Genomic DNA, 56,128 nt, shown 5'->3' with positions numbered 1-56,128 from the left:
CGGCTGATCCAGGTGGGCGAGGGAACGCCGTTGTTCGCGTACCAGTCGGCCGGGTCGCTCTTCAAGGTCGAGACGAGTTGCGGCAACTCATCCTTCAATCGATGCCGCGGCTCCCAGCCGAGCAGATCGCGCGCGCGCCGGACGTCGAGTGCATAGTGATCGTCGGCCATTGCCACCATGAACGGCTTGATGAAGGGCGCTTCGCCGCCGTCGATCGCATCGGGAATGACCGGCTCCAGCTTGCCTTGTGCCCAGGCACCCGCGGCGGCGATCGGTTTCGGCACCCTCAGCGTCTGCCAGTCGTCGGCACCGTGAATGAGACGGCCGAGCTCGTCCTGGAGTGCGTCGTAGCCCATTGCGTCGGGCTCGCCGATCAGGATCTCGGTCCCCGAGGGCAGTGCCTCACGCCGATCGACGGTGCAGCGGAACGCCTCGAGCATGTCCTCGCGGTGGAGCATCGCCTGCCCGACCAGGGGGTTGCCCGAGTAGAAGTAGCTCTGGAAGTCGCGTTCGTAGATCCGCGCCATCTGCTGGGCCATCGTCGGCACCATCGAGCGTTCGTCGTAAACCCCCGCGAGCCGCAAGACAACGTAGGGGATCTGTCCGTGCTCCGCGCGGATCACCGCTTCTGCGGCAGCCTTCGATTCCGGATAGGCCCAGCGCGGATCGATGGGCTGGCGCTCGTCGATGCGCTCGCCGGGGTGGCAAGGCGCATGCACGAGCATCGTGCTCGCATAGACGAACTGCCCGACGTCGAAGCCCTGCAACGCGCGCAGAAGCCGCTGCGTGCCCTCGACGTTGACGCTCCGGTAAAGCGGGCTGTCCTCGCCGCTGAAGTCGAAGTACGCGACGAGGTGGATCACGCTGGCGATGCGCGAGCCGAACGTGTCGCGGAACTTGCGCAAGGCGAGCTCGAGTGCGGCATCGGAGGTGAAATCGGCCTCGAACACCGCCCAGTCGGCGCCTTTCGCCGTGCGATCGAGCCCGACGGTCCGGTAGTCGCGGCTGAGCGCCTTGCCGAGCGAGCGGCCGAGATTGCCGGTCGCGCCGGTGATGAGGACGATCGGCTTCAAGTCTGAGTTTGTCATCGGTCAATGGCTCCCGATGTCGCAGGGCAAGCGCCGCTCCTACTCGATCGCTCGAAGCCCTCCCCTGGCACTTCGAAGGCCGAACGGGGGCGCCACCGCGGCGATCGCCGACGCTCACGATGCCGGCTTCTCCAGCGTCGCGACCCGTTCCCGCAACGCTTTCTCGGCGAGGTAACGGTCGCTGACATCCCGGCCCACTGCCACCGAGCCCTCGACGCGGCCTGCCGCATCGGCAACCACGCCGAAGCTGAGGTCCACGTACAGCTTGCGCCCGTCCTTGTGCAGCGATCGCGTCGTGCGGACCTGGTTGGAGTGGCCGGCATGGCCGCTCTCGATCGCCCGCCGGAAACCGGCCCAGTGAGCCGCCCGCAGGAGCTCCGGAACGATCACGTCCAGGCTCTCGCCGAGAACATCTTGCGCGGCAAACCCGAAAACAGCCTCGGCGCCGCGGTTCCAGAACCGGATCACACCGTCGCAGTCGGCAAACACCACGGCATCCGGAATGTGTTCGGCGATGGCCTCGAACAAGGCCGGCTCGAAGGGGTGGCTCGAGTGCATGGACGTTCTCCTGTTTTAGTCACGCGTCACCGTCGATGCCGGGGACGACAAAACCGGCCTTCACCGACCGCAGTTCCTCCCGATGCAAGTGCGCGAGGTGTTCCAGGCGCTGCTCGCCCGCGGGAGTGAGGCGGACCTCCACGCGGCGCTGGTCGCTCCGGCTCGCGCTGCGCCTCACGAGGCCGGTCGCCTCGCAGCGGGAAATGAGGGCCACGACGCCGTGGTGCTTGGCCTGAAGGCGCTCGGCGAGCTCCGCGACGCTGGCCCAATCGCGGCCGGGAAAGCCCTTGATCTGGAGCATGAGCTGGTACTGCAGCGGGGTGACGCCGCTCTTGCGCGTCACCTCCTCGCTGAACCTAAGAAACCGGCGCAATTGGTAGCGAAAACCGGCCAAGGACTCGAAATCGGATTTCGACATCGTGCGGGTGGGCATGTGGATGCGAGCCTGGACGTCTGCGTTCGACGTATCTATATATCACGGCGTGATGCTTTCCGGCAAATGCCACCCGGCTCGCGGCACAGGAAAGCGAAGACGCAGTACGATGGTTTGCGCCTTTACCCTGCCGCAGCAGGGTCGTCACCGCTTCCTCACTGCGGCGCTTCAACGCCATCGGCTCGATCAGCCACGATCATCCGGACCCGTCGATCTTCACGGTGCTGCACTCGGCCTCGAGCACGCCCGGGCGTGCAGCATCGATTTCGGGATCTTTCCGCCGCGCATATTGGCGATGGAAAACACCTTCCGGCCGCCCTGGTCCGGTCAGGTGTGGCGACCGACGGAGCATGCGTTGCAGTCGGCCGAACTGCAGCCCGACTATCACCGTTGCTGGCAGGGGTTGCGCAAGCACTTCGATGCCGCCGATCATGAAGCGCCCGACCTTCGCCGGCCGCACCGAGCGGTTGGTGCGCCGCGCAAACTATCGCAACGGATCACCGATCCAACGAGCTGCCTGGAGAACGAGATGAGCAAGACCCCCATCGCGTGGATCGTCGATGGCGTGCGCACGCCCTTCGGCCGCTACGGCGGAGCGCTGGCGAGTGTGCGCACCGACGACCTCGGCGCCGTGCCGATCCGCGCACTCGTCGAGCGCAACCCGCAGCTCGACTGGGCCGCGCTGGACGACGTGCTCTACGGCTGCGCCAACCAGGCGGGCGAAGACAACCGCAACGTCGCGCGCATGGCCGCGCTGCTGGGCGGATTGCCGGTCGACGTGCCCGGTTGCACGCTCAACCGGCTGTGCGGCTCGGGGCTTGATGCCCTCGCCATGGCGGCGCGGACCATCGCAGCCGGCGAGGCCGACTTGATGATCGCCGGCGGCGTCGAAAGCATGACGCGCGCGCCCTTCGTCATGCCCAAGGCCGAGACCGCCTTCGCGCGCAGCAGCAAGATCGAAGACACGACGATCGGCTGGCGCTTCGTCAATCCGAAGATGAAGGCCGCATTCGGCATCGACTCGATGCCCGAGACAGCCGAGAACGTGGCCGCCGAATTCCAGGTGTCGCGCGCCGATCAGGACGCGATGGCGCTGCGCTCGCAGCAGCGCTGGCAGGCGGCGCACGCGGCCGGCTTCTTCGAAGGCGAAACCGTGCCGGTGCTGGTGCCCCAGAAGAAGGGCGATCCCGTGCTGTTCACAGTGGACGAACATCCGCGCGCCACCACGATCGAGGCGCTGGCCCGACTCAAGGGCGTCGTGCGCCCCGACGGCAGCGTGACGGCCGGCAACGCCTCCGGCGTGAACGACGGGGCTTGCGCCTTGCTGCTGGCCTCCGATGCTGCGGTCGAACGCTACGGTCTGAAGCCACGCGCGCGGGTGGTCGGCTCGGCGGTCGCCGGCGTGGCGCCGCGCGTCATGGGCATCGGCCCGGCGCCGGCCACATGCAAGCTGCTGGGGCGGCTGGGCTGGAGCGTGAGCGAGCTCGACGTGATCGAGCTGAACGAGGCCTTTGCCGCGCAGGGCTTGGCCGTGCTGCGTCAGCTCGGCATTGCCGACGACGATGCGCGCGTCAACCCGAACGGCGGGGCGATCGCGATCGGGCATCCGCTGGGCGCGTCCGGTGCCCGGCTGGCCTTGACTGCGCTGCGCCAGTTGGAGCGCACGGGCGGGCGGCGTGCGCTTGCCACCATGTGCATCGGCGTGGGGCAGGGCATTGCGCTCGCACTCGAACGAGCCTGACGCCGCAGCGCTGCGGCCTGTGCGCGATCAGGCCGGCGACAAAGGACGAGCGGCCTGGAGACATTGCCTCCAGGCCGCTCGTGTTCGCCGGGGCACGCCCCGCAGGTTCAGGCGCGGTACAGCGATGCGCCGCAGGTCGTGCACGATGCCGTGCCGCCATCGGTGCGGACCAGGTTGGAGCCGCACTGGTTGCAGGTGAGCTTGCCGTTGATCATGTTGGACGGGCTGACGCGACGGTATTCGTCGTAGGAGGCGAGCGGGCCACCGGTGCGCAGTGTCGCCCCGGGCGCCGTAGCAGGGGCCGCCGCCGGCGGCTTGTAGGCTGGCGCGCCGGCGCTCATGTCGTCGCTCTTGCCTCGCTTCATCCACATGAAGAAGGCGACGGCTGCCGCGACGATGATGATGAGGATCACGATGTTCGAACTCATTGCTCTTGTCTCCTTTTGAGGTCTGAACCCAGTGCATCGCGCACCTCGCCCGATTGCACTGCGGGGGCACTCGCGATCAAAGAATACCCCACGCAGGAGTCGGATACCAGCGGCTGAGGCAAGCGCCAGGACGCTGGCGCGCCAAGCTGCATCAGCTACCCCAGGGCGCGACGAGACTGGATCGAAGCTCGGTCCCCCACCAGCGCGGCAGCAGCGCCATCACCTCGCGCTGCGTGAAGCGGTCGTCCATCAGGTGCACCACGCCGCGGTCGAGCGGCGTGCGGATCACGCGCCCAGCGGCCTGCACCACCTTCTGCAGCCCGGGGTAGAGATAGGTGTAGTCGAAGCCGGTGCCGCACAGGCGGTCGATGCGGCGCTTGATCTGCTCGTTGACCGCGTTCGTCTGCGGCAGCCCCAGCGTAGCGATAAAGGCGCCGATCAAGCGCGTGCCCGGCAGATCGATGCCTTCGGCGAACGAGCCGCCGAGCACGGCGAAACCGATGCCGCGACCGTCGGCTTCGAAGCGCGCGAGGAACTGCGCCTGCTCGCCCTCGCTCATGCCGCGCGACTGTTTCCACAGTGCCACTGCGGGATGCCGTGCCGCGAACAACTCGGCCACGCTGTGCAAGTAGTCGAAGCTGCTGAAGAAGGCCAGGTAGTTGCCCGGCTGCTCGGTGAACTGCCGTGCGATGCGCTCGACGATCGGTGCCAGCGACGCGTCGCGATGCCGAAAGCGCGTCGAGATGTCGCGGGCGATGTGGACAGTGAGCTGTTGCCGCTCGAACGGCGACTCCACATCGATCCACGCCGTGTCGGCCGGCAAACCGAGCATGTCGGCGTAGAAGCGCCGCGGCTGCAGGGTGGCCGAAAACAGCGTGGTCGAGTGCGCGGCTTCGAAGCGCGGCCGAAGGAACGACGCCGGCACCACATTGCGCAGACACAGCACCACGGAGCCTTGCGCCGGGCGCGTCAGATCGACGAGCGAGTGCTCGCCGAAGGATTCGGCCAGGCGGGTGAAATGGAGCGCATCGAAGTAAAACGCCTGCAGCGACGCATCGACCTGCGCGGGTTGCTCGGCCAGGTGATCCATCACCGCTGCGGCGGCCTGCTGCAGTGCGAAGACGAAGTTCGCCGGCAGCGCATCGAGAACGCTGTACTCGGCGTCAGCCTGCGCCTTCAGTTCGTTCCAGCGACGGTGCAGGCGGTCGAGCGGCTTCTTCAGCGCGGCGGGTGCCGCCTTGCGCATGCGCTTGAAATCCTCGTGATCCAGCTCGGCGCTGTACATCGCCCGCCCGCGCTCGACCAGGTTGTGCGCCTCGTCGACCAGCACGGCGACACGCCACTGATCGGCCACCGTCATCCCGTGAAGCATGGCGCTGCTGTCGAAGTAATGGTTGTAGTCGCCGACCACCACGTCGCTCCAGCGCGCCAGTTCCTGCCCGAGGTAGTAGGGACACACCGCGTGCTCCAGCGCCAGCGTACGCACGGCCGGCTTGTCCCACACCGTCAGCGCCGTTGCTGCCTGGCGAGCCACCGGCAGGCGATCGTAGAAGCCCTTTGCGAGCGGGCACGACTCGCCGTGACAGACCTTGTCGGGATGCTCACAGGCCTTGTCGCGCGCCACCAGTTCGAGCGTGCGTAACGGCAGCGACGGCTCGCTCGCGCGGATGAGCGCCAGTGCCTCGAGCGCCATGGCGCGGGCCGAGGTCTTGGCGGTCAGGAAGAAGATCTTGTCGAGCGCCTGCGTGGGCCCGGCCTTGAGCAGCGGGAACAGGCTGCCGACGGTCTTGCCAATGCCCGTGGGCGCCTGCGCCATGAGGCAGCGGCCGGCGCGCGCGACCTTGTAGACCGCCTCGGCCAGCGGCCGCTGGCCCCGCCGGAATGCATCGTGCGGAAAGCGCAGCCCGGCCAGCGCACGGTCGCGCGCGCCCCGGTGCGACCACTCCTGCTTTGCCCAGGCCATGAAAGTGCCGCATCGCTGCTCGAACTCGAGTTGCAACTCGGCGGCGGTGCAGCGTTCGGTGAACACTGTCTCGCGCTGCGTGCCGATGTCCAGGTAGACAAGGACCAACTCGATCTCCGCCAACCCATCCCGCTGGCACAGCAGCCAGCCGTAGACCCGGGCCTGTGCCCAATGCAGACGCCGATGGCTTTCGGGCTGACGGTCGAGCCGGCCGCGGTGGGTCTTCACCTCTTCCAGTCGATTGCGCGCGGCGTCGAAGCCATCGGCACGACCGCGAACGCGCAGCGGTCCGAACTCGCCGACGAGCGGCACTTCGGTCTGCCAAGCCGCGCCACGGCGCGAAGCCACGAGCGCGTGCCCGTCGATGCCTTCCCGGGCCGAAGGCGAGGGCGTGAAGCGCAGGTCGAGGTCACCCTGCTTGGCGGTGAATTCGCAGAGCGTGCGAACGGCGACGGTGTATTGCAAGGAGGGCCTCGGAGCAGGGAAAATGCCGCGCGGGGAACGGCCCGAGCGAGACTGTATGCCCTGCCGATTCGGGCGCGCCGCTTGCTGTGGCGATATCCGCGTCTTGCAAGAAGGCCAACTACAGCTCGACTCAAGTCCAGTCGTCATGCGCCGAAAAGATTCACATCGTCCCGAGCCTTGACCTCCATGCAGACCGTCGAAAGGCATGTCTTCGAAGACTATCTCCTGAGCTGCACCGCTTTGCCTATTGCAGGCGGCGGCTATCAATCGCGTGTTGCCATCACGGCCCTGGGCGGTCAACGGACGCGGGCGCAACGCTTTTTGGACCTGGAGTGCTTCGACACCGAGGTCGAGGCGCTCGAGCATGCAAGGCAGGCCGGCATGGACTGGGTTCGCCTGCATGGTTGACGCCTGCATGTGCGCGCTATGCCTGTGCGCTGCCTGCTTGAATTAGCTGTCCGACGAACGACCCGCCTTCTTGCGCCGATCGACGACAACCGACACGACGAAGTAAGACTGCGACGCTGATCACCGACACCGCGATCAGCCCCGTTTGGAGCCGATCGATGTCCGCGCCCAGGTAAGACACCAAAAGGGTCAGAGGCAAGGTCCCGGTCGCCGTGGCCGCCATGAAGCGCCACAACGCCATCTTGGCAAGCCCCGCAATGATGCTCACTGCGTCGGTGGAAACCACCGGTGAAATGCGAGCGACGATGATGGCCCAGAAGCCGTAGTCGGTCACAAAGCCTTCGAGTTTGGCTTCGGTCTTGTTCCCCAACATCTTGCCCACCGTCACGGGGCCTAGCGAACGGCCAATGCCATAGGCGATCGAGGCGGCCAGCAGCAGGCCGGCGTAACTCAGGAGTCCGCCCCACCACGGCCCGAAAGCCAGCACGGCGACCACCATGACCAGGATGGAGGGAATCACCGGAACCACGGTCTGCGCGACCATGAATCCAAGAATGGCGACGGGCCCCCCGGCGCCGAAACCCTCGACCCACTGTTCGGTTCGCTTGCGGTCGCCGCTGCTGAGTACAGCGTACGCTTCGTTGACAAGATTCCCGAACGCCGGCCACAGGAAGTACAGCGCTGCCACCGCGCCGACAATGAGTACCGGGACGAGCCAAGCCGGCGGGCCGGAGTCTGTAGAGGTGGTGTCGGGGTGATCCGGTGATGGTTGGCGCTTCACGGGTTAAGGCCCTGTGCAGGGTTTGGACCACCCAAATAGATCGCCTCGATGCCCTGAAGATCCGGCAAAGAAAAAGGCCTTGCGGGGCAAGGCCTTGGAAGAACTTTGGTAGGAGGAGAAGGCTCTCCCCCAGTGGGTTCCGTAAGTCTTTGATCTACCGCGACGTTGTCAGCCCACTCGAATGCATTGAACTGGGATTGGGTCACCGAAGTGGATCACTGTCACCAGTCGGCGTCAAGGCCAGAGCATCACGTCGTCAGCGTCAGCGTGACAAGGCTGTTGCCGAAGGATTGCACCGTCAAGGCCTCGCCGTAGGTGACGTTGCCGTCGCCCTCGCTGGCGGCGGGGGATGGGAGGTGAAGCCCGGGCTGCGCACGCCGCCCGGGTTCATGACGGCCATCACGGCGCCGCCGAAGCTGGCCGGGGCCAGGGCTGCGAGATAAGAGCCGGCGATCAGTTCGCCGGCCGACATGTTGCCGGCGACGTCGGCCATGTTCGGCAGTGCCGCCCTGATCGAGCCGATCACCTCGTTGGCGATCGGCGAGACCAGCGCGTTGTAGGCCGTGACCAGGCTGCGCATCGAGGGGTCGGCCTCGATCTTGGCGCTGATCTCCCAATCGATTCTCCCAATCGATTCGGTCGACAAGGCGGTTGCTCGCGCTGACTGCGAAGATGTCGCGCTGCTTCGGGTCGATCGTCACGTCGATATCGGTCAGCACGCGGCCAAAGGCGCTGGCTCTGGTCGCCTTCCGGCGCCCTTCGTTATCGGGTGCTCGCGTGCTTCAGCGAGGAGAAGACGGCCCGTTTCGTCGATGCCGTGTCAAGGGCACTCGTACCCAGGCCCAGGCGCCAGGGCATCAAGGCGATTGTCGTGCGCTCGCCAAGCGGCAGCCGTCGTCAGGTCGCTGCTTGTGGCCTCGCCGGGCTTCTCCATCCCTTGCTATGCCTATGCCTTCGAGAAGGCCGATCAATAGTGCGCGCCCGGTTGGCATTCGGTAGGAACGAGGCCCATCGACAGCGAGCGGTCTGCATCGAACGCATCACGAGGCGCGGCCCCCAGCAGTTCCAGCCGTTCGGGTAAGTACGGGCGAGCCGGGAGCTGGCTGCAATCTATATTTAATGAATTAGCGTGCTAATCGTTTCCTGCAGGTCGAGGCAGACGCGTGGTGCATGCATCTGATTCGCAGGGCAAATTCATGAAGAAAATTTGCGGTGCATGGTCCATTCGCGGCGTGACAGCGCTGCTCGCCTGCGCGGCGGTGCTCGGCTTCGACGGCATAGCTGCGCCGCTGGTCGGCGCCGCTCGGGCGGCGTCCGCCGAAGTCGACCCACGACCCTTGTTCGCCGCGAGCTTCAAGGACTTCGACCGCAAGCAGCAGTCGCTCGCCCAGTTCAAAGGCAAGCCGATGGTCGTGTATTTCTGGGCGACGTGGTGCAAGTCCTGCAAGCAGGAAGTGCCTGAGCTGATCGCGCTGCACAAGAAGTTCGGCGACAAGATGAGCGTGATCGGCATCGCGATCGACAACACCGACAAGGTGATTGCATTCGCGCAGCAGTACCAGATCAACTACCCGCTGCTGCTCGGCAGCAACGACGCGATCGCGTTGTCGAAACAACTTGGCAACAGCGTCGGCGGCCTCCCGTTCGCGGTGGTGGTGGACGCCCACGGCAAGATCGTGAAGACCCTGCTCGGCGAGACGCCGCCAGGCAAATTCGAGGAACTGATACGACCGCTGGTCAGCTGACCAGCGGTGGTGCAGTGAGGCAGTGTCACTACATCAACCACGAGGAGACGACGCAATGAAACTTGCCAACCGCCCAGTCACCGCGGGGCGCTTCAGGCAGCGCCTGCGAACACTGGCGATGGCGGTCACGATGGGGGCCTCGGCGGCTGCGGCAAACGCGCAGACGCCGGTGATCCACATCGTCGACCCATCGCCGGTCAACTGGCTGTCCATCACCTGGAACACCATGGAAGAACTGGTGCGGGTCGACAAGGACGGTCGCACCGTGCCCACGCTGGCTGAAAGTTACCGCTGGGTCAACCCGACCACGATGGAATTCAAGCTGCGCAAGGGCGTGAGCTTTCAGGATGGCGAGGCGTTCAACGCCAAGGTGTTTCGCCGCAGCTTCGACGAAGTTCAGAAGTCCGCCAACCCGCACCCGCCGGGTGCGTTTCTCAACTTTGCAAAGGACACCGAGCTGGAGGTGGTCGACGATTACACCGTGCGCTTCGTGTTTCCCAGCACCGACAGTGCCGCGATCATGAAGTTCCGCGGCATGCACGTGGCCAGTACCAAGTTCTGGAACACCAACGGCTTCAAGAACAAGCAGACTGGCAACGCTGAAGGCAACTGGTGAGTGATCGACGAACCGGGTCCGTGGGGGACTGGTCCGTTTGTCTTGAAGGATGGCGCTTCGGTGTTGGACAAGCGCTCGCCGACGCTGACGCTCGAGCCGAATCCGAACTACTGGAACAAGGCGCGCATGCCGAAGGCCACGTTCGTGTTCGACAACGTCATCTCCAAGGCTGAGGCCCTGGAAGAGGTGGCCAAGGGGGGCAAGGTCGATATCGTGACCGAGCTATCGCCGGCCGAAGCCATGGCGATGAAGAAAAGCACCCACGCGAGTGTGGTGGAGAGCAAATCGAAGACCGTGCTCGCCGGCGTGCTGAACCGCAATGCGCCGAACTCGAAGTGGAACGACCTCGAGTTGCGCCAGGCTTTGAACATGGCGGTCGATAGGGACGCGGTGGTCAGGGAAGGTGCGATGGGTTACGGCACGGTCATCGCGTCGATGATCATGCCCGGCCATTTCGGCCACGACGCCTCGCTCGAGCCCTATGCCTACAAGCCGACTGCGGCTGGCAAGGCACTGGCGGCTGGTGGCGTGACGCGCATCAACGTTGTCGCGGGGGCGGGCTACAAGGGCGTGGTGCAGGCGTTGACCAAGAGCATGGCGAAAGCCGGCGTCGAGGTCGTGGCCGACTACTCGGGAACACCGAAGGGCGACAACTGGGACATGTGGCTGGTCGAGCATTTCGACTGGTCGCCGGAGTACCCGTACGGCGTGGTCTTTCGCGAGTTCTTCGGCAAGGACGGCGGTTTTCGCAAGATGCCTGAAGACGCAGGGTTCGACGCCTTGAGCAGGAAGTTGCTGGCCGAGACCGACAAGGCCGCTCTGGAGAAGCTCACAGCGCAGATGAACCGGTATGTCCATGAGCAGGCCAATGTCGTGTTCCTGTACGCGCCTTCGAAGCTGTATGCGGTGAGCAACCGTGTCGACTTCGTGCCGTACAAGACGTGGATGCTCGAGCTGGCAGAGACGACGGTGAAGACGCAGACGACGGTGAAGAAGTAGGAGCGGTGCAATCGGGAGCGCGGCTCGGCCGCGCTCCCCTGCAAGTCAGTCAGCGAGGGCGCCCACTACGGCGACGTGGGCCCCCTCGCCATCGGAGAACGGCTCACGGCCTGAACATGATCGTCGGTACCGCAGGTCACATCGACCATGGCAAGACTTCGCTGGTCAAGGCATTGACCGGCGTCGATGCCGATCGCCTGAAGGAAGAAAAGGCACGCGGAATCACGATCGATCTGGGCTATGCCTATCAGCCGCTCCCCGATGGCGAGGTGCTCGGTTTCATCGACGTGCCCGGCCACGAGAAGTTCATCCACAACATGCTGGCTGGCGCTACCGGCATCGACCATGTGCTGCTGGTGATTGCGGCCGACGACGGCCCGATGCCGCAGACCGTGGAGCACCTGGCAATCCTCGACCAACTCGGGCTGGCCCACGGCGCGGTCGTGCTGACCAAGATCGACCGCGTCGACGCAGCGCGGCGCGCGGCCGCGATCGCCGAGGTGGAGCAACTGCTGCTCGGGCGCACGCAGGCCGGCTTCCCGGTTTTCCCAGTGTCGTCGGTCAGCGGAGAAGGCATGCGCGAACTGCGCGCGCATCTGCATGCTGCGGCCGGTGCGCGGGTTCGGGCGGGAAGCGCTGGTGACGGCAGTCCGTTCCGGCTGGCGATCGATCGCTCGTTCACGCTCGATGGCATCGGCACGATCGTTACCGGCACGGTGTTCGACGGGCGCGTAACCATCGGCGACCGGCTGATCATTTCGCCGCTCGGTCTGGAAGTGCGGGTGCGCTCCCTGCATGCACAGAACCGCCCGACTTCCAGCGGCTCGACCGGCCAGCGCTGCGCGCTCAACATCGTGGCGCAGCACCTCGATCGCCGCCACATCGAGCGCGGCCAGTGGCTGCTGGCCGCTGCGCTCCACGCGCCCACCCAGCGGATCGATGCGCGGCTGAGCCTCCTGCCCTCGGAGGCACGTGCGCTGCGCCACTGGACGCCGGTGCATGTCCACCTGGGCGCTGCACATGTGACCGCGCGCGTCGCCCTGCTGCAGGAAGTGCCCCTGAAGCCGGGCGAAGACGCGCTGATTCAACTGGTGCTCGACCACCCGATCGGCGCGCTGCACGGCGACCGCTTCATCGTGCGCGATCAGTCGGCTCAGCGCACGCTGGGCGGTGGGCGCGTGCTCGACCCGTGGCCGTCAGAGCGCGGCCGGCGCAAGCCGCAGCGCGCCGCCTGGCTGGACGCGCTCGAGGCGGGCTCGCCTGGAGATGCGCTCGTGCAGTTGCTGGAATGCTCGCCCGTCGGCATCGATCTGGTCTGGTTCGCGCGCCTTTTCAAGCTCGCCGATGCAGCGCTCCTGCCCTGGCTGGCTGCCGCCGGCGCGCGGGTGCTGCAAACAAGCGGCGGCATGCGCGCCTTCGGCGCTGGCCACTGGCGGCAACTCGAGGAGCAGGCGCTGGCCGCTCTGGCGCGCCATCACGAGCGCCGACCCGACAGCGCCGGCGCCAACCTGCAGGAGCTGCGGAGCCTCATGGCCCAGCGCCCGGACACTGCGATCGTTGCGGGCCTGATGGATTCCGCCACCGCGCAGCTGCGCGTGCTGCGCCTCGGCGCACGCTTTCAGCTCAGCGGCCACTGCGTGATCCTGAGCACCGTCGAGCAGCAGTTGTGGCAGCGCGCGCGGCCGCGGCTCGACGCCGCGGGCCTCGCGCCGCCGCAGGTGCCGGAGCTGGCGGGCGACCTCGGTGTGACCGAGGAGGACCTTCGCACGCTGTTCTGCCGCCTGGCGCGCATGGGTCAGTTGCACCGCGTGCGCCGCGAGGTGTTTTTTCTGCCGCACACCGTGGCGCTGCTGGCGGCCCAGACGCAAGCGCTTGCGCGTGACAGGCCGCGCGGCGTGGTCACGGTGGGGCCGTTTCGCGACAGCACCGGGCTGCACCGCAATCTCGGCATCCCGATGCTCGAGTTCTTCGACCGCAGCGGCTTCACGATGCGCCTGAAAGACGGGCGACGCGTGCGGCAGGACAGTGCCGCCGTCTTCGGGGACGCTGCCTGCGCCTGAACTCGCACAAGACATACATGGAAGAGAAGCGCTCCCCGGTGGGACGTCCGGTCTTCAAAACCGGAAGGGGCCGTTCTACGGTCCCTGGTGGGTTCGACTCCTACTCTTTTCCGCCAAGTTTGCCCGCGCCGCAGCGCCGGTCCTGAGCAATGGCTGCTGTCGCGCCGACCGTGAAAGCCGCCGCACTCGCGCCGCGCGACGGCCGCCAGGCGCTGCCGTCGCTCGACCGCCTCCTCGGCCGAGCGCAGACGGTCGCCTTGCTGCACGAGCATGGTCACCACGCGGTGGTGGCGACGCTGCGCACCGTGCTGGCCGAAGCGCGCGCTGGTGCCACAGCGCCGGAGCGCGCTGGCCTGCCTGACGACGACGCGATGCTGGCCCGCTGCGCCGAGCGGCTAACCGCGGCGGCGAGCCCGCGGCTGCGACCGGTATTCAACCTCACCGGCACCGTGCTGCACACCAACCTCGGCCGCGCACTGCTGCCGCAGGAAGCGATCGACGCGGTGGCCACCGCCATGCGCATGCCGAGCAACCTGGAGTTCGATCTCGAGACCGGCGGTCGGGGCGACCGCGACGAGCTGGTCGAAGGACTGATCCGCGAGCTGACCGGCGCCGAGGCCTGCACGGTGGTCAACAACAACGCTGCCGCAGTCTTCCTCACCCTCAACACGCTGGCGCTGCGCAAGGAAGTGATCGTGTCGCGCGGCGAACTGATCGAGATCGGTGGCGCCTTTCGAGTACCCGACATCATGAGCCGCGCCGGTGCCAGGCTGCACGAGGTCGGCACCACCAACCGCACCCACCTGAAGGATTTCGAGGAGGCCATCGGCCCGCGCACTGCGCTGTTGATGAAGGTGCACTGGAGCAACTTCGCGATTACCGGCTTCACCAAGACGGTGCCCGATCGCGAGCTGGCCATGCTGGCGCACGCGAGTGGCTTGCCGCTCGTCAACGACCTCGGCAGCGGCACGCTGATCGACCTGTCGGCCTACGGCCTGCCCAAGGAGCCCACCGTGCAAGCCGCGCTGGCCGACGGTGCCGACCTGGTGCTCTTCAGTGGCGACAAATTGCTCGGTGGCCCCCAGGCCGGCCTGATCGCCGGGCGCGCCGACCTCGTGCGCCGCATCAAGAGGAACCCGCTGAAGCGCGCACTGCGTGTCGGCAAGCTGACGCTGGCCGCGCTCGAGGCGGTGCTGCGCCTGTACCGCCATCCGGAACGCTTGCAAGAGCGGCTGACCACGCTGCGCTTGCTGACCCGGCCCGAGGGCGACATCGCCGCGCTGGCAGCGCGCCTGCTTATGCCGATGGCTGCAGCCGTGGGCCCGGGCTACGTCGTGCGTGCACTCGCGCTGCACAGCCAGATCGGCAGCGGCGCGCGGCCGGTCGACCTGTTGCCGAGCGCCGGCCTCGCCATCGCCCCGGCCAACGTCGGCCGCGGCCGCGGCACCGCGCTCAAGCGCCTGGAGGCGGCGCTGCGCGGCCTCCCGGTCCCTGTCATCGGGCATGTGCGTGACGGCGCGCTGTGCCTGGACTTGCGTTGCCTCGAAGACGAGGGCGCTTTCACTCGACAACTGCCGCGGCTTGCGCTCACGCCGCCCACGCCTGCCCCGTCCGCCTGATTGTCATGAGGACGTTTCGCTGCAACCGACTGCCTTTTCTCTCGTGATGCTGCCATGACCACCTTGCTGCGACTGACTGTCTTTCTCCTCGGGTTGCTGCAAGGTCTGGCCGCCGTGCCGGCTGCGGCGGCGCAAGATTTCCTGCCCCCCGAGCAGGCGTTCCGCTTCGAGGCGCGCGTGCTCGACGAGCGCAGCGTCGAGATCGCGTTCGACGTCGCCGACGGCTACTACATGTACCGCGAGCAGTTCGCATTCGCCGCCGAAGACGTGGACGTGCGGCTCGGCACATCACGCATTCCGGCCGGCACGGTCAAGTTCGACGAAACCTTCGACAAGGACGTCGAGACGCACCGGGGGCGGGTGGTGATCCGCGTGCCGGTCGAGGCCGCGCCCGCCGCATTCACGCTTACGGTGACGAGCCAGGGCTGCGCCGACGCAGGGCTGTGCTATCCGCCGCAACAGAGCCAGGCGCTCGTCCAGCTGGCCGGCTTCGGCGGCGACGGCAGCGTCAGGGTGCAGGAGGCCGAAGGCAGCACTGCCACGGCGGCCCCGGCCACCGCCGCAGCACCTGAGAACGTACCGGATGCCGCACCGACGGCAGCACAGGCCGAAGCGCCTGGTCAAGGCGGTGGCATCGAAGCTGCCCTGCGCGGCGGACGACCTTGGGTGGTGGCGGGCGTCTTCTTCATTGCCGGGCTGCTGCTGTCCTTGACCCCCTGCGTGCTGCCGATGCTGCCGATCCTCTCGTCCATCATCGTCGGCCAGTCCGCGGGGGCCCCGAGCTCACGCTCGCGCGGCTTCGGCCTGGCCGTGAGTTACTCACTCGGCATGGCGCTGGTCTATACCGCGTTCGGCGTGGCCGCCGGCTTGGCAGGAGAGGGCCTCGCCGCCGCGCTGCAGAACCCCTGGACATTGGGCGGCTTCGCACTGCTGCTGACGGTGCTTGCGATGTCGATGTTCGGCTTCTACGAGTTGCAACTGCCGGCTGCGCTGCGCGACCGGCTCGACGCCAGCGCCAGCCGCTTCCGGGGCGGACGATGGGCGGGAGTGTTCGCGATGGGCGGCGTGTCGGCACTGATCGTCAGCCCTTGCGTGGCCGCGCCGCTGGCCGGCGCGCTGGTCTACATCAGCCAGACCCGCGATGTCGTGCTCGGCGGCAGCGCGCTGTTCTCGCTGGCCATCGGCATGAGCGTGCCGCTGCTGCTGCTCGGCGCGTCGGCCGGCGCGCTGCTGCCGCGTGCCGGGGCATGGATGGAGTCGGTCAAGCGCTTCTTCGGCGTGCTGCTCCTGGGCGTGGCCTGGTGGATCCTGAGCCCCGTGTTGCCGGCACCTCTCACGGTCGCGGGCTGGGGGCTGCTGCTGTTGCTGGTGGCCAGCCAGTGCGGCGCCTTCGAACGCCTGAACGATGCCGCTGGCCCCGGGGTGCGACTATGCAAGGCGTTTGGCGTGGCGTTGGTCGTGCTCGGTTCGGCTCAGCTCGTGGGGGCCGCTGCCGGCGCCACCGATGCCTTGCAACCCCTCTTGCGTTTCGTGCAACGGGCCCCCGACGCGAACGGCCTGTCTGCACTTTCAAGCACGGAAGGCGCGCCGCGTTTCCAGCGCGTGCTGGACATTGCCGAACTCGACGCCGTGGTGCGCGGCGCCGGGCGGCCGGTGATGCTTGACTTCTACGCCGACTGGTGCGTGAGCTGTAAGGAGATGGAACACCTCACGTTCAGCGACCCGCGCGTGAAGGCGAGGCTCGACCAGCTGCTGCTGTTGCAGGCCGACGTGACACGCAATTCGCCGGCCGATCGTGCGCTGCTGAAACGCTTTGGCCTGTTCGGCCCTCCGGGCATCCTGTTCTTCGACGTCCAGGGCCGCGAATTGGCGTCGCAGCGCGTCATCGGCTACCAGAACGCAGAGCGCTTTCTGCGCAGTTTGGACGGCGCCGGCTTGTGAGCTTGGGGCGGGTCGTCGCGGGCGACCTGCGCCACTGTCGGTCCGCCATCGCAGCGTCTGTTCGACGCCTGCCGCGGCTCACGCGCAAAGCGGCAGTTCCGCCCTTTCCTCGGTCATCTCGTGCACCAGGCGGTGCAACTGGGCCCGCAGCGCCACGAATTCGTCGGGGCCGAGGTGCGTCTGGCAGGCCACCCGTTCCTGAATCAGGGCGGCCCGTGCACGCATCGCGTGTCCGACGCCGGTGAGCTCGATGCGCAGATTGCGCTGATCGGCGGGATGCCGGCTGCGATGGACGAGCCCGGCCGCCGCGAGCCGCTTGACCAGAGGCGTGATGGTGCTGGAGTCGAGGTCGAGCCGCTCGGCAAGGCTCTTGACCGTCTGGTCACCATGCTCCCAGAGCACCAGCATCGCGAGGTATTGGGGATAGGTCAAGCCGAGCTTGGCCAAAGGCGCCCGGTAGGCGCGTGTGATGACGTTCGTGGCAGCGTAAAGCGCGAAACAGAGCTGATCGTCCAATCGAAGCGAGGCGCTCGATGCGAGCTGAACAGCGTCCGTCGAGCGGCGGGCGGTTTTCATGCGGGAATTGTCGCAGTTGATCTTGGAGAAGGGCAACGGTGGGCGCAGCGGCCGCGGCTCATCTGAGTGCAGCGGCGGCCAGGGCTTGCGCTGTGGCGGGCTCGAACTCGCCGAGCCTGGACGCCGCGGCGAGGCCCTCGCGATCGATGGCTACGGCGAACGGCATCTCCTCGCGCAGGTTTCCCATCCGCTTGGACAGCGCGATCGCGGCCGGCCCTCCCGCGAACACCGGGTAATCGATGCCGGCTTCGCGGGCAAAACGCTCGATCCGGTCGACCTGGTCGATGCCGAAGCCCACCACCACGAGCCCGCGGTCGCGGTACTGATCCTGCAGCGCCTGCACGGCCTTCAGCTCCTCTCGGCACTTGGCGCACCAGCTGGCCCAGAAGTAGGCAACCACGGGCTTGCCGCGCAAAGTCTGCAGCGGTACCACCGAGCTGCCGATCTGCTTGAAGGACGCCGCAAAGAACGCGTCGCCCTTGGCCGCGAGGTAACCCAGCGGCGGCGCTGCTTGCGGCCGCTCGAGCGGCGGGCCGAACACAACCCAAGTTGCCACGGCGGCCAGCGCCGCCAGCAGGATCGTCAATGCCTTCATCGATCACTCCGGTCGGGTCAGGGTACTTGCGACGGATCGCATGCGAGGGGTGACAATCGCCGTCCCGCGGGGCGCTGGATCAGACGTGTTCAATGCGCCCCGTCGCTGGTGGCCTGCTCCTGCCACGCGCGGTAGTCGAACGACCAGCTGCTCTTTATGAACGACATCACGGCCACGATCTCCTGCGGACTCAGTGTCTGCCCGAAGGCCGGCATGTTGCCCTCGTAGTCGGGCGGTCGATCGACACCTGCCACGATGCCTCGCTCAACCACGCGGATCAGGTAACGATCACCGTGGTGCCAGGTGTGGCCCGATTCGTCGTGAGGTGGCGCGGGCAGGCGGCCATCCGGGCCGAGCCGGCGCCAGCCAGCCTGGCCTTCGAGCTCCGCACCATGGCACGCGGCGCAGTGGCTTGCGTAAACGGCCCGTCCCCACGTCACGAGTCTCGGGCTGTCGGCATCGATGCGGTCGGCGGTCGGCGGACCGAACAGGGCATACGCCAGCAACCAGGCAAGGTAGGCGCCAAGCGCCGCACAGAGGTAGCCATAGTGTTTCTTGCCCAAAGAAGCTCCAGTGCAGCTAACCGACTGTGACGAACCCGACCCGCCGATCGTGACTCGGTGATCGGACGAAGGCATGGCAACGCGCAAAGCGAGTTAAAACTCATGGGAGGTGACCGGTCAATTTTGGCAGCACTTCAAACCGTGACCTTGCTCCCGGAGTCCGTATCCCATGGCCGAGTCATGAATTGGCTTGCATGGCCTGAGCCGCAAGCCAGTCTTGCTCGAACCGCATCGGGCTGACGTAGGCGAGCATCAAATGCAGTCGCGATAGGTTGTACCAGAGCAGCCAAGCAGTGGTTTCGTCCTTGGCCTGGCGGCGGGTCTTCGGGCGTACCGCGCCAACAGCTCGTACATGCGCTGCCGGTACTCCCGGGTGATCTGGCCGATGCACCACATCAGCCCGCCGCCCGGGCTTGGGATCGTTTTTGAGCATGCGCCGACACGCCAAGGTGGATCACCTCGATGCCCTGAAGATCCGGCAAAGAAAAAGGCCTTGCGGGGCAAGGCCTTGGAAGAACTTTGGTGGGAGGAGGAGGATCGAAAACGCCTGGGTAGGCAATGCGGAGCCTGAGTTTCTGCCGTTTCACAAAGTGTGGTTCCTGCAAAAGTTCCTGCATGAAAGATCGTGTGGACCGGGCGCGTGATGAGTACACCTTGACATGGTGGGGGTCGTTGGTTTGAGTCCAATCGCGCCTACCAATAATTTCATTCGGATCAAGGACTTGGCGGAGACGCCAAGTCCTTTTCTCTTGTGGGTACCAAAAAAGTACCAAAAAGGCTTCCTCTGATTCGAGCGTCATCGCAAGACCGTCTCCACGCCTAGCCGGCACGGGAATACAGAGTCAAAAGCCGCCGTGGGGTGGGGAGGAAGGTCTGGGCGACTCTTAGTCCATAGGTCGAGTGTTCGAGTCATTCAGGCCCACCAGAGAATGCAACGGCTAGCAGGTGAGCACCTGCAAGCCGTTTCGCTTTTCGACTGAGTTGGTCGCCATACAAGTCGCCATGGGTCGGCCGTTGCAGGACTCAAATACCGACGCGTCGGCCAGGTTGTCCAGCGCTGCGCCGATTAGTGCCTGTCGACTCGGGCCCACAAGCCGACGCCGCCGCCCACGACGCTCTGGCCGAGGCGCTACGCTGGTGGAGATCAGCATCGTTGTGGTTCGACTTTCCTGTTCTCGCAACTTGCCGCGCTATCGGCCGGTCGCTGCAGAGAAGCCGCCGGCAACCCGTTTCTCGCAACTGCTGCAGCACCAGCGGCTGCACTTATGGAAGGAGGCCCATCTGATGGATAAGAACCGCAAGCACCGGGAACGCGCGTGCGCATCGCCATCGGCGTGCTCGGTCTGCTGGCGCTGTTCGCGATCGCCGGCCTCCTGGTCGTCTATACCGGCGCCTACAACGTTGCGGCTAGGCAGCAACACACCTCCCTCAGGCGCTGGGCCTTCGACACCACGATGCACCGCTCGGTCGAGCGACGTGCACCAAAAGTCGCGGCGCCGGGGAGGTTTCGAAACTAGCTTCTTCGTCGACAGGTTCAGCTTCGAGCCGCCCGCCATGCAGACGGGCACGGTGACGGCGGAGTTCTTCTCCACCGAGCCCGACCTCGATCTGATCTTCGGCTTCCTCGAAGGCGAGGGCTACTTCTTCACCGGCTCGCCGGGCGCTCAGACAGCTTCGGTCACGCTACCTGGCCAGCGTGCGGGCAACGACGCCCGTCGAAGTGGTGAAGTTGCTCAGCGTCTGCCTGACCATGTTCGGCACGCTGCGCAACACGCCCAGGCCGGTCGTGGCCAACGGATCCTTGAAGACATAGACCGATTGCACGACGGTGGAACCGACGTCGCTCGAACGAGATATCCGGTTCAGTGAAGTTGAGCGGCCGTCACCTTGACGATCGAGACGCGACTATCCTGCCGCCCGCTGTCTGCCTCGAAACGCTGCCACCTTGGCGCGGTTCCCGCATGCTGCGGCGCTGCAGAACAAACGCCGATGCGCTTTGGTGCGGTCTAGGAACCATAGGGTACAGCCATGCCCCGCGCAATCTTTGATGAGCGAAGGATCTTCGGTCGTCACCAGTGCGGCGATTTGAGATGCGATCAGGGCGAGCACGGCTTCGGGCGTCTCGAGTCGGGCGCGCTCGACGAGGCGCAGTCCCTCATCCACCACCACCACTTGGCGAGTGCGCATCTCATACGCGAGGAGGCGGTTAAGAAAGCGAAGATCCTCCGCCTTGTCTTCGGCGGAGGCCATCCGCCAACGCGCAAGCCACGCACGTGCCCACTCTCGGACCACCCGGGCTTCCCGGGCCGCACTATCGAGCGCCTTGACGCCGAAGCGGCGCTTCACGTCCAAGGTTTCCTGTTCGCTAAGCAGCTTCGCGCCACGGAGCCAGTCGACAAGCAACCCGCCATTCCCGATCAGTTCTATCGGTCTGCCCTGAGGGGCTAGGGCCGTGTTGAGGAAGTCGAGGGCCGGGTGACCAGCAAGGAAAAGTGGCGACATGCTTGAGAGTGCCGGGGCTGCGACGAGATCAGCAAGATTGTAACTTTCGTCATTCTTGTTGACACGTTAGCTTGCCTGAAGTAACTTATATAAACGCTATTTATAAGTTACATAGCGCCACGAACCTGAACGCCCACAGAGAAAAATTCCATGAAACCAGCCTTTCGCAACACCGTCCCCCTGTCCATGCTAGCTGCGGCTTGTGCGCTCCTCGCGTCGTTCTCACAACCGCTCCAGGCGCAAGCATCGAAGCTGGAACGAGGAGGGCTTGTAGCGACGCCCCTGCCGGGAGCGAAAGCGATGTCGAATGCGAAGGGCGAAGCAAGGACCGGCGCCGCGGCGGACCATCTGGTCGTCCGGCATCGCACACTGGAGGTGAACGGGGTAGACCTCTTTTATCGCGAGGCCGGCCGGCGCGATGCGCCGGTGGTGGTGCTTCTGCATGGTTTTCCGGCGTCGTCGCACATGTATCGCAATCTCATCCCCGAGCTTGCCGATCGTTACCGCGTCATCGCCCCCGACTACCCAGCCTTCGGCCAAAGCGCCGCGCCTGACCGTAAGAGTTTCGCCTATGGGTTCGCCATATACGCGGAACTGATCGACGGATTGCTCACGCGACTTGGCGCGGAGCGTTATGCGCTGTACGTCATGGACTACGGTGCGCCGGTCGGGTTCAGGTTGGCGCTCCGTCAGCCGGACCGTGTGACTGCCCTTGTCGTTCAGAACGGCAACGCGTATTCGGAAGGGCTGCGCGAGTTCTGGGACCCCATCAAGGCCTACTGGCGCGAAGGCACCCAACAGCGCCGCGACGCCCTGCGCGCAGGGACCACTCTCAACGCCACGAAGTACCAGTACATCGACGGGGTGAAGGACCCCTCTCGCATTGATCCAGCCAGCTGGGTGCACGACCAAGCCTTGCTGGACCGACCCGGCAACGTCGAGATCCAGCTCGACCTGTTCAAGGACTACGGCAGCAACGTCGCGCTCTACCCGCAATTTCAAGCCTTCTTCCGCGAGTACCGTCCGCCGACGCTGATCGTCTGGGGCAAGAACGACAAGATCTTTCCCGTCGATGGCGCGTATCCGTATCTGCGCGATCTGCCGGAAGCCGAGCTTCATCTCCTTGACACCGGGCACTTCGCACTGGAGGACAAGGGCGACGAAATCGCGGCCCTGATGCGCGACTTTTTGGCTCGAAAGCTGCCTCGTCCTTGATGAAAGGCTACCCGGACGCGATTGGGCGTTCGGCTATCCGACGTCGCTTCCGGGCCGGTGGGCAATCCTGCTCGGCGAACGCGCTAACCGCAGCTGGCCGCCAGAGCGAAGCTGAAGACCGCGCCGCAACCCGGCCGATCTAGCAGTTCTATGTCGCTGCCGTGCAGCTGCAGGATACGGCGAACGATCATGAGGCCGAGCCCGCCCCCGTTCGACTGACCCGAGAGGGGCGAGCCGGTAGAGGCGCGCTTGAAGAGCGTGCGCCGCAGTTCGGGCGCAATACCTGGGCCGGTGTCGCTCACCTGTACCGTCACGCGCCCGTCGGTATGGCGCAGTTCGACGCGCACTTCGCCGCCAGAAGGCGTGTGGCGGACTGCGTTGTCCAGGAGGTTGGTAAGAACGCGTTCGATCATGCCGAGGTCGGCGTTAACCGCTGGCAGCAGCAGCGAGATGTCCGCATCGAGTTTCACTTGTCGCGACCCTGCTGTGAGCTCGAATTTCTGGAACACGTCCTGCGTCAACTCGCCCAAAGAGAAAACTCTCGAGGGCGGGCTTGACGGCGCCGTGCTCGAGTCGCGCCAACTCGAACAACTCCTGCGCAAGACGGCCGACCTTTCGGCTCTGGGCCAACGCGGTTTCGAGATAGCGGCGCCGCTCGGCCTCGCCGAGCAACGCAGATTTCAGCGTCAACGTTTCGAGGTATCCATGCAGCGACATCAGCGGCGTGCGCAAGTCATGCGAGATATTGGCTACCAGCTCACGGCGCTGCCGGTCCTGGTCGACCAGCGCGCGCCATTGTGCGGCGATGCGCTGCGCCATCTGCACGAAGGCCTGATGCAGCAGTGCGATCTCGTCGCGCTGCGCCCCTTCGGGGGGAGCGAGCAGCGCCTCGTCGGCCACGGCGAAGCCGTCTCGCTCGAGCCGTCGCACCTCGGCGGTCAGAGCACGAAGCCGGCGCGTGATCCACGCGAAGGCGGCGAGCCCGGCAAGCAGCACCAATACCGCCACGATGGCCATCGACGCCAGGGTAGCGCGGGTCACTGCACTGGACGGAGCCGCCGCGGCCAGCACATCGTGCGCCTCACCCATCAGCACCACGTAGACGTAGCCCGCATCGCGACCCTCGGCGCTCAGCGGCGCCGCGCTGAATACCTTGCGTACGCCGTCGTCGGCACGAGGATCGTCGCCTGCGATTGGCAGCGCCTCACCAGCAAGGAAGCGGTGGATCGGCTGAAGATCGACCGCATCGAGCTTCAGGTGCCCTGGCGGTGCGGCCTGCGCCTCGATGCCTCCGTCCGGCGACAACAGATAAACCTCTGCGCCCGGGTTGACCACCATCAGCATCCCGAACAGTGCCCGAACGGCTTCGCGGTCGAAGCTGCCGTCCCGCTCCACCAGCGCGGTGTGGCCGGCGATGTGCGCGGCAAGGTCGCGCGACAGCCGTTGAACGACCTCTTGCTCATGCAGCCGGCTGGCGCTGAGCTGCAGCCACGCGGTGGCCGCCCAGCAAACGAGTAACAGGGCAGCGAAGGCCAACGCGAGTCGCTGCCACAGCGTCAGTCGGCTCATCTTGCCGTCCCACCACCGCGGTTGCTTTCGAGTGGCGCAAACTTGTAGCCATGCCCCCAAACGGTGAGGATTCGTCGCGGCACCGTGGGATCGGGCTCTATCTTCGCCCGCAGTCGATTGATGTGGGTGTTGACGGTGTGCTCGTAGCCGTCGTGCCGGTAACCCCAAACCTGGTTGAGCAAGTCCAGCCGCGAGAACACATGGCCTGGGCGGCGCGCAAAGAAGTACAACAGCTCGAACTCGCGCGGCGTCAGATCGAACCGGTGCCCGTCGATCGCGGCCTCTCGTGTCAGTGGGTCGATGCGCAGTCCACCGGTCTCTATTGCACCCCCCTCGATTCGACTTGCCTTGGCGAGCGCGTCGACACGGCGCAGCAGTGCGCGCACTCGCGCGGTGAGCTCCAGCACCGAGAAAGGTTTCGCAAGGTAGTCGTCAGCGCCGATTTCCAATCCGAGAATGCGGTGCACCTCGCTGGAACGCGCGCTGATGATGACGATGGGCGTGTAGGACGCCATCGCGCGCGCGCGTCTGCAGATTTCAAGGCCGTCGATGCCTGGCAGCATCAGGTCGAGGATCAGCGCGTCCCAGCTGCCGCCGCGCTCGAGCAGCGCCAGTCCGCTGTGTCCGTCGGCCGCGTGCTCCACCGCGTAGCCCTCGTCGGCGAGGTGCAGCCGCAGTATCTCGGCAATTCCGAGGTCGTCTTCCACCAGCAGCACGCGTTTACGTGCATCCATCGTTGCTCTCCCGCTGCTCAAGGCATTTTGCAGCGCGCACGGGCCCGAAATGTTCACATTAAGTTGAACTCTGCGTGAGGACGTTGTGTCCGGGCCTGAACAACACTGGCGGCCCGTTCCCAAGGAGACCTGCATGAAACCTACCCGCCGCGACGCTTTCAAGCTGCTTGGCCTGCCACTCGCGTTGACCGCATTCCACCACCGTCAGGGCATGGCTGCGGACGCACTGCATGCCGACAAGGTGTTCACGATCAGCAACTCGACTGCGGGCAACGAGCTGGTCGTGTTCGCGCCCGACGGCAACGGGGGGCTCGCGCGGAGAACCTCGGCGTCGAGCGACGGCGCTGGCAGCGGCGGCGGGCTCGGCTCGCAAGGCGCGGTGAGCCTGAGCGGCAGCGGCCGCTATGTGTTCGTCGTGAACGCCGGTAGCAACACCTTGGCGACTTTCCTCGTCAGTGGACTCGAATTGCGGTTGGCGTCGGTGGTCGACTCTGGCGGCACCCGGCCGATAAGCGTGGCCGAGCGCGAAGGCATCGTCGTGGTGCTCAACGACCAGGGTGAAGGCAATATCGTCGCCTTTCGCAACGACAGGGGTCAGCTGACGCAGCTCGGTAGTCGGCCGCTCTCAGCCTCCAGCGGCACGGCAGCGGCGCAGGTGTCGTTCAGCGCCGATGGCGACACGCTGATCGTGACCGAAAAGGGCACCCACCGGCTCGTCACCTACCGCGTGGGCGCCGACGGCAGTCTCGGCGCACCGCTGATCAGCCGATCGGCGGGCTTGGTGCCGTTCGGTTTTGGATTCGACCGCCGCAACCGTCTGTTCGTCTCGGAGGCCGGCGCCGGCACGGCATCCTCGTACCGGCTCAACGGCCCGGTCCCTCAGCTGTTGAGCGGGCCGGTCGCGACGACGCAGACCGCGCCATGCTGGGTCGCCGTGACGCCGAACGGCCGCTACTTCTACACGGCCAACACCGGCAGCCGCAGCATCAGCAGCTTCCGTATCGCACGGGACGGCACGATCTCGCTGATCGCTGCACAGGCAGGCAGCGTCGGTGACGGCTCGACGCCCGTGGACGCAGCGATCTCGGCTGGCGGGCAACGATTGTTCGTCCTCGATCGCGGCAACGCACGCGTCGTCGTGTTCGACATCGACCCCGACGGCGCCCTCACCGCCGCCGGGAGCGGCAGCGGGTTGCCCCGCAGTGTCGTAGGGCTGGCGGCCAACTGAGCCCCTTGCCTGTCAGTCCGAGAGGCGACGCCGGTCCGTTTCGCGGTACGGCGCTGCTCACACCCACCGGCCCGCTCCAGCCGGGGGCCGAACTCCTGTCCCCTCAACCTAAAGGAAACCATCATGTCCATTCACTCACAAGGCGCCCGACTGGCTGCCGCCGCGGCTACCCTTGCGCTGTCCGCCGGTGCTTTTGCTGCCGCGAATCAGCCGGGCTCGAGCGGCCTAGCCGTCGCTGCCAGCGACAAGGTGCACTGCTATGGCGTCAACGAGTGCAAGGGCCAGAACGACTGCAAGACGGCTCAAAGCGCTTGTAAAGGCAACAGCGCCTGCAAAGGGCAGGGCTTCAAGGGTACGACGGCGAAATCTTGCCTCGAACAGGGCGGCACGATCGCCGATCTCTTGGCGAGGAAATGAATGGCGCGGCTCGGGATATGACCGCCGTGAAAGCGCGGGAGTCCTTCCCGGGCCTCGCATCGTGCTTGCGCCAAGAGAAACGTCGGCTCGCGACTCGCCGACCATGTGCAGTTCTTGACAACGACCATTCAAGGAGAGTTTGTGCGTGTGACCATCATGGGAACCGGCGGCGTAGGCGGCTACTTCGGCGCACGCCTAGCGAACGCCGGGTGCGACGTGACCTTCGTAGCCCGCGGAGCGCAACTTGCAGCGCTACGCGAACGCGGCTTGCGAATCGAAAGCCCGCTTGGAGGTCTCCATCTGCCCAAGGTCCGAGCCACCGACGAGCCGGCGGGGATTGGGGAGACCGATCTCGTGCTGTTCGGCGTGAAACTGTGGGACACCGCCTTCGCCGCCGAGTCTATCAAGCCGCTGGTGGGCGAGCAGACCGCCGTGGTGTCATTCCAGAACGGCGTCGTCAAGGACGACATCCTTCGAGCGGCACTGGGTGCCTCGCAGGTCCTCGGTGGCGTCTGCTATATCGCGGCCACGCTGGCTGAGCCGGGGGTGATCAGGCACTCGGGCAACATGCAAAAGCTGGTGTTTGGGGAATACGACGGCAAGACCAGTGCGCGAGTCACGCGCTTTCGCGACGCGTGCGCCGCCGCGGGCATCGAGCATGAGTTGAGCGGCTGCATTCGGCAGACGATTTGGGAGAAGTTCGTTTTTCTGGTCGGTCTTTCAGGCGCCACCGCGACCACGCGGATGTCGATCGGCGCCATCCGCGGCAACCAGCGGGCGCGTGCCTTCCTGCGCGACATCATGGACGAAGCGGTACAGGTTGCCCGGGCGGAGGGCGTCGCGCTGCCGGTCGACTATGCGAGCGATCGTTTGGCGTTCTGCGATCAGCTTCCAACGTCCATGACGTCCTCGATGCACAACGACCTCGAGCGCGGCAGCCGCCTCGAAGTGCCTTGGCTGAGCGGCGACGTGGTGTCGCGCGGTGAACGTCTGGGAATTGCAACCCCGTGCAACCGGGCCGTCCTCGACATCTTGTCGGTGCATGTTGAAGGGCGCCCGGGATGAACGCTCAGCGCCTCACTGTCCGGTCCATCGACGGGACTTTGGTGATGGTGCCGAAGCGGCGCGCGCTGGGTACCAGTGCGATGCGCATCGAGACCGCAGCGCTGCTGCTGATCGACCTGCAAACCGAAGAAGGCATCGTCGGGCACGCCTATCTTTTCTGCTATCTGCAGTCGGTGGGTGTTGCCGCAATTGCGCTGCTGCGCGATGCCGCCGCGGTGCTCACCGGCGCGTCGGCTGCACCAGCGGAAGTGCGGCGAGTACTCGAGTCGCGTTTCCGCCTGGTGGGAGCCCGTGGCGTCGTCTTGATGGTGATGGCGGGCATTGACGTCGCCTGTTGGGATGCGCTTGCCATCGCTGCCGGACTGCCACTGGCTTCGCTGCTGGGTGCGCCACTCGGGCCGGTGCCGGCTTACAACAGCAACGGTCTCGGGCTGCAGGAGTCGTCAGCGGCGGCGGTAGAAGCTCTGGCACTGGTTGATGAGGGATTCCGAGCCATCAAGATGCGCCTCGGGCGGCCTCATGCCAAGGACGACCTGGCCGCGGTGCGGGCTGTGCTTGCCGCAGTACCGGCGGACGTCGGCGTGATGGCCGACTTCAACCAGGCGCTGAGCCCGGCCGTGGCGCGCGATCGTTGCCGTCAACTCGACGACGAAGGGCTGGTGCGGATCGAAGAGCCGGTGCGCCACGACGACTACGTCACGTGCGCCGAACTCGCCGCGCTTCTGCGCACGCCGGTCCAGATTGGTGAGAATTTCGCTGGGCCGCGTGCAATGACGCAGGCCTTGTCACAACGAGCGTGCGATTTCGTGATGCCGGACCTCGAGCGCATCGGCGGCGTTAGCGGTTGGATCGCTGCAGCAGCGTTGGCCGACGCCGCCAATGTGGAGCTTTCGTCGCATCTCTTTACGGAAGTCAGTGTGCACCTTCTTGCCGCGAGCCCGACTGCTCACTGGCTCGAGTACGTGGACTGGGCCAACCCGATCCTTCAGGAACCGCTGAGCGTAGTCGACGGGTGCGTCTCTCCACCCGACCGGCCGGGCAACGGCATGAGTTGGGACAGGGACGCGGTCAATCGCCTCAAGCTCATCTAGATCGCCGGATCGTCGCTCTTCGACAGCTAGGCGCCAGCGGCTTCGCACTTAATCGGCGAAGTCAACCCCGGCAGGTAGCGCATAACCCACTCATCTCGGGATGACCGAGTGCAAGGAATTCGACCCGTCGCACGACATGCCTCTTACAACACTCGGAGCGTGCGATGCGTTTGCTGATCGTGGAGGATGAGCGTAGGTTGGCCGATTACCTGTGCAAGGGATTGCGCGAGAACGGCCACGTGGTCGATGTCGCCCACGACGGCATCGACGGTCGCCATCTGGCCCTGGAGGGCAGCTACGACTTGCTGGTGCTTGACGTGATGCTGCCTGGCATCGACGGCTTTGGCGTCCTCGACGCAGTACGCAAGGTCAAGGACACGCCCGTGCTGATGCTGACGGCCCGCGACAAGGTCGAGGACCGAGTCCGCGGGTTACAGGGAGGCGCGGACGATTACCTCATCAAGCCCTTCTCATTCTCTGAGCTGCTTGCTCGCGTGCAGGCCTTGTTGCGCCGCGGCCGCGCGCAAGAAGCCACCGTTCTGCAACTCGGTGAGCTGGCCCTAGACCTAGTGCGCCGCAAGGCGCTACGCGGCGAGCAGCGCTTGGACTTGACCGCCAAGGAGTTCGCTCTGCTCACGCTGCTGCTGCAACGCCAAGGTCAGGTACTTTCGCGCACGCTGCTGGCAGAGCAGGTCTGGGACATGAACTTCGACAGCGACACCAATGTTGTCGAAGTCGCCGTGCGCCGGCTGCGCGGCAAGCTCGACGATCCTTTTGCTGCAAAGTTGCTGCACACCGTACGCGGAATGGGTTATGTGCTCGAGCAGAGGGCATGATCGTCGCGCACTGCCGTCGCGAAGCATGCGCGCTTGCACTTTCCAAGCGGCCACGATGCGCTAGGGCGCGCCGGTGAGTACATCGCTTAGCTGCGCGCAGCTTTGGCGCAACGCGCGCCTCAATCCGGCCCGATCGATTGTCGCCCGGCTCACCATGTCCTTGGCGCTTATTGCGGTGGCAGTGTTCTCAGCACTCGGCGCATTGCTGTACTGGACGCTGGAGCGCGAGTTGATGCGGGTCGAGTTCGACGAGGTGCAAAGCAAGATAATCCTGGTGCAGAGCATGCTCGTCGAGCAGGGGCAATCGGGCATCGACGATGAATTCCGGCGAAAGCTGGACGACGTGCTGATGGGCCACGGCAATTTGCTCGTATGGATCCATGCCCGCGATGGCACGCGGCTTTTCGGCAATGCGCAAGACCCATTGGCACTCGACGTGGGCGAGGCGCCTTCCACGTTCACTCTGCCGGACGGTACCGTGACAAGCGGCTGCCGCGTCAGCATCAAGGAGCCCGGGTCGAGTGAGGGCGCCCAGGTCACCGTCGCAATGGCGGCAAGCATGCGTAATGACGTCCTGCGCATGTACGGCACGACTGTCGCCTGGCTTTGCGCGCTCGGCACCTTGGCCACCGCTGCCCTGGCGGCGTGGGCCACCCGGCGCGGTTTCCGACCGGTCCGCCGCCTCGCCGAGCATGCTGGACGTATTGGCCCGCACTCGCCTTCTGTGCGCCTGCCGCTCGATGACGAAGACGACGAGCTGCAGGCTTTGACGGTTTCTTTCAACGATGCGCTCGACCGGTTGCAGGAGGCCTATTCACGCCTGGAGTCTTTCAATGCCGATGTGGCGCACGAACTGCGCACGCCGCTCGCCGCACTGATCAGCGGGGTCGAGGTGACGCTTGCGGCCCCGCGCTCCCAAACAGAGATCGAACAGCTGCTTGCGGCCAACCTGGAGTTGCTGCAGCGCATGCGCGTCATCGTCAACGACATGCTGTTCCTGGCGCGCGCGGACGTTGGTGAACAGGCCACGGGGTGCGAATGGGTCTCGCTGGCTGGCGAGGCTGCCAAGGTGATCGAGTACTACGACGGGTTGATTGCCGACAGCAGGGCCAAGGTGGTGTGCGAAGGTGATGCGAGTGTCCGCTGCAATGCCGGTCTGGTTCGACGGGCTTTGTCCAATCTGCTGTCGAACGCGCTCAAGTACTCAAGCGGGCCACACCCGCACGTGGTTGCCATCCGGGTCATGCATACCCATCGTGGCGCGCGGGTGAGCGTGCGCAATGTCGGTGACACCATCCCGCGGCAAGACCTGGCGCGCATCTTCGATCGCTTCTACCGTGCCGAGCCCTCGCGCGCTCCCCGCGCCGACAGTAACGGCCTCGGCCTGGCCATCGTGCGGGCCATTGCCCTCATGCACCGTGGTACTGTGGATGCCAGCTCGAACGGGGGCATCACGGTGGTGAGCTTCGAGCTGGCGAAGTAAGTGATCGATGGGTCAGCTGCGGGTGTCAGAAGTACCGCGAGCACTTGGGCCGTTCTCACGAGCAAAAAGCCCGATGCGCACTGCGACACCGGGCCTGGTTCTGGAGTGCCGGCTTGGGGCCGGCGATCTCTGCCGTTACTGGACCTCGCGCTCCATGCTGGCTTGTGCCCGGGTTTCGCTGGCGGTGGTTGCGGCCGGCTGAACTGCATAGACGAAGTAGCCGCCGTCGCCGACCATCTTCCAGCCGTCGGCCGTGATGGGGTCCTTGCGGAATGCGGCCAGTTCGGCCCGTACTTCGGCGCGAGTCTTGCCAATGGTGCCCGCCAGCGGCCCGACGTAGACGGAGTAGCCGCCGCCGTCGCCGACGTTCTTCCAGCCGTCGGCCGTGATGGGGTTCTCGCGGAAAGCGGCCAGTTTGGCCTGCACTTCGGCGCGAGTCTTGCCAATGGAGCCGGCCGGCGGCCCGACATAGACGGAGTAGCCGCCGGCGTCGCCGAGATTCGTCCAACCGTCGTGCGAGACGTTCGAATCAGCATGAGCCAGCAAGGGCAGGGTGGCGACAGCGGCGGCGATCAGCTTGAGGGTGAGGTGGCGGGTGTTCATGACGGGCTCCGGTGGTGTGAGTTTGCTTGCGGTCACCGACAGATGTGTGGCGGCCTGGGTTCAATGTAGGCAGCGCACCCCGACGCTGTACGGACAAGCAAATGACGAATTCGTTATCTGTGACGACGAGCCAATCGACCAGCGCACGAACTCGGGCAACGGCGGGCCGTTACAAGACGGCGCCTGTGATCCTTCCTACGTGAACGGCGAGGCAGAAGACAAGCTTTGTCCTGCCTACTGACCGATCTCCTGATGCTGGATGCGGCCGACGATATACGCGTCAAAGACAGATCTCCCTGGGAGACGTGCTCGACGCGAAACTATGCTGGCGCAGGAAAGGGATGCCGCCGGCTTTGCCCGCCACACATGAGGGGCTGGTGCCGCTAGACAAGGCCATCAAGGATTGCGCCGAGTGGAATTTGCCTTATCCGGCTCAGCCCGCGCGACCGTTGAAGAAGGTGGAAACCGACGCCGCGCGTCCCCTTCGCGGCTATGCGCTCGGTTGCCTCCGCGGGGCCAGGTTGATCAAGACTGACTCGTCTGCAGATCGTTCAGGTGGCGAGCCAGCGTATCGATACCGTCGACTACTAGATCGGGCTGCTGCCCGAGCTCCTCGAAGCAATTCGAGGCCCGGTTGACCCAGCACACTGGATAGCCGTAGTGTCGAGCTCCAGCGGCGTCCCACGCGTTCGAAGAGACAAAGAGAATCTGCGCTCGCGCCAGCCGCAACGTGCGTTCGGCCAACTGGTAGACGCTCGGATGCGGCTTGAAGACGCGCACATCGTCGACACTGATTAGGTGGGCAAACTCGGCCTCGAGACCGGAGCTACTCACTACCTCGTGGATAGAGCGACGCGACCCGTTCGACAGTATGGCCAGTGGCAGCCCACTTGTTCGCATACGACGCAGCGCAGCGGGCACCTCGGGAAAGGGCGCAAGCTGCAAGTACTCATTGCACAGGAGTTGCTGCGTCGACGCTTCCAGCTCTAATTTAAGATAACGGCAGGTGTAGACAAGTGCGTCCTCAGTCGCTTTCTCGAAATCACAATAGTCGTTCATCAAGCTCCTCAACCAGGTGTATTCGATCTGCTTCTGCCGCCACATTGCGCTGATCTCCCGCCCTCGACCGGGGTAGCAGGTCTCGCAGCGGGCGGCCACGGAGTGGACGTCATAGAGGGTGCCGTACAGGTCGAACACCAAAGCCTTGATCTCGTTCATCGATCGCTCACTTAAGCGTTGAGTTGTTGAAGTCGGTTGCTGGCGTGGCGGTCATGCACCGACGCCTCGTCCGGTTTGCGCGTGAAAGAAAACTTCGCTGAAGCGGGCCTCGTTTGCCGCGTCTCGACCGCCGAGCCATGTCCCTAGCAAAGCTCCTAGGAACCCCAAGGGCATGCTCAACAGCGTTGGATTGAGGAGCGGGAATATCGCGTCGGCCTTCATGAACGCCGGTCCGATGAAGGCGAGTACCAGCGAAGACACCAGACCGACCGACACGCCCCCGATAACTCCGGCAGTGTTGAACCGGCGCCAGAACAGCGACAGCACGATGATCGGAAGTTCGCGGATGCGGCGATGGCAATCGCCAGGATTACCAGTACGCCAACGTTGAAGCCCTGCGCCAAGAGACCGAAACCGACCGCCAGTGCTCCGACCGCTAGGGTCGACATCCTGGCGATGCGCACCTGCTGTTTCTCCGTGACCTCGCCGCGTCGAATCACATTGACGTACAGGTCGTGCGCCATCGCCCCGGAGGTCGCAAGCGTGAGTCCCGCTACGACAGCTAGGATCGTCGCGAAGGCCACTGCGCAGACTACAGCAAGGAAGAACTGTCCACCGAGTGTGCCGGCGCCACCGCCCAGATACTGTGCAAGCAGGGGCAACGCGAGGTTGCCGCCCTTGTCCGCCGCCTTGATCGCGTCCTGTCCAACGAAGCTTGCTGCAGCGAAGCCGATCAGCGTGGTGACAAGAAAGAAACTGCCGGCCAGGAACATCAGCCAGAGAACGGAATTGCGGGCGGTACGGGCATCAGGTACGGTAAAGAAGCGGGTCATGATGTGGGGCAGACCGGCTGTGCCAAGCATGAAGGACAGCGCCAGCGAAAGGGGGTCCAACGGGTGCTTCAGGTAGTTGCCGGGGAGCAGCATCGCTGCACTATAGTTCGACTCGACCGTGGCGAACAAGGTCAATGGATTGAAGCCGACTTCGGCGAGCAGCAGCAAGACCAGTACGAGCGCGGTGCTTAGCAGCAGCACCGCCTTGATGATTTGCACCCATGTGGTTGCGATCATGCCGCCGAACAGCACGTAGACCATCATGCCGATGCCGACCAGCACCACGGCCCATTCATACGGTATCCCAAGCATCAGCTTCATCAGCCCGCCGGCGCCTGCCATTTGCGGGATCATGTAAGCGAGGTTTACGACGATGGTGCCGATCACCGCCGCAAGGCGTGCATGACGGCTTTGCATCCGGTAGGCGATTACATCGCCGAGCGTGTAGCGACCGGTATTGCGCATAGGCTCTGCGATCAGCAGCAGGATGACCAGGAAAGCCGCTAGCGCAGCGACGGCATACAGCGATCCGTCCATGCCATACAACGCTATCAGCCCGGAAAAGCCGAGGAAGGCCGCGGCGCTCATCCAGTCACCAGCTAAGGCAAAACCATTCTGTCGGGCCGTCAGAGCGCCGCCTGCCGCGTAGAACTCGCTGGTGGTGTGCGTGCGTTTAGCGGCCCAGTATGTGATGAAAAGCGTTAGCGCGAGAATCACGGCGAAGATCAGCAAGGTCAACGCTTTCATGACGGCCTCCGTACCGCCAATTCCCCGATCGCCGCAGCAGCTTGTGCATCAAAGCGCGCATTGGCTGCTCGGACATAGATGATTGCGACGCTCCAGCACATGACGTAGGTAAATAGCACCAGCAGATAGCCGACGTTGAATGAACCGAATACCTTGACTGCCAGAAGTCCTTTGCCATAGCCGGCGAGCAGCGTTATCGCGATGACGAAGCTGAAGCTGGAAAGCAGCAGCGGCGTGATCAGGCGGCGCTTCGTGTCAAGCAGTTGAACGAACGTGGCCGAAGTAACGGCGTCGTCCCAACAGCGGCTTTCGTTGGCCACTGGCTGAAGGTCTGACGGCCGTGTCGGCACAACGGCAGGGTGTGGCAGGGCTGCGCTCATGCAGATCTCCTAGTGAGGTTCCCGCGTCTTCGCGCGGCAACCCTTCGACGCAAGGCACGTGCCGCGGCACTAGTGGTTTCCGCTAGGGCCCGGTGCACCGCTTCGACCGTGGTGGCCGGGTCCAAGCGCCCTTCCACTTGAGCAATGCAGCATCGCAACGATGAGCGGCAGGAAGTTGAACCGTATGTAAGGCCTGACGAGTCTCAGGCGACTCAGGCAGTGCAGAGGTATCGTCTGTCGGCAACAGATGCTTCGATGCATCGATGAATCACTGGGATAGCTCTGCGTGCGGTTCAACTCCGAGGACGGTCGCAGTGGATATACCAGCCCTAGTGCAAACCCTTGATCGCCTTCCGATCGGCCTCGTCTGGGTTCGTGCGCAGCGCGTGACTTGGTTGAGTCGCCGCGTTCGTGAAAGCGTGGCCGCCGACATAGCCGTCTTCGCTGCGCTGTGCTCACAGCGTCCCGACCTGGCCGCGTTGACCTTCAGTGGGATCGTTCCGCCCCTGGGTCGCATTTCGCTTGGCGACGCCGTCTATTTCCCTGCAGTGCAGACCCACGGCGATGAGCGCTTGATCCTGCTTCTGACGAGTGAGTTGGCCGAAGCGGCCCTGCCGGAGCTTGCGCAGGCTCGGCAATCCTGTCTTGACTTCGAGGAAATCTACCGAAACTCATTCGACGGAATTTTCGTCGCCGACGGCGAAGGCATGACCTTGCTTGTTAACGAAGGCTGTGAGCGAAATTACGGCCTCAAAGCCGAGAAATTGATCGGTCGGCATGTGTCCGAATTCGAGAAGAAGGGATGGATACGACCGGTGATCGCCTGCAAGGTCGCGCAGGCGCGGCAGCGCATCACCGCTACACAGCAGACCCACGAGGGTAAGACCATCATGGTTACCGGGATCCCGCTGTTCGACGACGCCGGCAAGGTACGCAAGGTAATCATCAACTCCCGCGACACGACCGAACTGGTGCAGCTTCAGGAGGACTTGCAGCGTGCTCGCGAGAACATACGCCGCTTCGATGGCGAAATCAAGGCGCTCCGGATGCAGATGCTAGACATCGCTGGCGTCGTGTTGCAGAGCTCGGCTATGCAACGCATCGCAGAGCTCGCCGTACGCGTCGCCAGGGTCGATACGACCGTCCTGATCACTGGCGACTCCGGGGTCGGTAAGGAAGTGATTACACGACTGATCCATAACGAAAGTCCGCGCGCCAAGGGTCCATTCATCAAGATTAATTGCGGTGCCCTGCCGAGGGAACTGCTCGAAACCGAGCTGTTCGGCTACGACGCAGGCGCTTACACGGGAGCGCATCGGCAAGGCAAGCTTGGATTGGTGGAGCTTGCAGATCAAGGCACATTGTTCCTCGACGAGATCGGTGAAATGCCACTGGATTTGCAGGTCAAGCTGCTGCAGGTCCTGCAGGACCGAAAGTTGACGCGTGTAGGCGGCACGAAGAGCATTGCCATCAACGTGCGCATCGTCGCCGCGACAAACCGCGACCTGAAGGAAATGGTGGCCCAGCGCGGCTTCCGCAGCGATCTGTACTACCGGCTCAATGTTGTGCCGATCCACGTTCCGCCTCTCGCAGACAGGCGCGAGGACATCATTCCAATGGCCCGGCACTTCCTTAGCGAGATCAGCCGGCAGTATGGACTCGAGCGGCAGCTGTCCGAGCGGGCTCTAGCGCGGTTGCACGACCATGCTTGGCCGGGCAACGTGCGAGAGCTGAAAAATGTGGTCGAGCGACTTGTCGTCACCAGTCCGGAAACACTTATCGGAGCCGAGCAAGTCGATGCAGTGCTGCCGGGCGAAGCGTTCGCCGAAGTTGGTGCGGGCGCATTCCAGCATCGCGTCGAGCAGTTCGAGCGTCGGCTTGTGGAAGAAGCGTTGCGCCGCCACGGCAGCACTCGAGGTGCCGCGAAAGCACTCGGCGTGAGCCAGTCGACCGTCGTGCGTAAATCGGGGACCGCGTGCAGATTGAGCTCGTCCGGATAGAGCCGGGTCCAGTCAACCACCAGATGAACAGTACCCGCCAGCCGATGGAGGACTCCAGCTGACGAGCGCTCATCGTCTATCGCGGAAAGCATTGCCCGCTCTGCAAGACGTATCTCAACGCGCTCAACGAGATGCGCGTGACGAGATGCACCAGTTCCACCTGTACACCTCGGAGCCGCGTATGCCGCAGTAGACTGATCGTCCCTTTGCGGGAGCCAGCGTTGTTCGTGATCAACCCGGAGGGCAAGACGCAGATCGTCGACATCTCCAAGCCTTGTTGCTGGCACGACACGGGCGCTGGCCGACTGGGCCGAGGCCGCAGTCGACGAGCTGGTGGCATAGAAGAGCTCACGCAGCGACGACGAGCAGCGCGAGCAGTCCGTGGTGAGTCGCTGCCATGCACGGCGGCATTGTTCACGCTGGTTGGATGGTGAGCTTCGAGCTGGCGAAGTGAGTGATCGATGGGTCAGCTGCGGGTGACAGAAGTACGGCGAGCAATCGGGGCCGCTCTCACGAGCAAAAAGCCCGATGCGCACTGCGACACCGGGCCTGGTTCTGGAGTGCCGGCTTGGGGCCGGCGATCTCTGCCGTTACTGGACCTCGCGCTCCATGCTGGCTTGTGCCCGGGTTTCACTTGCGGTTGCGCCCGGCTGAACTGCATAGACGAAGTAGCCGCCGTCGCCGACAATTTTCCAGCCATCGGCCGCGATGGGGTTCTTGCGGAAAGCGGCCAGTTCGGCCCGCACTTCGGCGCGAGTCTTGCCAAGAGTGCCGGCCGGCGGCCCGACGTAGACGGAGTAGCCGCCGCCGTCGCCGACGTTCTTCCAGCCATCGGCCGTGATGGGGTTCTCGCGGAAAGCGGCCAGTTCAGCCTGCACTTCGGCGCGAGTCTTGCCAATGGTGCCGGCCGGCGGCCCGACATAGACGGAGTAGCCGCCGGCGTCGCCGAGATTCGTCCAACCGTCGTGCGAGACGTTCGAATCAGCATGAGCCAGCAAGGGCAGGGTGGCGACAGCGGCGGCGATCAGCTTGAGGGTGAGGTGGCGGGTGTTCATGACGGGCTCCGGTAATGTGAGTTTGCTTGCGGTCACCGACAGATGTGTGGCGGCCTGGGTTCAATGTAGGCAGCGCACCCCGACGCTGTACGGACACGCAGATGACGAATTCGTTATCTGCGGTGACGAGAACCCCGCATTCGCACCAATCCCCTACTGCTAAACGACGCAAGAGAACGCTGGCGTTCTGGCAGCCAGCATGAAGTACGTAAGGAAAAGAGAGAACGCCGCCTCGTGCTGTCTGCGTGATCAGACGAATGACGCCCTTATTCAGGTGCAGGGTGTGTCGAATAGCCAATTCGTCCCGGCCGCGTGATACGCGGATCAAAGAGCGACTAAGGCCGTCAACTGCGCTGCGGTGAGCGAGCCTATGTGTGCCTCATAACCACCGGTATTGCGGTTCCTGTAAAGGATCAGCGGAACATGCCGGTAGCCGGTTTCCTTATAGAGATCGGTGTTGTCGGCCACTTTCTGTTTAGCTTCCGACGCGACGCCGACCGCGCCGATGCCCCCCGTGCGGTCGAGGATCGAAGTCTCGTGTTTGTCCAGGGAACCATGTCGACACCGCGCACGGTCGGCTCGCGCGCAAATCGAGGTCATGAACCGGCGTCGGAACAAGCCATGGGTTCCCCTCTCGCGCTGCACAATGCCACATCAGCCCACTCGCCAGGTCGATGAAGCGTTTTCTGCTGCTCCTTTTCATTTCGATGTTGCCCCTGCAGCCCGTCTGGGCAGCTATTGATCTGCATTGCCAGGCGACGGACGTTTCCGGCGCCATCCCTTGCACCGTGAACTATCACGCGACGCCGTCGAACGAAGGCAAGTCGGCACTCGAATCGGACGACGAAGGCACCTCGTCAAGCGACGGCGGCGACGATTGCACGCTGTGCCACATGGGCCATAGCGCCGCCGCTGATGCGCTTCGAGCGTCGTCGGCGAGCGCGGTCCCGAGTTGTTCGTACCGAAAACCACCGGCACCCTCGTTTCGCTCCAAGCCAGCGGGATGAATCAGCAGCGGCCGGTGAACGTGGCGAAAAACTTCACCATCAGCGGGCCGGTTTCGCGGGCGACGCAGGACCAGATTGCAGCTGCAGCGGGTCAGAGCCTCCAGCGAGCGCTGGCGAGGAACGGCTAGGACGCACCCAGCCGTTGCCGCCTGCGTCGGCCCGCTGCCCCGCCTAGGAGCGCGCCACGGAGACCAGAGCTGCTAGCCATGAGACAGGGTAAAAGTGTGGGTAGAAAACAGACACGGGCCGCGAAGGCCCGTGTTTCCTAGCATCTTGGTGGAGAGGAGGAGGATCGAACTCCCGACCTTCGCATTGCGAACGCGACGCTCTCCCAGCTGAGCTACCCCCCCGAAGAACGGGCGAAGTATAGCTGAGCGCCTGCCGGCAAGGGCTCAGGAGAGGCCATTGCGCCGGGCCAGTTCGAGCCACAGGCCGGAGTGGTCGGCGTCGCCCCAGCCGTGTTCGGCGGCGCTGGTGTAGAGCTGCTCGAAGAGCTCGGTGATCGGCGCCTGGAAGTCGAAGCCGGCTCCTGTGGCCAGCGCGTTGCGCAGGTCCTTGATCTGCACGGTGATGGCGGCGCGCTTGGCGAAATCGCGCTCGACCATGCGCTGGCCGTGCACTTCGAGGATGCGGCTGTCGGCGAAGCCGCCGCGCAGCGCCTCGCGTACCTTCGCCGGGTCGGCGCCGCCGCGCTCGGCCAGCAGCAGCGCCTCGGCCACTGCGCCGATGGTGATGCCAACGATCATCTGGTTGGCGAGCTTGGCTAGTTGCCCGGCGCCGTGCGGGCCCACGTGCGTGGCGCGGCCGAGCGGCGCGAACAGCGGCGCGGCGCGCTCGAAGTCGGCCGCCGAGCCGCCGGCCATGATGGCCAGCGTGCCGGCTTGCGCGCCCACCGTGCCGCCCGAGACCGGCGCATCGAGGTGAGCCGCGCCGCGCTCGACCAGCGCCGCGGCGTGGGTGCGGGCCTCGTCGGGTTCGATGGAGCTCATGTCCACGAGCAGCGCGCCGGGCGAGAGTGCGTCGGCGACGCCCTGCGCGAACAGCACGTCGTGCACCGCTTCGCCGTGTTCGAGCATGGTGACCACCGCTTCGGCGCCGCGCACCGCTTCGGCCGCGCTGGCGGCGACCCGTGCGCCATCGGCAAGCAGAGGCTCGGCCCGCGCGCGCGTGCGGTTCCACACGGTGAGTTCGAAACCGGCGGCGCACAGCCGGCGTGCCATCGGCAGGCCCATCAGGCCGGTGCCGAGCAGGGCGATCTTCATGTCGGGCGACTCCAGGTGAAAAGAGAGCGGGGCAGTATAGGAAGCGCCCGCCGCCGCTGCCGGAAGTGACCCGCCTTGCCGGCACAGTTCAGGCCTTCGCCGCTCCCCCGCTCGCGCTCAAATGGCGGCATCGAAACGCGCGCCTCGCCTCTTTCCCGGTCCATGCCTTCTTCTCCGCCCAACCCGCCTGACGCCGTGCCGGCCGGCCGGCCGCTGCCTGCCGGCATGCCGGGCCGCCGCCGCATCGGCCGCTACGCGCTTGTGCGCCTCCTCGCCAAGAGCAGCCGCGGCATGCTGTGGCTGGCGCAGGCCGCGGATGGCCGCGAGGCCTATGTCAGCCTGCCGCGCCAGCAGCCCGCCGATGCGGCGTCGCTGCGTGCCTGGCTGCAAGGCGCGCGCGATGCGGCGCGGCTCAGTCATCCGCAACTGGTGACGGTCGCCGAGATCGGCCTCGAAGAACGGTGGCCCTTCGTTGCTTCGCCGCGCGCGGCCGGTATCACCCTGGCCGAACACCTGGTCGCCGGCCCGCAACCGACGCCGGCCCAGTCGGCGCAGTGGCTGTGCGACGTGCTGCACGGGCTGGCGTTCGCGCACGAGGCAGGGCTCTCGCACGGCGACATCGGCGTGGCCAGCGTGCTGATCGACGCGCAGGGCCGCGCGCTGCTGATGAGCGCCGGCGCCGATGCGAACGCGACGGAATCCGCCCTAGCCGACGCGACCGCCCCCGCGCCCCCGGTGGGCAGCACCGGCGCCCTGCGCAGCCAGCGTGCCGCCCATGAGCGCGATCTGCTTGCCTGCGGACTGTTGCTGCACCGTCTGCTCGCCGGCCGACCCGCGCTCGACGAGGCCGACGCGGCCACGGCGGTGCAGCGTCTGGAACGCGAGATCGTGCGCCTGGGTTGGAGCACGCCGCAGCCGGTATCCGATGCGCTGCGCGCCATCTGCAACCGAGCCACGGCGAGCGAGCCGCGCTCGCGCTATCTCGGCGCGCGCAGTCTCGAGCGCGCACTGCAGGGCTGGATCGATGCGCAGGCCGGCAGTGAAGGCGTTCTCTCGCTTCTGCTCGACCGGCTCTCGAGCGTCGGCCACCTGCCGGCGCTGCCGGGGCTGCTCTCGCGCGTGTCGGAGATCGCTGCAATGGAGCAGCAGCGCATCGCCGAAATGACGGAGCTGATCGTGCAGGACCCGGCGCTGGCCTTCGAGCTGCTGCGCCAGGTCAACACCGCGCATCTTGCAGCCAGCTCGGGGCAGGGCTTCGGCACGGTGACCACCGTGCGACGTGCGGTGCAGCTTCTCGGCATTCAAGGCCTGCGCCGTGCAGCGGCCGGGCTGCGGGCCTGGCCCGGACCGCTCGGCGCCGCGCCTGCGCGGGCCTTGTCCGTGAGCCTGCGCGAAGCCCGAATGGCCGCGCATGTGGCGCGCGAGTTGTGCCCGGCCGACATGGACGGCGAGGCCGTCTTCCTGATCGCCCTGCTGCAGCACCTGGGCGGTTTGCTGTTGCGCTATCACTTCCCCGACGAAGCCGAGCAGATCGCCCGCCTCGTCGATCCGGGCGAGGGCGCTCGCGGCATGCCTGCTGCGGCCGCCGCCTGCGCCGTCATCGGCGTGGATCTCGACACCCTGGCGGTCGCGGTGGCGCGCCACTGGGGGCTCGACGAGCACGTCCTCGCATCGCTGCGACGCGCCTCGCTCGAGACGCCGGTGCGTGTGCCGGATGACCGCCGCGACATGGTGCGGCTGCTCGGCAGCGCCGCTGCGGAGGCGGTCGCCGCTGCAGCAGCGCCGCCGGCACAGGCCGCAACGGCATTGGCCCGCGTCACGCAGCGCTATGTGCGCGCGTTGGTGCTGGCCCCCGGAGAACTGAGCGATGCCTTGCACAAGGCGCGGCGCGCGGTCGGCGCCGAGTCGCAGGCCGCCGAGCGTTCATTTTGAAGTTTTCTTTCCCAGAGACCCGCCTCATGGCAGCGACCTCCAGCCCGCCACGCGCGCCCCAGCGCGTCGGCCGTTTCGAACTCAAGCGCGTGATCGGCCGCGGCTCGCAGGCCACAGTGTGGCTGGCCCACGACCCGCGCCTGGCGCGCGACGTGGCGCTCAAGCTGATGACGCCGCAAGCCGGGGCGAACCTCGGCGACTGGCTGGCCGAAGCCCGCCATGTCGCGGCACTCAACCATCCGCACATCGTGGCCGTGTTCGAGGCCGACGTGCAGGGCAGCGGCGCCGATGCGCAGCCCTACCTCGTGTTCGAGTACATCAGCGGCGCACCGCTCGACCGCCACCTGCGCACCCGCGGTCCCTTCGCGCCGCGCGAAGCGGTCGAGTGGCTGCTCGGTGTGCTCGACGCACTGGCGCAGGCGCACGCCGCCGGCCTGGTGCACCGCGACATCAAGCCCTCCAACCTGCTGATCGACGCCGCCGGCCGGGCGCGTGTCACCGACTTCGGCATCGCGGTCAGGAGTGGCGTCGCGGCGGTCGCCGTCGGTACGCCGCGCTATGCGGCGCCCGAGACGCTGCGCGGCGCAGCGCCGACGGCGGCGGTCGATGTGTTCGCGCTCGGGCTGCTGCTGGCCGAGCTGATGCTGGGCCATCCGCTGGTCGACGATGCCGAGGTGCCGGCGGTGCGCAAGCGCATTGTCGAGACCGACCTCGCCCTTCCGGCAAAGCTGCCGCAGCCGGTCGACGACGCGCTGCGCGGGGTGATTCAACGTGCGCTGGCGCGCGACCCGGTGCGCCGCTACGCCGACGCGGCTGAACTGCGCGATGCGCTGCGCCTTTGGCTCACGCCGGTAGCTGACGCAAGAAACCCCGGCGACAGCGTCAGCAGCAAGACCAAGGCCGGCGCACTCGACTTCCTGCTGCGCCGCATGCGCCACAAGACCGACTTCCCGGCGCTGTCGGATTCGGTCGCGCGCATCCAGCGTGTGGCTGCATCCGAGAACGAGAGTCTCTCCAGCCTGGCCGGCGAGATCCTCAAGGACGTGGCGCTCACGCACAAGCTGCTGCGACTGGTCAACACCGCCCATTACTCGCAAGCCGGCGGCAGCATCAGCACGGTGTCGCGCGCGGTCGCGTTGATGGGCTTCGCCGGCGTGCGCAACCTGGCCTTGTCGCTGGTGCTCGTCGAGCACATGAACGACAAGCTGCATGCGCAGCAGATCAAGCAGGAGTTTCTGCGAGCCCTGCTGGCCGGCACCCTGGCCGAGGAGCTGTGTCCGCGCTCGATGTCGCAGCCCGGGGCGGTCGAGGAAGCCTTTCTCGGTGCCATGTTACGCAACCTCGGCCGCTTGCTGGCCGAGTTCTATTTTCCGGAGGAAGCCGAGCAGGTGCGCCGGCTCGTGCAACCCGGCGCCGTGCCGGCGCGCGACAACCCGAAGGTGCCGGTACCGGAAGCACGCGCATCGCAATCGGTGCTCGGCCTGAGCTACGAGGAACTCGGCCTCGGCGTGGCGCGTCACTGGGGCCTGCCCGAGACGCTGCAGCGCTGCATGCAGGGCGACGGCGGCGTGCCGCCGGGCCAGCCGCCGCAGGCTGCGGCGGAACGGCTGCGCTGGGTCGCTACCGCCGCCAACGACATGGCCGACACCTTGCTGCAGCATGAGCCCGAGGAAGGCGCCAGGCGTCTCGCCGAGGTCGGGGCTCGTTATGCGCGAGTGCTCGGTGTGCCGGCGCCCGACATCCTCGGCGCGGTCGCACGCTCACGCGTGCGCCTCACCGAACTGGCTTCGGGCCTGGAGATCGTGCTGCGCCCCGGCGCACCCGCCGAGCGGTTGATGGCACCGCGCGATGCGGCCCGTACACCCACACCGGCGGTCGGGAGCACGGGGCATGCACCTGCGGATGCGCCCGACACGATCTCCGACGTGGCCCTCGGCCCCAGTGGCTGCGAATCGACACTGGTGCTCGCCGTTGCGCAGGGACGCGACCGCGCCGCCGCAGCCGACCCGGCCGGCGTGCTTGCCGCCGGCATCCAGGACATCACCAACAGCATGGTCGAGGACGTCAAGCTCGGCGAGGTGCTGCGCATGATTCTCGAAACCATGTACCGCGCGCTGGGTTTCCGCCGCGTGCTTTTCTGCCTGCGCGACGCGAAGAGCGGCGCGCTGGTCGGCCGCTTCATGCTGGGCGAGGGCGACGAGTCGTTGCGCGCCGCCTTTCGCGTGGGCACCCGGCCCGTGCCGGATGCACCGGCGGACCTGTTCAGCGCAGTGTGCGTCAAGGGCGCCGACACACTGATCGCCGATGCCACCACGGCCAGCATGCGGGCGCGGCTGCCGGCCTGGTACACCGCCAGCGTCGACGCGCCGGCTTTCCTGCTGTTGCCGCTGCTCGTGAAGGGCGCGCCGGTCGGGTTGATCTACGCCGACAAGGCCGAGGCCGGTGCCATCGTGCTCAGCGAAAAAGAGCTTTCGCTGCTTCGCACCTTGCGCAACCAGGCCGTGATGGCCTTCAGGCAGGCGAGTGGCGGTTGACGAAAGGGAAAAGGGTGACGAGCCCGACCCCGGCACTGAGAGCTAACGGTTAGGGCTGCTTCGTTCCCGACCTGACCCGGTTGGCCGCGCCCCCATGCGGGGAGGCCCGTCGACGCGGATTGTAGGCGAGGGCTTATGGGCGAGGGCCGCAATCGCCCTTCGATCACCTGTGCAGCCGGGCTGCATGCGCGCCGCGGACCGGCGCCTCGGGCAGCGGCGGCATGCACGGTCGTGTGCGCCTCGCCGCCGACTCACCGCGCGTTGCGCGGTACAAGACTCTGCGCTTTCTTGAAAACAGGAACGGCAGAAATGAAATACGAAGTGGTGGCCCGCGGGCCGCGGCTCGAGGCCTTCGGTGCGCACAGCGGTTACCGCATCAGGATGTCCACCTTGTCCGCCGCGGTTCTCGACACCTGGCCCGTGACGGTGCACATCCGCGGCTCGGAAAGCGAAGACGAGGTGGCGGTGGACGTACCGAGGAAGCACCACGCCAGCGCCACGGAGGCACTCGACTTCGGCCATGAATGCGCCACGCTGTGGATCGATGCGCTGGATCATCGCCGCGAGTGAACCACCGCAGCCCTCAGATCTGCTTGCGCTTTTCCACCAGATCCAGGAAGCGCTCGTACTCCTTCTCGTCCACCCCGTAGCTGTGATCGTCGTCGGGAAACTGCCCGGCCTTCACTTCGGCCACGTACTGGCTCAGCCCCGCGACGGCCACCTCGGTCAGGTTGGCGTAGCGCTTGGTGAACTTGACCTTGAAGTCGGTGAACACGCCGAGCAGGTCGTACGACAGCAGGATCTGTCCGTCGCAGCCTGCACCGGCGCCGATGCCGATGGTCGGGATCTCGAGCTGGCGCGAGATGACGGCGGCAATCTTCGCCGGCACGGCCTCGAACTCCAGCATGAAGCAGCCCGCGTCCTGGATCGCCAGGGCGTCTTCCAGGATCTTCATCGCCGCGTCGGCCGTGCGGCCCTGGATCCTGAAGCCGCCGAACATGGCGATGGTGTGCGGCGTGAGGCCGATGTGCGAGGCGGTGGGTATGCCGGCATCCACCAGCGCCTTCAGGATGTGCGCCTGCGACTTGCCGCCTTGCGGCTTGACGGCGTCGCAGCCGCCTTCCTGCATGAAGCGCGTGGCATTGAGCAGCGCACGGTCCACGGTGTTGTAGCTCTGGTAGGGCATGCAGCCGAGCACGAAGGTGTTGGGCGCGCCGCGGCGCACGGCTTGGGCGTGCATCACCATCATGTCCATCGTGGCCGGGATGGTGTTCGTGTGGCCGTGCGCCACCATCGCCAGGCTGTCGCCGACCACGGCCACGTCCACGCCGGCCATCTCGGCCCACTTGGCCGAGGTGTAGTCGGGCACCGAGGTGTAGACCATCTTTTCGCCGGTCTGCTTGGACGCGCGGATTTCGGTGATCGTGCGCTTCTTCCTTTCGGAAGGCGTGGGGCTTTGGCTTTGTGCCATGTCGTTCTCCTGAAATGTTGAATACGGGCCTGTGCTCGACGCTCAGGCCTCCACTTGACGGTGCAGCCAATCGACCACGCCGCGGGCCGATCTGAAATCGGCGACGGAGCGGGCCGTCAGCTGCGGATGAGCCTGGGAGCACAGGTTGGCCAGGGCTCTCCCGGGCCCCAGATCCAGCACCACGCGCACGCCCGATTCAACGATCTCGCGCATGCAGTCGTCCCAGCGGATCGGCTCGCACACCGCGCGCTGCAGCGCCTGCGGCGCCTCGCTGCTTTGCAGGCAGCGTCGGCCGTCGACGCCACGCAGCACGGGTGCGGAAACGGGCTGGCTCGGAGTCGTCGCGAGAAACGCGCCGAACTTCGAAGCCGCCGTTTTCAGCACCGGCGTGTGAGACGGCACGTGCACGCCGAGCCGGCGGGTCCATGCGCCATGCGATGCGAGGGTGGCTTCGGCCGCGCCGAGGGCCGCGTCGGCGCCGGCCAGCACCGCGTGGTCGACGTCGTTCACGATGGCGAGGTGCAGGCCCGTGGCGTGCGCGAGAAGCCGCTCCAGCGGCAGCCCGCGGGCGGCGAGCATGCCGTAGTTGGGAGGGCTGTGCGCGTCCATGATTCGGGCGCGCGCCACCGCCACCGCGACGGACAGGCGCACGTCCCAGGCGCCGGCGCAGCTCCATGCCGACACCTCGCCCACGCTGTAGCCGGCGAAGAGGGCCGGCGTAGGGATTTGCGGCTCGAGCAGGGCCCAGGTGGCGCGGGCCAGCGCCACCATCGCCGGCTGCGCGAAGGCGTTGTCGAAGAGGCCGTCGCCGCTTCGTGCCTTCGCCAGCACGTCGTACGCGAGGGTGTCGCTCGCCTCTTCGAGCACCTCGCGCCCGCGCGGGTCGGCCGCGACCAGCTCGAACATGTCGGGCGACTGGCTGCCCTGGCCGGGGCAAAGGATCGCGTAGTCCTGCACCGGCGCGTCAGGCTTCGATGGCGTGGACGAAGAGGCACGCCGCCAGCAGGTCGGCGCTGCCGCCAGGGCTGAGACGGCGCACGCAGAACGCGCGGTGCACTTCCACGGCCCGCTCGCGCCAGTGCGGCTGGAACACGCCGCCCTCACCGAGGAACACGCCGGCGCGCGCGCGGGCATACGCCAAGCCGCCGGGTCCGCCTCGATGCAGCAGGTTGGTGTCGTCCAGGCGAGCCAGCAATTCGAAGAAGGCCTGGATACGCGCTTGGTTCGCGGAGCCGCCGTGAGACAGCACGGCGCGGTAGGCGGGCAATCCGATCCGGTAAACCGAGCGAAAGCCTGCCGCCGCTTCGGCCGGGGCGCCGCCCACGGCATGGCGGTCACTCACGAGGCTGCCATGGCTCGTCGCATCCCTTCGGTGTTGCGCGATGGCGCGGCCCCAGGTGTGATTCACATACTCGCCGAGCGTGGACATCGGTGCGCCCGAACAAGCACTGCGTCGAGCGCCGGCCGCGGCGGCCAGCAGCCCCAGGTTGAAGATGGCGCCCCGGTGCGTGTTCACGCCGCGCGTCGCGCGCAGCATGCGGGCTTCGGCGGCCAGGCCGAGTTGCCTGAGCGTCTCGAAGGATGCGCCCTCGCTGCCCGAGCGCGCCGCGTCTTCGAAATAGCGCCTCAGCGCGAGCGTGCTGCGCACGAAGCTCGTCGCGTCCATGTCGGCATGGCTGCCGGTATCGACGAGGCTGACCAGGCCCGGCTTCGGGTAGGTGATCAGCTCTTGCAGCAGGGCTTGCACGGCGGCATTGCGAATCGGCTTCGCATCGGTCAGCGTCGGCGTCTTTCCGAAAGCGACGCCCGGTGTCGGCGAGATCGTCAACATGGCTGAGCCACCGGTGCCCACGCCGACCAGACGCTTGCACGCGGGCGCAGGCTCGGCCCCGCGTCCGACTTGACGAGGATCTTTTCGCTGGCCGCAGCCAGTTCTCGCCACGCCACGGCTTCGCCGGTCGGCAGCTCGACTTCTCCGTCGATCCGCACGGCAGAGGTCGCCTCGGTGAGCTCGAGCGCGTCCAGCCAACGCTTCGCATCGTCGGCCGTCTCCGGTTGAGCTAGCAGGTCCAGGTCGGAGTGGTCGTGCAGGTAGGCCTCACCGCTCGTGTGCTGCCAGAACACGGAGCCATAGACCCGCAGTGGCATGCCGATGTCAACGGCGAACTGCACCAGGCGCATCGCCGAGCTGCGCATCGCCGGCGGCAGGGTGGGCGCCACCTCGGCGAGCGGCAACGGCTCCTCGATGCGTTCAACGGCGTGCATCGGGACGCAGAACGAGAGGCGCAGGCGCCGGCCGGCTTCGATCCATGCCAGGCCCAGCGGCAGCAGGTCGGGCGTGTCGTGGGGCAGGGCGCCGCGCCCGATCACCGGCCGGCCCTTGCGGGCCCAGTCGATCACCCGATCGATAGCCGCCGGCTCCTCGCACCCCGCCACATCGCCTCGGCTCAGCGCCGGCGTGAGCCATACCCGCCGATGGCGCAGTGCGCGAGCGGGGCTCGACATCGCCATGACCGCGGTGTTCAGGGCGCCGCCAGCACGGCAGCGATGACGCGCTCGGCATGCACACGGCCACCACGCTCGGCGCCGAGCTGTGCGCGCCGGTCCCCGTCGGCCGGCGCGCGAAGCGCCTTGACGAGTGCGGCCGCCAGATCGCCCGCCCATACGTCCTCGACGGCGCCCAGCCGCTGGTAGTTGTCGACGCCGGGGCCGAAGATGGCCGAGGTGCGGCACAGCTCCTGCAACTCTTCGATCGGGATTTGCGTGATGCGCGACATCGCCGGCAACGCCATCACCCGGATATGCGCGTCGGTGAGCGCGTAGGCGCGGTCGGCAATCATGCCGAGCGCCAGGTAGCCACCGCTGACCGCCTCGCCGTAAACGAGGCTGAGCAGCAAGTGCCCTTGCAGCCGTGCGACCTCGAAGCACTTGGCCAGGTGCGCCAGATAACCACCGTTGCCGAGCAACTCGTCGCGGCGCGAGAGTTGCTGCCCCTGCGTGTCGACGAGCATCAGGATCGGACGCTTCGGAAAACGCTCGACGACCTGCAGCACCTCGGTTGCCAGCGCGAACGCGAGATCGACGCCGATGCCAGCGTGGTTGCGCGTGCCGATCACGGCCACCGGCCCTTGCGGGGTGGTGCCGGTGCCGCGGACGAGGTCGCCCTCGGCGTTCACATCGTGGCCGTCGGGGAACAGCTTGTCGCACAGGCTCATGACCTCAGGCATCGGAACGCTCTCGCAGTGCATCGGCCATGGACACGAAGTCGTCCTTGTCCAGCATCGGCAAGCCGACCGTATCGCGCACGCCCAGGCCGGCCCAGATGTCGGTGGCATCAAGGGCCGTGCCGAAGCGTTGCAACCGTCTTTCGAGCGCCTGGTGTTCAAGGCGCACCGTTTCCAGATTCAGCGCGACGGGCTTGTCGAAGAATGCGGCCACCGCGCGGCGGAGATCTTCCATGCTGTCGAGAGCGAACGCGTCGGCCTCGCCGATCAGGTAACGGTGCTTGCCGCCCATCGTTCGCCACACCAGCGCGCGGTCGGTGGCATCGAACTCCTCGACGCCCTTCTGCGATTCGATCACCTCCGGCCCCGACACCGAGTGGCGGCCTTCTTCGGTCATCACGATGTGGTCGCAGCCGCGCGCGACGATGCCCAGGCCGCCGTAGCAGCCGTTGCGGCCGGCACACACGACGATGACGACCACGCCCGCGGAACGTGCATCGAACACCGCGCGCTGGATCTCAGAGATCGCGATCAGCCCCGCATTGGCCTCGTGCAGTCGCACGCCGCCGGTGTCGAGCAGCAGCACCACCGCGTCGGGCTTGTCACGGGCGGCGCGCAGGAGCAGGCCGGTCAGCTTGGCGCCGTGCACTTCACCGACGGAGCCGCCCATGAAGTCCGGCTCTTCGGAGGCGAACAGCACCGTGCGGCCTTCGAGCCGTGCGTGGCCGATCATGACGCCGTCGTCGAAGGCGGTCGGCAGACCCAGCGCCGCCAGATGAGGGCTGATCACGCGCTGCTGCGGCGGCAGGATTTCCGTCACCGAGCCCGGGTCGAACAGGCCGCGCACCCGCTGGCGTGCCGTAGCCTCGTAAAAGCTCAGTGGCGTGACGGCATGGGGTGGATGGGCATCCATTTCAAACCCTCAATTCTTCGGCGGCTTGCGCCAGGCGAAGCGCCACGACCGACGGGGTGGCACCCGCATCGTTGATGGTGACCAGCAAGTCGCCGACGCGGTGCCGCTCGGCAAAGGCTTCCAGCACGGCACGCCATGTCGGATCGAATCCCGAGATCGACGTGTCGATCACGAAGCGGATCATGCCGCCCAAGGCGCGCGGCTCGAACAGCACTTCCATGTTCCCCGAGCCGACCACGCCGACCAGCGTGTTTGCTGTGCCGGATGCAGGCGTGAAGGGTCCGAATTCGTATTGCAGGTGTTCCATCGTGCTCACCAGTTGCGAAACCGCTTCGGCGGATCGTAGAGACCGCCCGACCAGCGCACCAGCTCCTTGATCGACTTGGCGGCGAGCAGGTCGCGCGTGGCCAGGCGCGCATCGATGCCCAGGTCTTCGGGCCGCTGGACGATGCCCTTGTCGCGCAGGTTATCGACCTCGCGGCGGTCGCGCGCCAGGCCGACCGGCGTGTAGCCGGCCACCCCGCGAATCGCCTGCTCGCGCTCGCGCAGCGTGGCGCAGCGGTGCAGATGGGCGATGCCTTCCTCGGTGACGATGTGTGTGAGGTCGTCGCCATAGACCATTACCGGAGGCAGGTCCAGGCCGAAGTCTTCCTTCAGTTGCCAGGCATCGAGCCGTTCCACGAAGGTGGGCTGCATCTTGTCGCGGAAGGTCTCGACCAGCTGCACGACCAGCTTGCGCCCGCGCGGCATGCTCGACGGGCTGCCGGCGCTTTCGGCACCGGCCCTGAGCCACGGCGGGCTCGAATGCCGGCGCCCGCGCGACTCGCAGCCGAAGTTGGGCGCGCCGCCGAAGCCGGCGATGCGGTTGAGCGTGGCGGTGGACGAGTTGCCTTCCAGGTCGATCTGCAGCGTGGAGCCGATGAACAGGTCGGCATAGTGGCCGGCCAGTTGGCAGAACGCGCGGTTCGAGCGCATCGAGCCGTCGGGGCCGGTGAAGAAGACGTCGGAGCGCTGCTCGATGTAGCGCTCCATGCCGAGCTCGGAGCCGGCGCAGTGAATGCCCTTGATGAAGCCCGCTTCGATGGCGGGAATGAGCGTCGGGCAGGGATTGACGCTCATGTATTCGCAGATCTGGTCCTTCAGCCCCAGCGACTCGGCATAGGTCGGCAGAATCAGCTCGATGGCCGCCGTGTCGAAGCCGATGCCGTGGTTGAGCCGCTTCACCTGGTAGGGCGCGTACAGGCCCTTGATGACCATCATCGCCATCAGCACCTGGATCTCGCTGATTTGCGCCGGATCGCGCGTGAAGATCGGCTCGATGTAGTGCGGCTTGGGCGACTTGACGACGAAGGACACCCAGTCGGCCGGCACGTCGACGCGCGGCACGCGCTCGACGATCTCGTTCACCTGGGCGATCACGATGCCGCTCTTGAAGGCGGTGCCTTCCACCACTGCCGGCGTGTCCTCGGTGTTCGGGCCGGTGTACAGGTTGCCCTGCGCATCGGCGCTCTGCGCCGCGACAAAGGCCACGCGCGGCGTCAGGTCGACGAAGTAGCGGCTGTACAGCTCCAGGTAGGTGTGGATGGCGCCGACCTGGATGCGGCCTTCCTTGATGAGTCGGCCCATGCGCACGCCTTGCTCGCCCGAATAGCAGAAGTCGAGCTTGGCCGCGATGCCGCGCTCGAACACATCGAGGTGCGACGCCAGTGCAAGGTTGGACTGCACGATGTGCAGCCCGTGTACGCGCGCCGGGTCCACTTTCGCGAGACAGGCCGAAAGGAAATCGGCGTGCTTCTGGTTGTTGCCTTCGATGCACACGCGGTCGTGGGGCTGCAGCACCGCTTCGAGCAGGGCAATGGCATCGGCAGCGCCGACCACCTTGCCGGCGACGAGTTCACCAGCCCGAGCAAGACGCGCGTTGCGGTCCTGTGCGAGGGTGTCCCAGCGCCGTTGGGGATCGTGCTGAATCGGAGTCATTGGGCCGGATCGCTCAACTGTCCAGCGTGATCCCGGCTTCACGAATGACCGAGCCCCACTTCTTCAGGTCGTCGCGCGTGATCTCGGTGACTTCCTTCGGCGTGCGCGGCCCGATGTCGTCGTTGCCCAGCTTCTGGAGGGCCTTCGCGAGCTCGGGGTCGGCGACGATCTTCTGGAGGTCAGACTGCAGGCGAGCCGCAATCGGTGCGGGCAGCCCGGCGGGCGCGACGAGCGAGAACTTGAGCGAGGCGTCGTAGCCCGGCAGGCCCTGCTCGGCCAGCGTGGGCACGTCCGGCAGCGCGCTCGAGCGCTTGGCCGACGTGACGCCCAGGGCGCGAGCCTTGCCGCTGGCGATCATGGGCAGCGCCGGGCCGATGGTGGCGAACATGATCGGAACCTGGCCGGCGATCAGGTCGGTGAGCGCCGGGCCCGCACCACGATAGGGCACGTGCATCGCCTTCACGCCGGCCTTGATCTTGAAGAGCTCGCCGGCCAGGTGATGCACCGAACCGACGCCCGAGCTGGCGTAGTTGTACTTGTCGGGCGAAGCCTTCAGCAGCGCGACGAGTTCGTCGAGGTTTTTCGCGGGAACGCTGGGGTGCACGAGCACCACCAGGCCGGTCTCGCACACATACGACAGCGGCGTGAAGTCCTTGACGGGGTCGTAGCTCAGCTTGCGCAGGTTCGGCATGATGCTCATCGGGCCGGTGTCGGTGAGCCCGATCGTGTAGCCGTCCGGCTCGGCACGCGCCACGTACTCGGCCCCGAGCGAAGCGCCGGCGCCGGGCTTGTATTCGTAGACGATGGGCTGGCCGAGGCTTGCCTCTAGCCCCCGGCCGACGAGGCGGGCGGTCGCATCCGTGGCGCCGCCGGTGCTGTAGCCGATGACGAGCTTGACCGGCTTGCTCGGCCAGTCCTGTGCGCGGGCATACGGGAAGGCCAGCGACGCTGCGCCCGCACCGAGGTAGGTGAGGACTTTTCTGCGTTCGGATCTCATGGGCTCTGTCTCCTTGCGGGTGGTGGATGTGCCGCAGCGTCGCGCCGGGGCCTATGGGTGGAGCGCTGATGCGCCTTCGCCATGTCCGCCCGAGAGGGCCGGGGTGCGCTTGGCCGCCCGTGACATGTCTTCCATGGTGCTAGTATGTTAGTGATACGCTAGTGCGGTATCGGTACAAACCATAGCGGGCACATTGGGCAGAGCGCCTTGACAAATGCGCCGTACCTTACTAATATATCAGTGCCACATCGCATTTCCAGGAGACCGCCATGATGACCGACCGCCAGCGCAAGTTCCGCGCGCAGTACATGTCCAAGGTCAGCCCGCTCTACAACGGGCTGGTGCACATCGCGGTGATGTATGCCGCCGGCATCGGCGCCATCTGGTACTGCGCCACGCAACTACAGAATCCGACCTGGGAATGGGCGCTGGTGGTGCCGGTGTTCCTGGCGGGCAACTTCGTCGAGTGGGCCATGCACACCTTCGTGATGCACCGGCGCATCGACGTGTTCGCGCTGCGCGCGATCTACGAGCGCCACACCCGCGAGCACCACCAGTACTTCACCGACAACGACGTCACCATCGACTCGACCCGCGAGTTCCGCATCGTGTTCTTCCCTTGGCGCGTGCTGATCGTGCTGGGCATCGGCGGCGGCACGCTGGGCTACCTGGCCAGCCTGGCGATCAACCCGAACGCTGGCTACATCGTCTTCATCACCATGGTGGGCATGTACCTGAACTACGAGACCTTCCACTACTGCTGCCACGTCCACGACAACTGGTTCACCCGCAACATGCCCTTCGTCAACACGATCCGGCGCCACCACACGGCGCACCACAACATGGGAATCATGATGAAGTACAACATGAACCTCTCGTACCCGATCGCCGACTGGTTCATGGGTACCAGCGACCTGAAACGCGGGCTGCTCGGCCACTTGTTCAATGGTCGCAGCGAGAAGCACGTCAAGGAAGAGCTCAAGCCCATCGTCGCGCGCTTTCGCAACGACGACGTGCAGAACACGCGTGTCACGCTCGACGGGCCGGTGCTCAACAGCGAGGAGCGCGGCGCCATGGCGATGTGAGCCTTGGCGGGTGCGGCGCGGGGCGGTTGCGAGCCTGTGCACCGCATAATCGCCGGCACATCAGCAGTATGTTTTCGGTTTCTATCACGGGCCGAAACGGACCCACCCCATGCCCAGCAGAACCTCTTCTTCGGCGGCACCGCGCGCACGGCTCGCGCGCCAGCGGCCGGCACCGGTCAACGGCAGTGGGGCAGTGAAGAACGGGGAGCCGCCGCCGAAAGCGCAGACGCTGACGCGCCAGGCCTACGGCAAGATCGAAGAGCTCATCGTCACCCTGCAGCTCGCACCCGGCGTTGCCATCAGCGAGGCGGAGTTGTCGCAGCGCCTCGGCATCGGCCGCACGCCGGTGCGCGAAGCGTTGCAGCGCCTCTCGCGCGAGCATCTCGTGTCGATCCTGCCGCAGCGCGGCAACCTCGTCTCCGAGATCGACATCCGCAAGCAGCTCCGGTTGCTGGAAACGCGCCGCGAAGTCGAGCGCCTGATCGCCCGCTGCGCCGCCCGCCGCGCCAGCGCCGAGGAGCTCGACCATTTCGAGCGCCTGGCCAAGGAATTCGCAGCGGCCGCGCGCAGCGGTGACGAAACCGCCTTCATGCGCGCGGACAAGGAGTTCAACGACCTGAGCCTGCGCGCGGCGCGCAACGAGTTCGCCGCTGGCGCCATGGGGCTGATGCACGGTCTCTCGCGCCGCTTCTGGTTCCTGCACTACAAGCAGGCGGCCGATCTGCCCGCCATGGCCAAGCTGCACAGCCGGCTCGCGCAGGCGATCGCGCAGCGCGACGAAGCCGGTGCGGCGCAGGCGCTCGACGCCTTGCTCGACAACATCGAGGCCTTCACCAAGGCCACCGTGTCGCTCGACATCTGAGGCCCGACCATGCATTTGCCGCGCCCCTTTTCAGCAGGGCTGCTTGCTGCAGCCTTTTCGCTCGTCGCATGCGCACAGGTGGCCGGCCCGGCGAAGAACGGTCCGCCGAGTTATGGCCCGGAGCTCGAAGGCTTCGACTATCCGCATCCGGTCCAGCGCTTTCGCTTCACTTCGCAGGGCCAGCCGCTGCAGATGGCCTACATGGACGTCAAGCCCGAGGACGGCGCCCAGGCCAACGGCCGCACCGCCGTGCTGCTGCACGGCAAGAACTTCTGCGCCGCGACCTGGCAAGGCACGATCGACGCGCTGAGCCAGGCCGGTTACCGGGTCATCGCGCCCGACCAGATCGGCTTCTGCAAGTCGAGCAAGCCGCAGCGCTACCAGTTCAGCTTTCAGCAGCTGGCGCATAGCACGCGCGAACTGCTCGCCTCGCTCGGCATCGAGCGCGCGGCCGTCATCGGCCATCCGACCGGCGGCATGCTGGCAGTGCGTTACGCCCTCATGCATCCGGCGCAGACCGAGCAGCTCGTGCTCGTCGCGCCGATCGGCCTGGAAGACTGGCAGGCCGAGGGCGTGCCCTGGATCAGCATCGATCAGTGGTACGAGCGCGAGCTGAAGACGAGTGCCGAGGGCATCCGCCGCTACGAGCAGGCAACCTATTACGCTGGCCAGTGGAAGCCCGAGTACGAGCGCTGGGTGCAGATGCTCGCCGGTTTGAACGAGGGTCCGGGCAAGCACATCGTCGCGTGGAACTCGGCCAAGGTGTACGACATGATCTTCACGCAGCCGGTCGTTCACGAGTTCGGTGAGATCGAGGTGCCCACGCTGCTGATCATCGGCCACAAGGACACCACGGCGATCGGCAAGGACCGTGCGCCGGCGCCGCTCAAGGCGCGCTTGGGCAACTATGCCGAGCTGGGCAAACGTGCGGCGGCGGCGATTCCCGGTTCAAGGCTGGTCGAATTCGAACAGCTTGGCCATGCGCCGCAGATCCAGGATCCGAAGGCCTTCCACGATGCGCTGCTCGACGGCATGAAGGCTCAGGCCAAGGGGCACTGAGCGGGGCAGGGACCGCCGCGGCGAGGCTGCTGACCGGCGCGTTCCCCGGGTCGATCGCATGCTTGTCGCCGCCAGCGACGCAGAGGCGGCGAGACCGGGCCCCTCATACCAAGCCGCATTCAAACGCAACAATGCTGGTGCTGCAGCGCAGCTGCCGAGGGCATCGGGCGACCGGCTCCGTTCATGTCCTCCGGCGTCGGCCTGCCGGCCGACACCTCCCCCTTAACTTCACTGCGCCGCTCACCCGACG

General features: G+C 66.1%; 51 protein-coding genes, 3 tRNA genes, 1 other RNA gene and 4 pseudogenes (1 of these 59 cut by a window edge). 27 read left to right on the top strand and 32 right to left on the bottom strand.

Translation table 11 applies throughout. The annotated features are described in order from the left end of the window. The 3 genes from H0W40_RS01310 to H0W40_RS01300 form a co-directional block, all read right to left on the bottom strand. On the bottom strand, positions 1-1,088 hold the beginning of the coding sequence (locus H0W40_RS01310) for an NAD-dependent epimerase/dehydratase family protein (RefSeq protein WP_292442248.1). Its footprint begins 1,396 nt before the window's first position; 1,088 of the gene's 2,484 nt are visible here — the first part of the coding sequence; it begins with the start codon at positions 1,086-1,088; the stop codon falls past the left edge of the window. Positions 1,089-1,202: 114 nt separating this feature from the next. Continuing rightward, the gene (locus H0W40_RS01305; protein ID WP_292442246.1) at positions 1,203-1,616 is read right to left on the bottom strand and encodes a PAS domain S-box protein; all 414 of its coding nucleotides are present in this window, start codon (positions 1,614-1,616) and stop codon (positions 1,203-1,205) included. A 49-nt stretch (positions 1,617-1,665) separates the two neighbouring features. Next, positions 1,666-2,085 (bottom strand): MarR family transcriptional regulator, encoded by a 420-nt coding sequence (locus H0W40_RS01300; protein WP_292442266.1) that lies wholly within the window; start codon positions 2,083-2,085, stop codon positions 1,666-1,668. A gap of 152 nt (positions 2,086-2,237) precedes the next feature. On the opposite strand from H0W40_RS01300, the pseudogene H0W40_RS01295 reads away from it, so the two are divergent. Together H0W40_RS01295 and pcaF are read left to right on the top strand one after the other, a co-directional pair. Further along, positions 2,238-2,500 (top strand): annotated as a pseudogene (locus H0W40_RS01295) (homogentisate 1,2-dioxygenase domain-containing protein); the annotation flags it as partial. Between the two features lie 108 nt (positions 2,501-2,608). Then, positions 2,609-3,820 (top strand): 3-oxoadipyl-CoA thiolase, encoded by a 1,212-nt coding sequence (gene pcaF, locus H0W40_RS01290; RefSeq protein WP_292442245.1) that lies wholly within the window; start codon positions 2,609-2,611, stop codon positions 3,818-3,820. Positions 3,821-3,927: 107 nt separating this feature from the next. Here the strand turns inward: pcaF and H0W40_RS01285 are convergent, their stop codons facing one another. Together H0W40_RS01285 and H0W40_RS01280 are read right to left on the bottom strand one after the other, a co-directional pair. After that, complete coding sequence (locus H0W40_RS01285) at positions 3,928-4,248, bottom strand: hypothetical protein (protein ID WP_292442243.1); 321 nt, start codon at positions 4,246-4,248, stop codon at positions 3,928-3,930. Between the two features lie 151 nt (positions 4,249-4,399). Further along, complete coding sequence (locus H0W40_RS01280) at positions 4,400-6,676, bottom strand: ATP-dependent DNA helicase (RefSeq protein ID WP_292442241.1); 2,277 nt, start codon at positions 6,674-6,676, stop codon at positions 4,400-4,402. Positions 6,677-6,862: 186 nt separating this feature from the next. Between H0W40_RS01280 and H0W40_RS01275 the strand changes: the two genes are divergently transcribed. After that, positions 6,863-7,084: a hypothetical protein gene (locus H0W40_RS01275; RefSeq protein WP_292442239.1), complete on the top strand. Its 222-nt coding sequence runs from the start codon at positions 6,863-6,865 to the stop codon at positions 7,082-7,084. Between the two features lie 16 nt (positions 7,085-7,100). Here H0W40_RS01275 and H0W40_RS01270 read toward each other — a convergent pair whose 3' ends face one another. Together H0W40_RS01270 and H0W40_RS01265 are read right to left on the bottom strand one after the other, a co-directional pair. Further along, positions 7,101-7,865 carry a TVP38/TMEM64 family protein gene (locus tag H0W40_RS01270; RefSeq protein ID WP_292442236.1) on the bottom strand — a complete coding sequence of 255 codons (765 nt, stop codon included), beginning with the start codon at positions 7,863-7,865 and terminating at the stop codon, positions 7,101-7,103. Positions 7,866-8,163: 298 nt separating this feature from the next. After that, the gene (locus H0W40_RS01265; protein ID WP_292442235.1) at positions 8,164-8,511 is read right to left on the bottom strand and encodes a hypothetical protein; all 348 of its coding nucleotides are present in this window, start codon (positions 8,509-8,511) and stop codon (positions 8,164-8,166) included. A gap of 550 nt (positions 8,512-9,061) precedes the next feature. Between H0W40_RS01265 and H0W40_RS01260 the strand changes: the two genes are divergently transcribed. From H0W40_RS01260 to dsbD, 6 genes and pseudogenes are all read left to right on the top strand, one after another. Next, complete coding sequence (locus H0W40_RS01260) at positions 9,062-9,610, top strand: TlpA disulfide reductase family protein (protein WP_292442233.1); 549 nt, start codon at positions 9,062-9,064, stop codon at positions 9,608-9,610. A gap of 55 nt (positions 9,611-9,665) precedes the next feature. Next, a pseudogene (locus tag H0W40_RS01255) lies at positions 9,666-11,225 on the top strand (ABC transporter substrate-binding protein). A gap of 116 nt (positions 11,226-11,341) precedes the next feature. Beyond that, a complete protein-coding gene (selB, locus tag H0W40_RS01250; protein WP_292442231.1) occupies positions 11,342-13,285 on the top strand; it encodes a selenocysteine-specific translation elongation factor in 1,944 nt (647 codons plus the stop codon). 19 nt (positions 13,286-13,304) lie between these two features. Further along, a tRNA-Sec gene (locus H0W40_RS01245) sits at positions 13,305-13,401 on the top strand. Between the two features lie 33 nt (positions 13,402-13,434). Further along, on the top strand, positions 13,435-14,904 hold the full coding sequence (selA, locus tag H0W40_RS01240) for an L-seryl-tRNA(Sec) selenium transferase (protein ID WP_292442230.1): 1,470 nt from the start codon (positions 13,435-13,437) through the stop codon (positions 14,902-14,904). 54 nt (positions 14,905-14,958) lie between these two features. Then, complete coding sequence (dsbD, locus tag H0W40_RS01235) at positions 14,959-16,845, top strand: protein-disulfide reductase DsbD (protein WP_292442229.1); 1,887 nt, start codon at positions 14,959-14,961, stop codon at positions 16,843-16,845. A gap of 78 nt (positions 16,846-16,923) precedes the next feature. Here the strand turns inward: dsbD and H0W40_RS01230 are convergent, their stop codons facing one another. The 4 genes and pseudogenes from H0W40_RS01230 to H0W40_RS01215 form a co-directional block, all read right to left on the bottom strand. Next, on the bottom strand, positions 16,924-17,421 hold the full coding sequence (locus tag H0W40_RS01230) for a MarR family winged helix-turn-helix transcriptional regulator (protein ID WP_292442228.1): 498 nt from the start codon (positions 17,419-17,421) through the stop codon (positions 16,924-16,926). A 58-nt stretch (positions 17,422-17,479) separates the two neighbouring features. Beyond that, positions 17,480-18,016, bottom strand: a complete 537-nt coding sequence (locus H0W40_RS01225) for a TlpA disulfide reductase family protein (protein WP_292442227.1) — start codon at positions 18,014-18,016, stop codon at positions 17,480-17,482. A gap of 89 nt (positions 18,017-18,105) precedes the next feature. Continuing rightward, positions 18,106-18,579: a cytochrome c gene (locus H0W40_RS01220; RefSeq protein WP_292442225.1), complete on the bottom strand. Its 474-nt coding sequence runs from the start codon at positions 18,577-18,579 to the stop codon at positions 18,106-18,108. Positions 18,580-18,757: 178 nt separating this feature from the next. Beyond that, positions 18,758-18,901, bottom strand: a pseudogene (locus H0W40_RS01215) (IS3 family transposase); the annotation flags it as partial. 312 nt (positions 18,902-19,213) lie between these two features. Between H0W40_RS01215 and H0W40_RS01210 the strand changes: the two are divergent. The 3 genes from H0W40_RS01210 (at position 19,214) to H0W40_RS01200 (ending at position 20,448) form a co-directional block, all read left to right on the top strand. Next, positions 19,214-19,278 (top strand) — tRNA-OTHER (locus H0W40_RS01210). 617 nt (positions 19,279-19,895) lie between these two features. Next, positions 19,896-20,096, top strand: a complete 201-nt coding sequence (locus tag H0W40_RS01205) for a hypothetical protein (RefSeq protein ID WP_292442224.1) — start codon at positions 19,896-19,898, stop codon at positions 20,094-20,096. A gap of 37 nt (positions 20,097-20,133) precedes the next feature. After that, positions 20,134-20,448 (top strand): hypothetical protein, encoded by a 315-nt coding sequence (locus H0W40_RS01200; protein ID WP_292442222.1) that lies wholly within the window; start codon positions 20,134-20,136, stop codon positions 20,446-20,448. Between the two features lie 36 nt (positions 20,449-20,484). On the opposite strand, the gene H0W40_RS01195 is transcribed toward H0W40_RS01200, so the two are convergent. Continuing rightward, positions 20,485-21,081: an ABATE domain-containing protein gene (locus H0W40_RS01195; protein ID WP_292442221.1), complete on the bottom strand. Its 597-nt coding sequence runs from the start codon at positions 21,079-21,081 to the stop codon at positions 20,485-20,487. 150 nt (positions 21,082-21,231) lie between these two features. Here H0W40_RS01195 and H0W40_RS01190 point away from each other — a divergent pair, with 150 nt between their 5' ends. Next, a complete protein-coding gene (locus H0W40_RS01190) occupies positions 21,232-22,296 on the top strand; it encodes an alpha/beta fold hydrolase (protein WP_367153714.1) in 1,065 nt (354 codons plus the stop codon). Positions 22,297-22,379: 83 nt separating this feature from the next. Here H0W40_RS01190 and H0W40_RS01185 read toward each other — a convergent pair. Beyond that, positions 22,380-23,865 (bottom strand): annotated as a pseudogene (locus H0W40_RS01185) (sensor histidine kinase). Further along, a complete protein-coding gene (locus tag H0W40_RS01180) occupies positions 23,862-24,599 on the bottom strand; it encodes a response regulator transcription factor (RefSeq protein ID WP_292442262.1) in 738 nt (245 codons plus the stop codon). Before H0W40_RS01180 ends, H0W40_RS01185 begins: the two are co-directional and overlap by 4 nt. Positions 24,600-24,732: 133 nt before the next feature. On the opposite strand from H0W40_RS01180, the gene H0W40_RS01175 reads away from it, so the two are divergent. The 5 genes from H0W40_RS01175 (at position 24,733) to H0W40_RS01150 (ending at position 30,719) form a co-directional block, all read left to right on the top strand. Further along, positions 24,733-25,827 (top strand): beta-propeller fold lactonase family protein, encoded by a 1,095-nt coding sequence (locus H0W40_RS01175; RefSeq protein WP_292442219.1) that lies wholly within the window; start codon positions 24,733-24,735, stop codon positions 25,825-25,827. 558 nt (positions 25,828-26,385) lie between these two features. Beyond that, entirely contained in the window at positions 26,386-27,309 is a 924-nt protein-coding gene (locus H0W40_RS01165) for a 2-dehydropantoate 2-reductase (RefSeq protein ID WP_292442216.1), read from the top strand. Next, the gene (locus H0W40_RS01160; RefSeq protein WP_292442214.1) at positions 27,306-28,400 is read left to right on the top strand and encodes an enolase C-terminal domain-like protein; all 1,095 of its coding nucleotides are present in this window, start codon (positions 27,306-27,308) and stop codon (positions 28,398-28,400) included. Before H0W40_RS01165 ends, H0W40_RS01160 begins: the two co-directional genes overlap by 4 nt. 164 nt (positions 28,401-28,564) lie before the next feature. Further along, complete coding sequence (locus tag H0W40_RS01155) at positions 28,565-29,236, top strand: heavy metal response regulator transcription factor (protein ID WP_292442212.1); 672 nt, start codon at positions 28,565-28,567, stop codon at positions 29,234-29,236. A 73-nt stretch (positions 29,237-29,309) separates the two neighbouring features. Further along, positions 29,310-30,719: a heavy metal sensor histidine kinase gene (locus H0W40_RS01150; RefSeq protein ID WP_292442210.1), complete on the top strand. Its 1,410-nt coding sequence runs from the start codon at positions 29,310-29,312 to the stop codon at positions 30,717-30,719. Between the two features lie 135 nt (positions 30,720-30,854). On the opposite strand, the gene H0W40_RS01145 is transcribed toward H0W40_RS01150, so the two are convergent. Next, positions 30,855-31,322, bottom strand: coding sequence for a hypothetical protein (locus H0W40_RS01145; protein WP_292442209.1), 468 nt, complete (start codon positions 31,320-31,322; stop codon positions 30,855-30,857). On the opposite strand from H0W40_RS01145, the gene H0W40_RS01140 reads away from it, so the two are divergent. Then, positions 31,321-31,563: a hypothetical protein gene (locus tag H0W40_RS01140; RefSeq protein WP_292442207.1), complete on the top strand. Its 243-nt coding sequence runs from the start codon at positions 31,321-31,323 to the stop codon at positions 31,561-31,563. The two genes, H0W40_RS01145 and H0W40_RS01140, sit on opposite strands and share 2 nt — an antisense overlap. Positions 31,564-31,847: 284 nt before the next feature. Here H0W40_RS01140 and H0W40_RS01135 read toward each other — a convergent pair whose 3' ends face one another. The 3 genes from H0W40_RS01135 to H0W40_RS01125 all read right to left on the bottom strand — a co-directional run bounded on the left by H0W40_RS01135 (position 31,848) and on the right by H0W40_RS01125 (position 34,500). Continuing rightward, positions 31,848-32,540 (bottom strand): haloacid dehalogenase type II, encoded by a 693-nt coding sequence (locus H0W40_RS01135; RefSeq protein ID WP_292442206.1) that lies wholly within the window; start codon positions 32,538-32,540, stop codon positions 31,848-31,850. Between the two features lie 218 nt (positions 32,541-32,758). Further along, entirely contained in the window at positions 32,759-34,120 is a 1,362-nt protein-coding gene (locus H0W40_RS01130; protein ID WP_292442204.1) for a cation acetate symporter, read from the bottom strand. Then, entirely contained in the window at positions 34,117-34,500 is a 384-nt protein-coding gene (locus H0W40_RS01125) for a DUF485 domain-containing protein (RefSeq protein WP_292442201.1), read from the bottom strand. The genes H0W40_RS01130 and H0W40_RS01125 overlap by 4 nt, the downstream gene beginning before the upstream one ends. 332 nt (positions 34,501-34,832) lie before the next feature. Here H0W40_RS01125 and H0W40_RS01120 point away from each other — a divergent pair, with 332 nt between their 5' ends. Beyond that, complete coding sequence (locus H0W40_RS01120; protein WP_292442200.1) at positions 34,833-36,500, top strand: sigma 54-interacting transcriptional regulator; 1,668 nt, start codon at positions 34,833-34,835, stop codon at positions 36,498-36,500. Positions 36,501-37,090: 590 nt separating this feature from the next. Here the strand turns inward: H0W40_RS01120 and H0W40_RS01115 are convergent. Both H0W40_RS01115 and H0W40_RS01110 read right to left on the bottom strand, forming a co-directional pair. Beyond that, the gene (locus H0W40_RS01115) at positions 37,091-37,555 is read right to left on the bottom strand and encodes an SPOR domain-containing protein (RefSeq protein ID WP_292442198.1); all 465 of its coding nucleotides are present in this window, start codon (positions 37,553-37,555) and stop codon (positions 37,091-37,093) included. 324 nt (positions 37,556-37,879) lie between these two features. Next, a complete protein-coding gene (locus H0W40_RS01110; protein WP_292442197.1) occupies positions 37,880-38,155 on the bottom strand; it encodes a hypothetical protein in 276 nt (91 codons plus the stop codon). A 74-nt stretch (positions 38,156-38,229) separates the two neighbouring features. On the opposite strand from H0W40_RS01110, the gene H0W40_RS01105 reads away from it, so the two are divergent. Next, entirely contained in the window at positions 38,230-38,562 is a 333-nt protein-coding gene (locus H0W40_RS01105) for a hypothetical protein (protein WP_292442195.1), read from the top strand. 274 nt (positions 38,563-38,836) lie between these two features. Here H0W40_RS01105 and H0W40_RS01100 read toward each other — a convergent pair. Continuing rightward, positions 38,837-38,912, bottom strand: a tRNA-Ala gene (locus H0W40_RS01100). A 42-nt stretch (positions 38,913-38,954) separates the two neighbouring features. After that, positions 38,955-39,824, bottom strand: coding sequence for an NAD(P)-dependent oxidoreductase (locus H0W40_RS01095; RefSeq protein WP_292442193.1), 870 nt, complete (start codon positions 39,822-39,824; stop codon positions 38,955-38,957). 162 nt (positions 39,825-39,986) lie between these two features. Between H0W40_RS01095 and H0W40_RS01090 the strand changes: the two genes are divergently transcribed. Both H0W40_RS01090 and H0W40_RS01085 read left to right on the top strand, forming a co-directional pair. Beyond that, positions 39,987-41,756 (top strand): HDOD domain-containing protein, encoded by a 1,770-nt coding sequence (locus tag H0W40_RS01090; protein WP_292442191.1) that lies wholly within the window; start codon positions 39,987-39,989, stop codon positions 41,754-41,756. Positions 41,757-41,782: 26 nt separating this feature from the next. After that, the gene (locus H0W40_RS01085; RefSeq protein ID WP_292442190.1) at positions 41,783-44,290 is read left to right on the top strand and encodes a serine/threonine protein kinase; all 2,508 of its coding nucleotides are present in this window, start codon (positions 41,783-41,785) and stop codon (positions 44,288-44,290) included. A gap of 13 nt (positions 44,291-44,303) precedes the next feature. Here the strand turns inward: H0W40_RS01085 and ffs are convergent. Next, positions 44,304-44,401, bottom strand: an RNA gene (gene ffs, locus H0W40_RS01080) — signal recognition particle sRNA small type. A 198-nt stretch (positions 44,402-44,599) separates the two neighbouring features. On the opposite strand from ffs, the gene H0W40_RS01075 reads away from it, so the two are divergent. After that, on the top strand, positions 44,600-44,860 hold the full coding sequence (locus H0W40_RS01075; protein WP_292442188.1) for a hypothetical protein: 261 nt from the start codon (positions 44,600-44,602) through the stop codon (positions 44,858-44,860). Between the two features lie 13 nt (positions 44,861-44,873). On the opposite strand, the gene panB is transcribed toward H0W40_RS01075, so the two are convergent. From panB to H0W40_RS01030, 9 genes are read right to left on the bottom strand one after another with little or no spacing between them, the layout of a single operon-like run. Then, positions 44,874-45,761: a 3-methyl-2-oxobutanoate hydroxymethyltransferase gene (gene panB / locus H0W40_RS01070; protein WP_292442186.1), complete on the bottom strand. Its 888-nt coding sequence runs from the start codon at positions 45,759-45,761 to the stop codon at positions 44,874-44,876. 42 nt (positions 45,762-45,803) lie between these two features. Continuing rightward, complete coding sequence (locus tag H0W40_RS01065) at positions 45,804-46,718, bottom strand: acyltransferase domain-containing protein (protein WP_292442185.1); 915 nt, start codon at positions 46,716-46,718, stop codon at positions 45,804-45,806. 7 nt (positions 46,719-46,725) lie between these two features. After that, positions 46,726-47,592: a triphosphoribosyl-dephospho-CoA synthase MdcB gene (gene mdcB / locus H0W40_RS01060; RefSeq protein WP_292442183.1), complete on the bottom strand. Its 867-nt coding sequence runs from the start codon at positions 47,590-47,592 to the stop codon at positions 46,726-46,728. After that, positions 47,586-48,272: a malonate decarboxylase holo-[acyl-carrier-protein] synthase gene (mdcG, locus tag H0W40_RS01055; RefSeq protein ID WP_292442182.1), complete on the bottom strand. Its 687-nt coding sequence runs from the start codon at positions 48,270-48,272 to the stop codon at positions 47,586-47,588. The genes mdcB and mdcG overlap by 7 nt, the downstream gene beginning before the upstream one ends. An 11-nt stretch (positions 48,273-48,283) precedes the next feature. Continuing rightward, positions 48,284-48,988, bottom strand: coding sequence for a biotin-independent malonate decarboxylase subunit gamma (locus tag H0W40_RS01050; RefSeq protein WP_292442180.1), 705 nt, complete (start codon positions 48,986-48,988; stop codon positions 48,284-48,286). Further along, positions 48,981-49,898: a biotin-independent malonate decarboxylase subunit beta gene (locus H0W40_RS01045; RefSeq protein WP_292442179.1), complete on the bottom strand. Its 918-nt coding sequence runs from the start codon at positions 49,896-49,898 to the stop codon at positions 48,981-48,983. Before H0W40_RS01045 ends, H0W40_RS01050 begins: the two co-directional genes overlap by 8 nt. Before the next feature lies 1 nt (position 49,899). After that, positions 49,900-50,205 (bottom strand): malonate decarboxylase acyl carrier protein, encoded by a 306-nt coding sequence (gene mdcC / locus H0W40_RS01040; protein WP_292442177.1) that lies wholly within the window; start codon positions 50,203-50,205, stop codon positions 49,900-49,902. Positions 50,206-50,210: 5 nt separating this feature from the next. Next, positions 50,211-51,875, bottom strand: a complete 1,665-nt coding sequence (gene mdcA / locus H0W40_RS01035; RefSeq protein ID WP_292442176.1) for a malonate decarboxylase subunit alpha — start codon at positions 51,873-51,875, stop codon at positions 50,211-50,213. Between the two features lie 13 nt (positions 51,876-51,888). Beyond that, positions 51,889-52,872, bottom strand: a complete 984-nt coding sequence (locus H0W40_RS01030; RefSeq protein WP_292442175.1) for a tripartite tricarboxylate transporter substrate binding protein — start codon at positions 52,870-52,872, stop codon at positions 51,889-51,891. A gap of 269 nt (positions 52,873-53,141) precedes the next feature. Between H0W40_RS01030 and H0W40_RS01025 the strand changes: the two genes are divergently transcribed. The 3 genes from H0W40_RS01025 to H0W40_RS01015 all read left to right on the top strand — a co-directional run bounded on the left by H0W40_RS01025 (position 53,142) and on the right by H0W40_RS01015 (position 55,878). Next, a complete protein-coding gene (locus H0W40_RS01025) occupies positions 53,142-53,957 on the top strand; it encodes a sterol desaturase family protein (RefSeq protein ID WP_292442174.1) in 816 nt (271 codons plus the stop codon). A gap of 109 nt (positions 53,958-54,066) precedes the next feature. Continuing rightward, positions 54,067-54,819, top strand: a complete 753-nt coding sequence (locus H0W40_RS01020) for a GntR family transcriptional regulator (RefSeq protein WP_292442173.1) — start codon at positions 54,067-54,069, stop codon at positions 54,817-54,819. A 9-nt stretch (positions 54,820-54,828) separates the two neighbouring features. Beyond that, on the top strand, positions 54,829-55,878 hold the full coding sequence (locus H0W40_RS01015; RefSeq protein WP_292442172.1) for an alpha/beta hydrolase: 1,050 nt from the start codon (positions 54,829-54,831) through the stop codon (positions 55,876-55,878). The last annotated feature ends 250 nt before the right edge of the window (positions 55,879-56,128 follow it).

Origin of the sequence: Methylibium sp., from assembly GCF_013817345.1 — a bacterium.
In the GTDB taxonomy this organism is placed as follows: Bacteria; Pseudomonadota; Gammaproteobacteria; order Burkholderiales; family Burkholderiaceae_C; genus Methylibium.
This window is presented reverse-complemented; position numbering and strand designations above follow the sequence as displayed.

Bases quoted from the DNA above. Each gene is read 5' to 3' on its own strand.
- H0W40_RS01090 (WP_292442191.1), top strand. From the start codon at position 39,987: ATGCCTTCTTCTCCGCCCAACCCGCCTGACGCCGTGCCGGCCGGCCGG.
- H0W40_RS01085 (WP_292442190.1), top strand. From the start codon at position 41,783: ATGGCAGCGACCTCCAGCCCGCCACGCGCGCCCCAGCGCGTCGGCCGT.
- selA (WP_292442230.1), top strand. From the start codon at position 13,435: ATGGCTGCTGTCGCGCCGACCGTGAAAGCCGCCGCACTCGCGCCGCGC.
- H0W40_RS01020 (WP_292442173.1), top strand. From the start codon at position 54,067: ATGCCCAGCAGAACCTCTTCTTCGGCGGCACCGCGCGCACGGCTCGCG.
- H0W40_RS01260 (WP_292442233.1), top strand. From the start codon at position 9,062: ATGAAGAAAATTTGCGGTGCATGGTCCATTCGCGGCGTGACAGCGCTG.
- H0W40_RS01045 (WP_292442179.1), bottom strand. From the start codon at position 49,898: ATGGATGCCCATCCACCCCATGCCGTCACGCCACTGAGCTTTTACGAG.
- H0W40_RS01190 (WP_367153714.1), top strand. From the start codon at position 21,232: ATGAAACCAGCCTTTCGCAACACCGTCCCCCTGTCCATGCTAGCTGCG.
- pcaF (WP_292442245.1), top strand. From the start codon at position 2,609: ATGAGCAAGACCCCCATCGCGTGGATCGTCGATGGCGTGCGCACGCCC.
- selB (WP_292442231.1), top strand. From the start codon at position 11,342: ATGATCGTCGGTACCGCAGGTCACATCGACCATGGCAAGACTTCGCTG.
- H0W40_RS01175 (WP_292442219.1), top strand. From the start codon at position 24,733: ATGAAACCTACCCGCCGCGACGCTTTCAAGCTGCTTGGCCTGCCACTC.
- H0W40_RS01015 (WP_292442172.1), top strand. From the start codon at position 54,829: ATGCATTTGCCGCGCCCCTTTTCAGCAGGGCTGCTTGCTGCAGCCTTT.
- H0W40_RS01160 (WP_292442214.1), top strand. From the start codon at position 27,306: ATGAACGCTCAGCGCCTCACTGTCCGGTCCATCGACGGGACTTTGGTG.
- H0W40_RS01130 (WP_292442204.1), bottom strand. From the start codon at position 34,120: ATGAAAGCGTTGACCTTGCTGATCTTCGCCGTGATTCTCGCGCTAACG.
- H0W40_RS01275 (WP_292442239.1), top strand. From the start codon at position 6,863: ATGCAGACCGTCGAAAGGCATGTCTTCGAAGACTATCTCCTGAGCTGC.
- H0W40_RS01030 (WP_292442175.1), bottom strand. From the start codon at position 52,872: ATGAGATCCGAACGCAGAAAAGTCCTCACCTACCTCGGTGCGGGCGCA.
- H0W40_RS01225 (WP_292442227.1), bottom strand. From the start codon at position 18,016: ATGAAGGCATTGACGATCCTGCTGGCGGCGCTGGCCGCCGTGGCAACT.
- H0W40_RS01180 (WP_292442262.1), bottom strand. From the start codon at position 24,599: ATGGATGCACGTAAACGCGTGCTGCTGGTGGAAGACGACCTCGGAATT.
- H0W40_RS01230 (WP_292442228.1), bottom strand. From the start codon at position 17,421: ATGAAAACCGCCCGCCGCTCGACGGACGCTGTTCAGCTCGCATCGAGC.
- H0W40_RS01050 (WP_292442180.1), bottom strand. From the start codon at position 48,988: ATGCCTGAGGTCATGAGCCTGTGCGACAAGCTGTTCCCCGACGGCCAC.
- dsbD (WP_292442229.1), top strand. From the start codon at position 14,959: ATGACCACCTTGCTGCGACTGACTGTCTTTCTCCTCGGGTTGCTGCAA.
- H0W40_RS01105 (WP_292442195.1), top strand. From the start codon at position 38,230: ATGAAGCGTTTTCTGCTGCTCCTTTTCATTTCGATGTTGCCCCTGCAG.
- H0W40_RS01140 (WP_292442207.1), top strand. From the start codon at position 31,321: ATGACGGGCTCCGGTGGTGTGAGTTTGCTTGCGGTCACCGACAGATGT.
- H0W40_RS01115 (WP_292442198.1), bottom strand. From the start codon at position 37,555: ATGAACACCCGCCACCTCACCCTCAAGCTGATCGCCGCCGCTGTCGCC.
- H0W40_RS01200 (WP_292442222.1), top strand. From the start codon at position 20,134: ATGCAGACGGGCACGGTGACGGCGGAGTTCTTCTCCACCGAGCCCGAC.
- H0W40_RS01095 (WP_292442193.1), bottom strand. From the start codon at position 39,824: ATGAAGATCGCCCTGCTCGGCACCGGCCTGATGGGCCTGCCGATGGCA.
- H0W40_RS01145 (WP_292442209.1), bottom strand. From the start codon at position 31,322: ATGAACACCCGCCACCTCACCCTCAAGCTGATCGCCGCCGCTGTCGCC.
- mdcG (WP_292442182.1), bottom strand. From the start codon at position 48,272: ATGGCGATGTCGAGCCCCGCTCGCGCACTGCGCCATCGGCGGGTATGG.
- H0W40_RS01075 (WP_292442188.1), top strand. From the start codon at position 44,600: ATGAAATACGAAGTGGTGGCCCGCGGGCCGCGGCTCGAGGCCTTCGGT.
- H0W40_RS01110 (WP_292442197.1), bottom strand. From the start codon at position 38,155: ATGACCTCGATTTGCGCGCGAGCCGACCGTGCGCGGTGTCGACATGGT.
- H0W40_RS01025 (WP_292442174.1), top strand. From the start codon at position 53,142: ATGATGACCGACCGCCAGCGCAAGTTCCGCGCGCAGTACATGTCCAAG.
- H0W40_RS01125 (WP_292442201.1), bottom strand. From the start codon at position 34,500: ATGAGCGCAGCCCTGCCACACCCTGCCGTTGTGCCGACACGGCCGTCA.
- H0W40_RS01195 (WP_292442221.1), bottom strand. From the start codon at position 21,081: ATGTCGCCACTTTTCCTTGCTGGTCACCCGGCCCTCGACTTCCTCAAC.
- mdcB (WP_292442183.1), bottom strand. From the start codon at position 47,592: ATGTTGACGATCTCGCCGACACCGGGCGTCGCTTTCGGAAAGACGCCG.
- mdcA (WP_292442176.1), bottom strand. From the start codon at position 51,875: ATGACTCCGATTCAGCACGATCCCCAACGGCGCTGGGACACCCTCGCA.
- H0W40_RS01285 (WP_292442243.1), bottom strand. From the start codon at position 4,248: ATGAGTTCGAACATCGTGATCCTCATCATCATCGTCGCGGCAGCCGTC.
- mdcC (WP_292442177.1), bottom strand. From the start codon at position 50,205: ATGGAACACCTGCAATACGAATTCGGACCCTTCACGCCTGCATCCGGC.
- H0W40_RS01155 (WP_292442212.1), top strand. From the start codon at position 28,565: ATGCGTTTGCTGATCGTGGAGGATGAGCGTAGGTTGGCCGATTACCTG.
- H0W40_RS01135 (WP_292442206.1), bottom strand. From the start codon at position 32,540: ATGAACGAGATCAAGGCTTTGGTGTTCGACCTGTACGGCACCCTCTAT.
- panB (WP_292442186.1), bottom strand. From the start codon at position 45,761: ATGGCACAAAGCCAAAGCCCCACGCCTTCCGAAAGGAAGAAGCGCACG.